Source organism: Helicobacter pylori NQ4053 (assembly GCF_000274605.1).
Taxonomy (GTDB): domain Bacteria; phylum Campylobacterota; class Campylobacteria; order Campylobacterales; family Helicobacteraceae; genus Helicobacter; species Helicobacter pylori_CV.
Genome location: NZ_AKNV01000004.1, coordinates 173,014 through 230,684, shown reverse-complemented (window position 1 = coordinate 230,684; position 57,671 = coordinate 173,014). Strand labels below are relative to the sequence as shown.

Sequence of the window (57,671 nt, the reverse complement as noted above, 5' to 3'; positions counted from 1 at the left end):
TTGCCAACAATCATTTTTTGTATTACCATTATTATTGTAAGGACAAGTGTTGAAATTGCTTGGATTTTCATTACTATATTTCATTATAAGATTTGTTTTAATGTTATTGAGCGTTTCAAATACTCTCTGCGTGTTAGCGTCAGAAATAGAAGTGCTAGTGGCTTCAAATTTTGGAAGAAAGAAAGTATAGGGGCCAATTTTATCAAACGCCTCTTTTAGACTATCAAATGCCTCCCCAGGCAAAACAATTTTAGAGTGTTTGGGGATAGTCTCTATCACGCCCAAATCAATCACATTGCCTTGAGCGTCTGTAAAAATCAGTTTAACATTGCTTAAATTATAAGGTAAGAAATTTTCTATAGTTAATTGACCACCAATATACAACACTTTAACAGGAGATAAAGATGAAAAGTTTAATTGTGATATGGATTTAGCGTCTGTGAACAAATTAGCCGCTCTTTTTAAAATCGTGTCTGTGGGTAAATAATTATAAGTTGCGTAAGTGTTTTTTGTGGTGGTGTGTCTTTTTTCTTGCGTTTGCGTGCCTTCTAATAGCCCAGTTTCAAACCCGGCTTCTATGAAAAAGCCATTTTTCTCGTTCGCTTCTAAAGCACTGAATAATAAAAGTGGGATGAATAGTTTTCTCATGGTTATCTCTTTTTAGTTTATAGTGCATTTATTATACAATTTAAGGGGATGGTTTATTTATTTTTTGAAAATTAAAGTTTTTACAAGGGATTAGTGTTTCATATTAAAACAAAATTTTAACAACAAGCGTTTGTTTTGGGGCCAATTTAGCATTAATTAGGCTGTGTTAATCAAAGTTTGATAGGGAAATCATTGCTTGAGCATGTTTCAAATGGATGCGCCAATCAAGACAAAATCTTTTCCATAAAAAGAGTGGGGAAAATCAAAGTCTCTTCGCCCAACTCCACTACGCAATCCTCTTCTTTGATTTGCACAAAACCCAGCTTTTGATAGAGGTTGCATGCCTTAATCTGACTCTTGCTCACATGCAGAGAGATTTTAGTATAGCCTTTAATAAAAGCGTATCGCTCCACGCTCTCATAGAGTTTTTGACCCAACCCTTGGGATTGATAAGCGGTATTTATGTGGAATTTACACAGCTCTGCTTCTGTTTGATTGATATGATTAAGCCCACAAATCCCAATGAGCTTCCCCTTATCCCTCATTCCAAAAAATTCCCCGCCATGCTCGCGCAATTTTTGAACGAACCCGCTAATGCTAGGCAAAAGATCCAAGCGTTGGATAAACCCTAAAGGGTTATCAGCGATGCGCTCAGCATAAAATTCTTCTAATTCAGTGGGATATTTGGGCGAAAAAACTTTGATGGTCATGATTTCCTAACTTCCAAAGATGAAATGATCCCTTAATGGTGTATGATAACAATTTTTAGCTTAAAATAATAACGCCTTGTATGATAGTTTTAAAACCCTTTTTGATTATCCCACAAGCGGATATGAAGCCTGTCGCTCAGCCTGAAACCATGCTTTATGGCTAGGGGGGCTAGGGTTTTTAGATTTTTATCTAGCTCGTTGTTATTTGTGCCTAAGGGCATTAAAAAGATTTCATTATTTTTTAAGGAGAGTCGTTTCAAAAGGCTTTGAATTTCTATAATAGATTGAGCGGCGTTTTGGCTCTCTAAAACAAATTTAAAATGCGCGCTTTTAGCGTTATTTAAGATATTTTGTAAGGCTTTGAGGTTGATCCGCTTGCTTTCTTCCTCCAAAGAAAAAGAGAGTTTGACGCTTAGGGTGAAATGCAATTCTTTTAAAATAGGGCTAAATTCAAAAAAAATAGAACCATTACTCTCTACACATAAAGGGATTTTTTGGCGATAAAAATGCTCTAAAACGCTCAATAAAATAGGGTTATTAAAATACAAACTTGGCTCCCCGCCTGTGAGAATGAAATCAAAATCCTTATAACTAGGGGCTAAATTAACTAATCGTTCAATCAAAGATTCAGGCTCATTGTAATAATCCCAAGTTTCTTTGAATTTAGGATGCACCGCATACAAACTATCGCAACCTGCTAGAATTTCATCATGCAATATGGTTTTACAATTAAAGCCCTTGCATGAAAGGTTACACCCCCCTAAGCGTAAAAAAAGACTGGGTTTGCCTATGTTTTTTCCTTCACCTTGTAAGGAAAAAAAGCTCTCAACGACCGGGAGTTTCATTTTTTAAGGGATCTGGTGTAAGGGCTTAGCGTGAAAAAAGCATTTTTCTTCATCGCTAATGATTTTATGGAAAAAGTCCTTATCATGCCACAAATTTTGAATGCCTTGCGAGAAAGAGACGCAATGATTATGCACTAAAGATTTAAAATGAGGGTTTTCTAAATCGTTTAAAAAGCTCTCCGCATAGCCGTTTTTAGTCTCATGCACGCGCACGCTAGAGACTTTTAACTCCCCTTCATCATTAGAAAAAACGCTTTTTTGTAAAATCCTTGTCAGGTAGTATAAAAACATGAGGGCGTAACTTTCTGCGCTCAAATTAAACGAGCATTTCACGTAACGAACGCAATGATTTTCTATAAAACGCTGAAACTCAAGGCTTTCTTTATCCCAAAAATGATGGGCATGATCAAAGGAGTCTATAAAGGTTTGCATCTCTTGTTGCATCAACCCAAAATCTAATGCCATGTTCGCGCTATCTAAACGGTTGGTTTCAATAAAAACTTCCACTTCATAATTATGCCCATGGATATTTTGAGCGCATTTTAAAGAAGAACAATTACGCACCACATGGCTAGCGCAAAATTTATACAACCGCCTGATAACCATTTCATTGCCTATAACATGGCTGATAAAGGGGCAGTCTTAAATTATAGTAGTAGCGTTCAGGGCGGTTAAAATCAATGCGCTTGATCGTGCTTTTAATTAAATCCCTATACAGCATTTGATAGCCGCAAGTCCTCCCGCTCACGCTCCCATCCACATATAAAACCCGTTTTTGCAGCACCACATCATACCAATCTAAAATAAAATGCGAATTAGCGCTCATTAAAATTTGCTCGCTAAAGCCATTGATAGCGTAGTAATCGGTAGGGGTTTGGGAGCAATAAAACTGCCCCCCAAGAAAATAACAAGGTTTATTGACTTGATCGATCAGCTGGTAATTGTATTGGTAGAACGGCACAGCCGAGATGTTACGGACAATGCGCGCATAGATCACATTTTTGGCTTTATCTAGTGGGAATTCCGCTTGCGTGAAGACATTGTAAAAGCCTAATTTTTGCAATTCATAAACAATCACATTGATATAATAAGAAGTCATCGCATCGCTTCTGTCATAAGCCACCACGATAGTGGAATTATAGTTGAACAAATAATCCCCCGTAACTTCTGAATAATACCCCATGTGCAGGCGGTGCTGGCATGCATTAAAGAAAAAAAACACCCCAACAATTAGCCCTAAAAAAGCCAAGCGGTGATTTTTACTCACTTTAACATTCCCTCATGCCAAGATTCCAAGCTTTTCAAATCATCATAACTGGTTAAGTCTAAATTTAAAGGCGTGATAGAGACATGGTTTGAAGCAATAGCGTCAAAATCAGAGAGCCTGTTTTCATTTTCGCGCTTTTGCCATTCTAAAGGGTGTAGCCCTAGCCAAAAATAGCTTTCATTCTTAGGGTCTGTTCGTTTATGCACTTCTTTTTTATACAGCCTATAGCCCTTAGGGGTGATGCGTTCGCCCTGATATTCTTGTAAGGAGCAATTAGGGACATTCACATTCAGGAGTTTGCGCCCTTTTAAAGGATAGCCGTTTTTGAAAATGTTTTGGACTAAATCCTGGATGATCTTTTGAGCCAGATCAAAACTTAAGGGAGTGTTTTTGTTTTTGTTAGAAAGGATTTGAGAAATCGCAATGGAAGGCACGCCCTGGATGGTGCCTTCAATCGCTCCGGCCACCGTTCCCGAATAAATCGTGTCTTCGCCCATGTTAGATCCAAGATTGATCCCTGAAATCACCAAATCAAAACAAACATGTTTAAACAACTCATTGATCGCCAGATACACGCAATCGCTTGGCGTGCCATCATCAATCCTGTAATGCCGGCCTTCTTTGCCCTTAATTTTCTCCGCTCTTAAAGGCGCGGTGATCGTGATGCATTGCGAGCATGCGCTTTTTTCATGCTTGGGGGCGACCACATAAATTTCTGCCACTTCTTCTAAAGCCTGTTCTAAAGCTTTAATGCCTTTTGCATGGTATCCATCATCGTTGGTGAGTAGAATTTTTTTCATGTCTTGCCTTTAAATAGAGTGTTCAATAATGCGTTTAAATTTTCTTGCAATAAAGGATAAGCGGGTTTTAGTAGATTTAAATCGTTTAAAACCTCTGTTTTTAAAGTTTGAGCGTAATCGCTTGCCTTTTTTAGCCCCAATAAATTCACAAAGCTGTTTTTAGCGCTGTCTAAATGAGTGGTTTTACCGCTTTCTTCTTCATCTTGTGTAACGTCTATAATATCATCTAGCACTTGAAAACAAAGACCCATTTTTAACCCAAAATCCTGAAGCCATTTCAAAAGCTCTTCATTTTTAATACCGCTTGCAACAAGCCCCATCATCAGGCTTGCACTAATCAATTTAGCGGTTTTATGCTCGTGTAAGAAAGTGAGCTGCTCTAAATTTAAGGGCGTGTTTTCAAAATAGCAATCCAAAGCCTGCCCTAAGATCATGCCTTTAATCCCCCCATTAGCGCTTAAGATTTTGACTAATTCCACAATGATACGGCTTTCTAATAAAGCGTTTGAAAGCAATTCAAAAGAGTAAGTGTTGAGCGCATCGCCGATTAAAACGGCTGTGGTTTCATCGTATTTAGCGTGTAAAGTGGGGTGGTTTCTCCTTAAAGCGGCGTTATCCATGCATGGCAAATCGTCATGGATGAGCGAATAAGTGTGCAAGCATTCAATGCTTAAAGCGATTTTAAAATATTCTGTTTGTTGGTTAAGATAATCTTTTTTACCCACTAAAGAGCAAAGCACGGCTAAAAAAAGCTTAGGGCGGAACCTTTTGCCCCCATTAAGCACCATTTCAAAAAAGGCTTTTTCCAAATAAGGGTGGAAGTCTTCAAGGTGTAAATGATGGTTTTTTAAAAAGCTTTCAAAACGCTCGCACTCATTACAATAAAAGGATAAATTAGGGCTATTCATGTATAGAATTATAACCTAAGATTTTAAGAGTTGCATAAATTCAGCTCTGGTTTTAGGGTCTTTTTTGAAGAGGCCTCTTAACACACTTGTTTTAATGATCGCATTTTGCTTTTGCACCCCTTGCATGCTCATGCACAAATGCTTGGCTTCACAAATCACGATCACGCCCCTTGGCTCTATGATCTCATCAAAGGTTTCTGTAATTTGAGTGGTCAGCCTTTCTTGGATTTGCAAGCGTTTGCTATAAATTTCAATGAGTTTAGCGATCGCGCTAATGCCTACAATCTTTTCCTTAGGGATATATCCTAAACTGATATTCCCTAAAAAAGGGAGCAAATGGTGCTCGCAAGTGGAGTAAAATTCAATGTTTTGAGCCACTATCATTTCATCGCAAACGCCTTGAAAATACGCGCTTTTTAAAGCCACTCTAGGGTCTTCTTTATAGCCTTTATACAAGAATTTCCATAATTCTTGAACCCTTTTAGGCGTCTCTTTCAAGCCTTCTCTATTCTTATTTTCGCCGATGTTTTCAAAAAATTGGTTGAAAAAATTTTCCATTTAAATCACACGCTTTCTTAAGGATTGGATACGATTTTTAATGCTAGGGTGGGTGCTAAACATTTCAGCGTTAAAAAGATAAGCCGCTGATCGGGTGGAGTTTTGATCTATGCCCTTGTAATCGTTGTTCGCATAGTCGTTAGAAATTTTTTGTAAGGCTCTAATCATGGGCTTATTGTCATGCATTAAAAACGCCGCCCCGCTATCGGCCATGTATTCTCGTGTGCGGCTCAAATACATTTGCAAAATAAGCGTTAAAAAAGGCAAAACGATCTGTAAGAGTAATAAAATCATTCGGGCTAAATTCGCCCCGCTATTCTTGCGATTCCCCATGAAAAAATACACGCTGAAATTAGCCACTAACAGCATGATATTGCTTAAAATCCCCACGCACATGGTCAAGCGGATGTCGTTGTGCCTGATGTGGCTGAGCTCATGAGCGATCACGGCTTTTAATTCATCTCTATCCAACCTTTCTATTAAAGCGCTTGTAAGAGCGATAAGAGAATTGGATTCATTCCATCCGCTCGCAAAAGCGTTCATGTAAGGGGCGTTAATGATATAAAGCTTAGGCTCAAAATGAAGCTTAGCCTCTTCTAAAAGTTCTAACAAAAGGCGATGGATTTGATTTTCTTTAGAGCTTAAAACCTTGCTTGGGTCAATAAGCTTGTATTCATCACCGCTTAACATGATAGAGCTAAAATTTTGGATACAAACAACAATAATGACAAAAGCCGCTAAAAACATGATAATGGTGATCGTAGGAAAAATTTGAAAAGTGATGAGTTTAAAAAGGGCTACGCCTAAATCATTAGCGTTGATTCTAATAGCATCCACCAACAACCCGATAAAAGCAAAAATCACGCAATAAGTGGTTAAAACCGCGTTCGTTTTGAGCCTGTTTTGCGCGATAATCTTTTCAAAATTCGTCATTATTTTCTCCTTTCTCATGCTTGATTTCTTTGAGCAACGCGCTCGCATAACTCCCTTTAGGCAAGTAAAATCCCAATTCAAATTGCGCTTTTTCTTTGATATATTGAGAAGTTACATTTTCTGCAAACACCCAAAAAAACCGCCTAGAGCCTAGCGTTTTAGCATGGCTACTTAAAAGGTTATGCTGGAATTCTTTTTCAATTTCAAAACTCAAATTTTTTGCATAAAGAGCTTTTTTGCCGTCTAGTAACCCTGTAGGCGCAACTTCTTTTTTCAAAAACCTTTCGCTCTCTTTTTCTAATTCTAAAGCGTCAAAAAACTTCCCATAAGGGTAATGGCGCATCACATCGCCTTCTAAGATTTTAAAGGGGTGGGCTTGGTTTTTAAGGGTTTTTAGGGTGTTTGAATCAACGCTTAAATTTTTTTGTTTAAAAAATTCTAAACCCTCTTTTAAGCTAAAATCGCTAATGATTTTACTGATTTCTAATCGTTTGCTTAAAAGCGCGTTAAACAAATAACTTTGATAGCTTGAAATTAAAAAAGCGTTTAATTTTTGATGGGCGAATTTCGTTTGATTTTGTAAGATTTTTAAACCCTCTTGGTGGTTGTCATTGAACTTCCCGAAGCGTTGCGAGCCAAAATAATTAGGCATGCCAAACTGCGCGATTTGTTCTAAAACCTGCTTTGTTTTTTGAGCGTTTAGGGGGGTCATTTTTTTAAAACGCATAAAAAAGCGATTCCCTTTTAAATGTCCTAATTTGATTTTATTATGGTGGTAATTCAAAGATAGGATTTTAAGGTTTCTTTCTTGAAAGTTGCTCGTATTTTTTTCTAATAAAGGGGCGTATTTTTTAGGGAGTGAGACGAATTGAGTCGTCAGCGCGTTTTTATCTTTCAAGCCCGCATAACCCAATTCGGCGATTTTTACCCCTAAAATTTGAGAAAAAATCTGAAGCATTTCTAAAGTGCTTAAACCGCTTTTTCTCACTTGAATAACGGCATGTTCGCCTGTGTTACTGAATTCATACAAAGGCACTTCATGCACGCAAAAATCCCTAGCGCTAGAATTGAAATGAAAATCAATGCTCGCATGGTTATAAGCATGCAATAGGGGCATAAAATTTAAATTCATGCTTTGATCCTTGAATTAAACGCCCTTGAGAGCGAAACTGAGTCAATGTTTTCAAAATTCACTCCAGTAGGCACGCCTTGAGCGATTTTGGTGAAAGTGAGATGGAATCGTTGTAATTTATCTTCAATATAAAGCATTAAAGAATCATTAGCCAAAGTGGGAGGGAAAGCAAAAATGATTTCTTTAATGTTTTCTTCAATCAGGCGTTTTTCTAGGGCGTTAAAATCCACTTCTTCTATAGAATTTAACACAAAATAGCGCCCTAAAAAGTCCTTTAAATCTTCTAAAATAAACACATCTCTTGGGTGTAAAACCATGCAAAGCTGAGAATTTTGCCGGCTTTCATCAGAGCAAATCTCACAAACCTCACTCTCGCTGAGCGCGTTACAAGATGAACATGTTTTAAGGTTTTTTAGCGCGTTCTCTAAAGCGTGCGTGATTTTGAGCGCCAGATAGGGGTTTTCCAAACCCAAATGATACGCCATTTTAAAGGCGGACTTTTTACCCACATTGGGGATCTTTTCTAAACAATCCACTAAATTTAAAAAGTGGTTCAAGCTGTTTTTATAAGTATTCATTCTGTTAGTATATCAAACTTAACTTGACTTGAAAGCCACTAAAAGGGCTTTTATTGTTTTTTATTTTTATCGTTTTTTAAAAGAGGGTTTAAGATGAAAAAGCACTAATGAAGTGTTTAAATAAAAGCGTTATAATGCGTTATCTCAAATTAAAGGAATACTATGCCGTTTATCAATATCAAACTTGTACCAGAAAATGGAGGGCCAACAAACGAGCAAAAACAGCAATTGATTGAAGGGGTTTCAGATTTGATGGTTAAGGTGTTAAACAAAAATAAGGCTTCTATTGTGGTCATTATAGATGAGGTCGATTCTAATAATTATGGTCTTGGGGGCGAGAGCGTCCATCATTTGAGGCAAAAAAACTAAAGAGTTTTTGAAATTCAAAGATTGCGATACGCTAAAACATGTAAGGGGGTGCTTATTTTCTACCCCCCTAAAAACTATAAACATAACTCACATTAAACACCACAAGGCGTTTGAAAAAGAGGGAAGTGTTTAACCCTTTACCATGCGTTTCATAAAAGGAATTCACCGCTAAAGGGATTTTCAAGCCCATTTCAAAGCCGTTATGCCTATTGACATTCACACGAACCCCAAAATTCAAAGGGATTTGGAAAAAACTCGTGTGCATTTTAGCTTGATAGCCCGTCAAGTAATTGTTGATAAAACCCGTTTGACTTATCCACATGCCTAAACCACTCCCTACCCACGAACTCCCCGCTAAAGCAAAGCCTGCATAAAAACCCACGCTCGAATGTTTTTTTGCGTTATCAATGAAATTATAAAGGTAGTCTATGCCAAGCCCATAGAGATGGTTATTCATTTTGCCTAAACCATCAAAGCCATTACCCACAAAACCAAAATTAGTGTAACCATAGTCATAGAACAAGTAATAGCGAAACCCTTGATTTTTTTCTTGGTAAAGAAATGCTTATACCCTACGCTCAAACTCACCCCATACATGCTTGAAATGTTTTTAGAATAAGAGCTAGGATCAAGCGCGTTTAAGGAATTTGAAATTTGAGCGATTTGAGAAGATAAAGAAGAAAGCATGCGGTTTTGAGATTGAGTGAATTGCGATTCTAAATTTCTTAAATTTTCTTCAAATTCTAAAGGGTTAGTAATGGGTTCTTGCATTTTTTCTAACGCTTGGGCTAGTTTAGGGTTAGATGCAATTCCACCGCTAAGCATCATTATTTTTTCAATGTTTTGAAGGGTGGATTGGAGGTAGTATTGCTCGGCTTGCATTTCAGTGGGGGTTAATTTGGAGTTGTTTTTTAAAGCGTTGTTGATGTAATTAAAGGTGTTTTGCATGCCTTTGATTTCATTTTCAACTTGATTGAGTTTATAGATTTTATTTTGAGCGTTAGAAATGATTTGGATGCGTTCTTGATTCAAAAAGGGGTTATTGTGCTCAACGGCATGACTAATGGAATATTCAAACCCCACGCTCGCATACGCCCCATTTTCTTCAGCGATACAAAAAGATAAAAATAATAAAGGTAAAGATAAGGGTAAAGATAAAGAAGATAGGGTTTTTTGCATGGGTTGATCCTACTATGAATTAGGCTTGTTAAAAACAAGTTTAATGATACCATTAAAAAGCATAGCGTATACCAATATTTCCGGTAATATTAATATCTTTATAATCAAGCCCAAACCTAGCCCCAATGCCCGCATTCACATAAAAGGTTTTGAACAATCTTATCTCCCCGCCTGTGATAATGCTGGCAAAAGTGTTGTATCTGCCGCCATCTCTATAGCTTAGGGTGTTATTACCAATAAAACGCACCATTTTATCCCCCATAGAATTAATGAATAAGTCTCTGCCCACATCCGCAATCACAAAATAATAAGAGTTTTTATTGAAATAATGCCGACTTTCTAGGGCAAAATTGATCGTTAGAACGGATTTTTTATTAGGGTCAGCATTGGCTCTGAATTGGTTGTAAATAGGATCATCCATAATACCCCTTAAACCAGACAAACCAATGTAATAATAGGCTAAGCCTACTTGGGGTTTAAAAATAACGCTTTTATCTTTAAACATGAAATCATAGCCGTAATTGATTTTAGCGTCAGTCGTCCAAGTGTCGTATCTGTAAGACTGATTGATGATTGAGAGTAGGGGGTCATAGGAGTTGATGAAAGTCTTATTGTATCCCCAAGTCTCATTCAAGCTCATGGTTAATTCGCTTCTTTTGATAAACGCTCGGCTATAAACGCCTATATTGACATTGCTAGAGCCTGATTGAGTGATATTTCCATGAAACCCGCTATACCCATAAGCGGCATAACCCCCCACAATCACGCCCTTAATGAATCGGTCATACCCTACATTGATACCATATAAAGTCCCAGTGCCTCCATTAATAAAACTAGCCCCTCCAACTCCTGTCGCCCACACATTATTTTTAACTCTGTTTCTTTGAGAGTATTTTAAAATCACATCCATAGCGTTAGGGATCGCATCAGCGAATCGCTTGTTTTTAAGGGCTTCTAAGCGTTCCAAGAAATCAGAACGAGCGAAAGTTGAAGTGTCAGAGAGCTTGGCTAAACGACTCATTTGTTGCGTGTAGGTGTTGATCTGTAAAATATTAGTGGCGTCATTTTTAAAATCAGGGTTAGCGATGACTTCTAAAGTGTTAGCAATATTCCCAGCGATCGTGGTTAAATCTTTTACGGAATGGCTTTCTAAATAATAGGGAGCGAATAAAGGGCTTCCCTTAGTTTCAAAGATTTTATTGAGCCAATTAATCGCTTGGCTGCCTCCAGCTTGATCAATACTATCCACGCTTTGAACGCCCTGAATTTGAGCGATGTATTGTTTTAAAGTGGGGGCTTGTAGGTTATTGATAGGATCATTAGAAACAGCGATTTTCACTTTATTATAAAGAATGGAAGTGTAAATATATTGATTTTGAGAGTCCTTAAAGCCTACAACTAAACCGCCATCTTTAATATTCACGGCTTGTCCGTTATAAGTTAAGCCGTTGTCGCTCATCACCATATGCTTGCCATTAATGTCAATGAGAGTGTAAAGCTTAAGGTAATTATATAAGCTACTGCCTCCTGTGATTTGGTTGTTATACCCGTAATAAATGGCTTTAGCGCTATCAATAAGCGTGTAAGTGCCAACTTCTTTTGAAGAAGTGTTGAACTGGATTAAGGGGTTATTGCTATTAGCCATGATTGTCGCTACGCCTTGAGCGTTGATAATAGCATGGCTAGCTGAATGGCTGAGGTTAAACACCAAATCGCCATAGCTGTTAAAATTCCCCATGACATTCAAACCGCTAGCGTTAGTGCTTAAAGTCGCTTGTTGGTTTAAGGTGAAATTACCATTAATATTGGCCGTAGAGTTAGAGGCGTTGTTAAAAGCGTTAGTGATTGTTAAATTATTGGCTTGTAAGGTCGCATTTTCATTAAGATTGAGCGTGCCTATAACGCTATTATTTGTTACTTGAGACAAATCAATAACCCCATTAGAAGCGATTGCACCTAAGAAAGTGAAATTATTAGCGCGCACGCTTAAAGATTCATTAGTGGGGGTTACGCTGGAGTTTGTAGAAGAGTTGTTTTTTGTTGTGGGGCAATTGGCTAAATTGATGCAAATTTCCCCTTTTTGAACGCTCACGTTATTCAAACCCGCATTAAGGCTTAAGCCATTAGTAGCGTTTAGGGTGGTGATATTGATATTAGAAACACCATTAGAAGCAAAAATCAATGCGCCTTGATACTTGCTAAAGTCAATCGTATTATCGCCATTAAAGATAATAGACTTGTTGGCGACAAAATTCAAACTGCCCCCAGTAGCGTTACTAAAAGAGCTGTTATTGACAAAAACATAGCCATTGCTTAAAAAATTAAAATACCCTTTTTGCCAAAAATCATGCAAGCCTCTAGGCGATAAAAGAGCGCCTAAATCGTTTTCTTTGAGCGCGTTTTGTAAAGAGGGCGGCAACACGCTCCCTAAACCTTGATTATAAACGCCGCTCAACCCGCCTTGAGAAATGATATTATTGATGATATTACTCACTAAACCTTGACTTTCTAGCTTTTTGACCACATCTTGTCCTAAAAACTCGTTCAACAAGTCGTTCGCCACCACACCAATATCTTTTTGCAGGCTTGTAGGGGGGTTAGTAATATCCTTTAAAATCACGCTTAAAATAGAGCTTAATTCAGAAGCGTCTATATACCCACCGATAAAATTCAAAAGCCCTTTATCGTCTAGCATGCTTTTTAAAGACTGCTTAGCAAGGTAGTTTTCTATGATGGATGGGGTAACAAAATTACCAAAAATGCTTAGTTTTTTACTGATAATATTTTGGATTGCATTCATGACTCCGCTATTATTCAATAAATCATCTAAGTTATTTTGACCTATAAGTTGGCCTAAGGTTTCATTTTGCAAGCTAGCGGGCAATTCCTTACTCAAAGGGCTTAGAGCGTTTTCTATAAAGTTCCCTAAACCGCCGGCTTGCTTGATTTTTTCCATAGCCATTTGACTAAGAACGTTCGCTAAATTCCCTTGATTAAAGATTTTATCAATCCCTTCTTGGCCCAAAAGATTAAAGATATTGTCTGTAGCTTGAGCTTCTATATTAGCTTTATTCAACACTAAGTTATTAGCGCTTTGAAAGGTTACATCCGCGCTCCCTCCGCTTTCAAAAGCGTTACCACTTCCAATTGTTCCAGTGATATAAATGCTTTTAGCTTTAAAATCAGCGTTGATGTAGCCTAAATAAGGGGAAGTTGAGCCTAATAATTGGCCCAAGTAAGTGTTTCTAAAAGAAGAACAAGTGGCGCTATCTAGCGCACAAGGACTGCTATAGCCATTGCCCCCAAACCATATAGAGCTAGTAGAGTTTGTAACATTATCTTGAGTAGCGCCTATAATTAGATTCCCATTATTAAAGGTTTGATTGATGTTGTCAGTCAAATGGTTGATCGTTTCTAGGAGCGCTTGCTTTTGCGTTTGGGTGATCTTAATCTTGTCTAAGAGTCGCAACACTTCATTGATGTTAGTGATATTGTCTAATTGATTGGATTCAATCATTTCTTTTAAGGTAGCGGAATTTTGAGAAAGGATCCCTAAAAGCGTTTTTAAATTTTCACTAGAAAAACCCTTATTGTAGATATTCAAACTATTCAAAGGCTGGTTAAACGGGCTATAAGTGCCTGGGGCTTGAGGCGTTTGAGAGCCTTTAGGCGTGAAAAGACCTTTAATGTTGCTTGTCAAGTAATAAGTGCCTGCTTGGTTATCGCTATAATCATAGCTATAACCGGTAGGATTTTGCTTAGAAGCTTGGTAATTATAAAGCTCAGGAGCGATATTAAAAATAGTGTTAGAAGCCGAGTTGGGGTTATTTAAAACTTCTATGGTTAGATCCCCATTTTTAATGCTCTCTTGAATGATTTGAGAAGAATTGAGAGGGTTTATAAACGACCAAGTTTGAATGTTGTTATTATCGCTATAGGTAGCGTTTTGGATTTTCATGCCATAAAAAAGGATTTTTTCATAGCCATTAGCCCCACTAATGCCAGTGATCCCTTTTTGAGCGTTTAGGATGTTGTAAGTTACAGATTTTGTGATGTTGTCAAAAATATTGATGTCAGATAAATTAATATCTCCATTATTCCCTAAAACAAACTGCCCGCTAACGCTCATTAAAGCTTTAGTTAAAGAGGGCGCATAACCATTAAAATTTAACGCTCCATTAGCCGTAAGGTTATTAAAATTCAATGAGCTTGCGCTGTCAAAATTAAAGCTTGCTGTATCAATAGTCGTGTTGCCTCCAAAATCAGCCTGGCTTGCGCCTTGAAAATTGATATTAGCGTTTAAAGAGCTTGTGTTATTGGCTGATAAAACGCTATCGTCTAAATTGATAGTGGTGTTGTTTGAAAAACTAGCGCTAGAAGCGTTGAGCTTGCTACTAGCGTTAAGACTGAGTGTCCCGCCATTAAAAAAGAGGCTATTAAAGGTTGCTTGACTCCCGTTATAAATATTGAGACTCGCTTGATTGTTAAAAGCGCTCGCGCCATTCGCATTCAAAACGCTTTGATTGTCTAAACTCAAATTAGAATTGTTATCAAGAGTTAAAGAATTTTTAAAAGCGGCTTGACTTTTATTACCAAGCGTGATATTAGCGTTGTTTTGCAAGGTTGTATCGCCATTAAAATTCAGCAAACTTTGAGAGCTAAGTGTAAAACTGGTGTTACCCAAAAGCTGTGTCGTAGCGTTAAAATTGCTTGTCCCCCTAGAATACAAGACATTAAAAACCGCTTGCGTGTTATTGAAAATAAGGCTATTAGCCTGCAAATTATAGATTGCCCCACCATTCAAGCGAGAATCTATAAAGCTTAAAGAATTAGAAGCGTTAGCGCTGATAACGCTTGATCCTCCAGGGTTTGTAAAGCCGCTGAACGAAGCGTTAGAAAACGAAATATTCTTAGCGCTAAAACTGAATTTCCCCCAAGTCATATCGCTAAAACTAGAATTGGTTACACTGATATTATTGGTAGCGTCAAAAGTGGTATAGGAATGCTGACTGGCCCCTGTTTGAATCATTTTAGTAACGGTTTCAGCGTTATTGTAATTCAAGCCATCCATAGTGATATTATCGCTTGCTTTAAAGGTGATGTTCGCTCCCCCACCATCTGAGCCTGAAACGCCTTCACCGGTTTTAAAATTATTGGTCAAGTAAATGTTAGCCGCATTAAAAGTCCCGGTAATATAACCAAAGCCTCCATGCCCTATCCAAATCAACCCGTTATCATTCACGCTCTCTGTGTCATTCCCTATGATCAAAGTGCCATTGTTAGCATTGACGCCAAAACTTCTCCCTAACAAATTAGCTGTATAAGTGCTGAGCGTGTTGCCGCTTTGACCGCTCTGTCCTGAAAGGTTGGGATCAATATAATAAATGCCTTGTTTTGAGTAAGTTTTGTTTTGAAGCCAATAAACCCCACTCCACACGCTTTCTGCAGGTGGATTTTGAGTAGGGGGTGTGGGCGGAACTTGACTAGGGGGAGTGTTTGGCCCTGTGTGTTTTGTAGGAGTGGGTGTAGGGCTTGGTGTAGGGCTTGTAGGCTTAGCGTTAGCTATCGCTTGTTTCAATCCCTCTTGTTCCGTATTAAAAGCGTTTTCCTCATTCTGTAAGGTTTGTTCATCTTGTTGTTCTTGTTTTTGAGCTTGAGTGAAAGCTTGTTCGTTAAAGCCTGTGGTGGAGTTGGCTAATTGTTGGATTTGGGCTAAATCTTTTTCTAACGCTTGCTCATCTTTTTGGACTTGTTGGTTGGTGTTTTCTAAACTTTGAGCGTCTTTAGCTACAGTAGCATTTTTGCTTTGAGTGTAGCTTGTATCGTTATTTGCGATCGTGTTGTCGCTAGCCACATTATTCAAAGCGTTTTGGGAATTAGCTACATCCTCTTGATAGGTTTGTTGGGCTTCTTGTTGTTCTTGTTTTTGTTGTTGTTCTTGCGCTTGTTGTATCGCTTGTTTCAATCCCTCTTGTTCCGTATTAAAAGCGTTTTCCTCATTCTGTAAGGTTTGTTCATCTTGTTGTTCTTGTTTTTGAGCTTGAGTGAAAGCTTGTTCGTTAAAGCCTGTGGTGGAGTTGGCTAATTGTTGGATTTGGGCTAAATCTTTTTCTAACGCTTGCTCATCTTTTTGGACTTGTTGGTTGGTGTTTTCTAAACTTTGAGCGTCTTTAGCTACAGTAGCATTTTTGCTTTGAGTGTAGCTTGTATCGTTATTTGCGATCGTGTTGTCGCTAGCCACATTATTCAAAGCGTTTTGGGAATTAGCTACATCCTCTTGATAGGTTTGTTGGGCTTGTTGTTGTAAATCGTCTCCTAAAAACTGAGTGATGATAGATTGTTTGTTAAAGGTTTCTTGTAAGGTTTCATCCTGCCCGTTAATATCAAAGGTTACATCATAAGTGTTATTGCCCACTTCAACATGGCTAATGGCTTTATCGCCCTTATAGTTGATTAGATCCCACAAATAGCTTTGATAAACCCCATACTGGATCGCCCCGTTTGTAGTGAGAATATCATAAGTTTGATTATCGCTAAGGGTTTGATTGAGGTTAAAGATCGCATTAGAATTAAAAGACACACTGCCTTTAAGGCTGGCAAAAGGCGAACTTGAATTTAAAGTGTTAATGCCTGAGAAACTCACCTTGCTGGTGTTAAAGCTATAAGTGCCTTGATTGAAGGTGTCGTTATTAAAGCTAGTATTGTCATTAAAATCATAAGTCCCTTGATTGAAGGTGTTATTATTAAAGCTAGCGTTGTCATTAAAGTGATAAGTGCCTTGATTGAAATTGCTGTTATTAAAGCTTAAAGTGGCGCTATTGCTAAAATTATAAGTCCCTTGATTGAAGCTGGTTTGATTGAAGGAGATGGTGCTATTATTACTACTGCCGCTGAAACTAAAGCCCCCATCAGTATCATCTGTAAAGCTAGAGCCACTGATCTTGATATTAGAGCCTTTAAAATTCATGTAAGATTTTTGTGTCCCTGCATCGCTGTTATCAAAACTCGCTTGATTGATAGTGATATTATTGGTCGCATTAAAATTGAGCGTGGCCCCACCGCCATCAGCGTATGAGTTTCCGGTTGTGATATGGCTAGAATTAAAATTCATCGTTTGAGCGTCATAAGTGCCTGTGATATACCCTACATCACCCCCATTAATACCTGTGCCTCCAAAGCGGATATTCCCCCCTATATCAAGCGTGCCATTATTGAATTTTTGCGTGAAACTAGCCCCACCAACGCTGTAAGTGGTAAGAGTGTTTAAATAATAAGTCCCAGAGCCTTGAGCACTGCTAAAAAGACAATAAGAGTTGTGCGTGGGTGAATTAGAACCGCTTTCAATATTGTCTTGATAACTCCAAGACGACCATGACCAATAACGGCATTCGTTAGCCCTTAGGTGGGATAACCCCCCTAGCACTCCTATCAATAAAACTGAAGCTTTTAAAAAAGATTTGTTTTTATTAAAGGGCTTTTCAATGGATTTTGTTTTTTTATGGCGTTTTAAGGGCTTTTCACGCTTTAAGATTCGATTCAATGTGAAAAATTTCTTTGAGATCTTATTCAATTTGAAAGATCCCTTTGAAACAAACCTGGAAATCAATCTGGCCTTTTTAAACGCCATTTAAAACTCCAATCGTTTTTATTAAATCCCACATTATACAATTTGATGTTAAACAAACTCAAAAAGATTCGCAAAATGACTCAATAATGATACATAAACTGCGCCATATCCACCAAACGATTAGAATACCCCCATTCGTTATCATACCACCCCATGATTTTGACCATATTCTCTAGCGTGAAAGTCAAATCAGGCGCAATGATAACGCTACTGGGATTGGAAATGAAATCAGAACTCACCCTTTCTTTTAAATCTATCTCTAACACGCCTTTTAAATCCCCTTTGGAAGCTTCAATCAACAAATCGTTGATCGGATCTTTAAAGGCCTTTTTTTCTAAAAACAAACTCAAATCTATCATGGACACATCAAGGCTAGGCACTCTCACGCTATGCCCATGCATTTTGTTTTTGAGGTTGGGTAAAACTTTATGCAAGGCTAGGGCGGCTTTAGTGGTGGTAGGGATAATATTGCTTGCGGCCGCTCTGGAGCGCCGTTTATCCAAAGGGTGGGCCAAATCAATGAGTTTTTGATCGCTCGTGTAGCTATGAATGGTCGTTAGCATGCCCTCTTTAATGCTAAAAGCTTTGTCTAAAATCGCGCAAATGGGCGCGATAGCGTTAGTCGTGCAAGAGGCGTTAGAAACAATGGCTTGGTTTTGATAGAGAAAATGATTGACCCCATACACTAAAGTGGGGTATTGTTTTTCATCGTATTCGCCCATAAAGGGAGCGGATAACAACACCTTTTTAGCCCCAAGCAAAAGGTAATTTTCTAGCGTTTTAGGCTCTAAAAACTTCCCTGAACACTCTAGGATAACACCCACGCCTTTCAAGTCTTTGATGCTATTAAAAACAGGGATTTCTAATGAGCCGATAATAAGCTTATGATTAGAGTAACGCACCTCTTTAAAAAGCAACCCATGCGCGCTGTCATGCTCTAAAAGATAAGCGAGAATTTCCCAATTAGCGGGGTCATTGATGCCTATCACTTTTAAGTCAGGGTTTGTATCGCTACGCTCTAAAACCGCTCTTAAAACGCATCTCCCAATGCGGCCAAATCCATTGATAAAAATTTTCATCGTAACTATTATCCTATTTTCAGACTTCAATTTCAATTTTAGGGGGTTTTGTTTGGTATTTTACTACATTTTGCGCTATTATATTGGACCTAGCTGTAGGTTAATTAAAATTATTTATTGAGTTGAATTCAAGGAGTAAAACATGGCATTGTATGACAGAGCTGATTCTCGTAATGCGTATGCAGAAGATTCTTTATTGCATGAAAGCGAGCTGGTGGGTTTTGTTAAAACGACTTACAAGTTCTTTGCAGGCAGTTTGTTATTAGCGACTATCGGGGCGTTACTGGGTTTAATGAATTTTCAAGCCGTAGTGCAGTATAAATGGGTGTTTTTTATCGCTGAAATTGCGGCGCTTTTTGGTTTGATGTTTTCTAAATCTAAGCCCGGATTGAATTTATTCATGCTGTTTGCTTTCACTTCATTATCAGGGGTTACTTTGGTGCCTTTGTTGGGTATGGTGATTGCAAAAGCTGGTTTAGGAGCGGTTTGGCAAGCTTTGGGCATGACAACCATTGTTTTTGGTTTGATGAGCGTGTATGCCCTTAAGACCAAAAACGATCTAGCGAATATGGGTAAAATGCTTTTTATCGCTTTGATTGTGGTGGTGGTGTGTTCGCTCATTAACTTGTTTTTGGGTAGCCCCATGTTCCAGGTTGTCATTGCGGGAGCGAGCGCGATTTTATTCAGTCTTTACATCGCTTATGACACCCAAAACATCGTTAAAGGCATGTATGATAGCCCCATTGATGCGGCGGTGAGCTTGTATTTAGACTTTTTGAATGTCTTTATTTCTATCTTGCAAATCATTGGTATTTTTTCAGACAGAGACAAATAGTTTGAAAAAATAGGGGGGGATACCACGCAAAAACCTAATAAAAAATATTTTAAAGCTAATAACACTTCATTTTATATTCTTTCTTTAAGGATTAGTTATGCCTAAACGCACCGATATTTCCAACATTCTACTGATAGGCTCAGGCCCTATTGTGATCGGGCAAGCTTGTGAGTTTGACTACTCAGGGACTCAAAGTTGTAAAACCTTAAAATCTTTAGGTTATAGAGTGATTTTAATCAATTCTAACCCGGCCACCGTGATGACTGATCCTGAATTTTCTCATCAAACTTATATCCAACCCATCACCCCAGAAAATATCGCCGCTATCATCAAAAAGGAAAAGATTGACGCTATTTTACCCACAATGGGCGGGCAAACCGCTTTGAATGCGGTCATGCAAATGCACCAAAAGGGCATGTTAGAAGGCGTGGAGCTTTTAGGGGCTAAGATTGAAGCGATTAAGAAAGGCGAAGACAGGCAGGCTTTCAAAGAAGCGATGTTAAAAATTGGGATGGATTTGCCTAAAGGGCGTTACGCTTATAACGAGTTAGAAGCCCTAGAAGCCATTAGTGAAATTGGCTTTCCAGCCATTATTAGAGCGAGTTTCACTCTGGCTGGTGGGGGGAGTGGGGTCGCTTATAATATTGAAGAGTTTCAAGAATTGGCTAAAAACGCCCTGGACGCTTCGCCCATTAATGAAATTTTGATTGAAGAGTCCTTATTGGGGTGGAAAGAATACGAAATGGAGGTCATACGAGACAGCAAGGATAATTGCATCATTGTGTGCTGCATTGAAAATATTGACCCCATGGGCGTTCATACCGGCGATAGCATCACCATCGCTCCAAGCCTCACCTTAACCGATAAAGAATACCAACGCATGCGCGATGCGAGCTTTGCGATTTTAAGAGAAATTGGCGTGGATACGGGCGGGAGTAATGTGCAATTTGCGATCCACCCAGAGACTTTAAGAATGGTCGTGATTGAAATGAACCCACGAGTGAGCCGCAGCTCCGCTTTAGCGTCAAAAGCGACCGGGTTTCCCATTGCAAAAGTCGCTACCATGCTTGCGGTGGGTTTTAGTTTAGATGAAATTAAAAACGATATTACCAACACCCCGGCGAGCTTTGAGCCTGCATTAGATTATATTGTGGTGAAAATCCCTCGCTTTGCGTTTGAAAAATTTGCCGGTGTTTCTAGCACTTTAGGGACTTCTATGAAAAGCATTGGCGAAGTGATGGCGATAGGGGGGAATTTCTTAGAAGCCTTACAAAAAGCGTTATGCTCTTTGGAAAACAATTGGCTAGGGTTTGAATCTTTAAGCAAAGATTTAGAAGCGATCAAAAAGGAAATCCGCCGGCCCAATCCCAAGCGCTTGCTCTATATCGCTGATGCGTTCAGGCTCGGCGTTAGCGTTGATGAAGTGTTTGAATTATGCCAGATTGACAGGTGGTTTTTATCTCAAATTCAAAAACTAGTCAAAGCAGAAGAAAGCATCAATTCTAGCGTTTTAACGGACGCTAAAAAATTAAGAGGGCTTAAAAATTTAGGCTTTAGCGATGCCAGGATTGCCGCTAAAATCAAAGAAAATGAAAATTTAGAGGTGAGTCCTTTTGAAGTGGAATTAGCTAGATCTAATTTACAAATCGCGCCCAATTTTGAAGAAGTGGACACTTGCGCGGCGGAGTTTTTATCGCTCACGCCTTATTTGTATTCCACCTATGCCCCTAACCCTTTGCCCCCTATTGAAAACAAACAAGAAAAACAAGAAAAGAAAATCCTAATCATAGGTTCTGGGCCTAACCGCATCGGTCAAGGCATTGAATTTGATTATTGTTGCGTGCATGCGAGCTTTGCTTTAAAAGATTTGAACATTAAAAGCGTCATGCTCAATTGCAACCCAGAAACCGTAAGCACGGATTATGACACGAGCGACACGCTTTATTTTGAACCCATTCATTTTGAATGCGTGAAAAGCATCATTCAAAGGGAGCGAGTGGATGGCATTATCGTGCATTTTGGAGGACAAACCCCTTTAAAACTCGCTAAAGATCTAGCTAAAATGCAAGCCCCCATTATTGGCACGCCTTTTAAGGTGATTGACATTGCTGAAGATAGAGAAAAGTTTTCCCTCTTTTTAAAAGAGCTTGACATCAAGCAGCCCAAAAACGGCATGGCTAAGAGCGTTGATGAAGCTTATAGCATCGCTAACGTGATTGGTTTCCCTATCATTGTGCGCCCTAGTTATGTGCTAGGTGGCCAACACATGCAAATTTTAGAAAATATTGAGGAATTGTGCCATTATTTAGAAAGCGTTACGCATGCTTTAGAGGTTAGCCCTAAAAATCCGCTCCTCATTGATAAGTTTTTAGAAAAAGCGGTGGAATTAGATGTGGATGTTATTTGCGATAAAAAAGAGGTCTATATTGCCGGCATTTTACAGCATATTGAAGAAGCCGGTATCCATTCAGGCGACTCTGCATGCTTTATCCCTTCCACTCTAAGCCCTGAAATTTTAGATGAAATTGAGCGAGTGAGTGCGAAAATCGCTCTGCATTTAGGCGTAGTAGGGCTATTGAATATCCAATTTGCTGTTTATGAAAATTCGCTGTATTTGATTGAAGTCAATCCCAGAGCCAGCCGAACCGTGCCTTTTTTAAGCAAAGCTTTAGGCGTTCCTTTAGCCAAAGTGGCGACTAGGGTTATGGTGCTAGAAGACTTGAAAGAAGCCTTGAAGTTCTATGATAAAAAAAATATCGTAGAATATTCTAAAGGCGTTTATAAGCCTAAAATGCCCCATTTTGTGGCTTTAAAAGAAGCGGTTTTCCCTTTTAATAAACTTTATGGATCGGATTTGATTTTAGGGCCTGAGATGAAAAGCACCGGCGAAGTGATGGGGATTGCTAGATCTTTAGGGCTTGCATTTTTTAAGGCTCAAACGGCTTGCTTTAACCCCATCAAAAACAAGGGGCTTATTTTTGTTTCTATTAAAGATAAGGATAAAGAAGAAGCGTGCGTTTTAATGAAACGATTGGTTCAGTTAGGCTTTGAATTGTGCGCTACAGAAGGCACGCATAAAGCTTTGGAAAAAGCCGGGGTGAAGTCTTTAAAAGTGCTTAAAATCTCTGAAGGCCGCCCCAATATCATGGATTTGATGATGAATGGGGAAATCAGCATGGCTATCAACACCAGCGATCACAAATCTCAAGATGATGCCAAACTCATTCGCGCTTCTGTGCTTAAAAACCATGTGAGTTATTTCACGACTTTAAGCGCGATAGAAGTCTTACTTTTAGCGTTAGAAGAAAGCTCTCAAAAAGACGAGTTGTTAGCCTTACAAGATTATTTGAAGTAATTTGATGGCGTTAGTGTATCTCGTTCAAAGCGATACCACTATAGGACTGCTTTCTAAAGACAGCGAAAAGCTCAACGCCTTAAAAAAGCGCCCTAAAAACCAAAGCGTTTTAATAGAAAGCGTTGATTTTAGCACCCTAAAAAGCCTGGTGCGCGCGCCCAACGCGTTTAAAAACCTCATCAGAAGAAGCGCTAAAACTACTTTTATTTACCCTAACTCTAAAGCCGTTCGTGTGATTAAAGGCAGGCATGGGGATTTTTTAAAGCGTTTTAAAACGCTCTATAGCACCTCAGCCAACCTCACCCAATGCGCTTATGATAAAGAAATCGCTTCCAGCCTCGCTGATGTGATTGTGAGCGATGAAAGGGGTTTGTTTGAAAGCACTAGTTCTAAAATATTCAGGCTTTATAAAAATAAAAAAGTGAGAATAAGATAAAATTACCCTTTATTATTTCGCATTCTGCGCGTTTTGAAAGGGGTTTTTGTGGGATTTTTCTAAAAGTTTATCATTTGTTTGTTAAAAATGGCTAGCTCTTTTAAGGTGATTGTAATATTTTTTTGATTATAATAACACCTTTATTTTTTAAGAGAAATTATTATCATATTTAGGATTTTAAGAATGAATGACAAGCGTTTTAGGAAATATTGTAGTTTTTCTATTTTTTTGTCCTTATTAGGAACGTTTGAATTAGAGGCTAAAGAAGAAGAAAAAGAAGAAAGAAAGACAGAAAGGAAAAAAGAAAAGAACGCCCAACACACTCTGGGTAAAGTTACCACTCAAGCGGCTAAAATCTTTAATTACAACAACCAGACAATCATTTCAAGTAAGGAATTAGAAAGAAGGCAAGCCAACCAAATCAGCGACATGTTTAGAAGAAACCCCAATATCAATGTGGGCGGAGGTGCGGTGATAGCGCAAAAAATTTATGTGCGCGGTATTGAAGACAGATTGGCTAGGGTTACGGTGGATGGCGCGGCGCAAATGGGCGCAAGCTATGGGCATCAAGGCAATACGATTATTGACCCTGGAATGCTTAAAAGCGTGGTGGTTACTAAGGGGGCGGCTCAAGCGAGTGCGGGGCCTATGGCTTTGATTGGTGCGATCAAAATGGAGACTAGAAGCGCGAGCGATTTTATCCCTAAGGGTAAAGACTACGCCATGAGTGGGGCTGCCACTTTTTTAACCAACTTTGGGGACAGGGAAACCATTATGGGCGCTTATCGTAACCATCATTTTGATGCGCTTTTGTATTACACGCACCAAAATATTTTTTATTATCGTGATGGGGATAATGCGATGAAAAATCTTTTTGACCCTAAAGCGGAGAATAAAGTTACAGCAAGCCCTAGCGAGCAAAACAATGTGATGGCTAAGATCAATGGTTATTTGAGCGATAGAGATACCTTAACGCTCAGTTACAACATGACTAGAGATAACGCTAATCGCCCTTTAAGAGCGAATTTTACCGGCACTTTTTTACCCTATTCTTGCGGCGATTTTAACGCTTTCCCTAACGAGAAAAACCCTGATGATTGCTTGTTTGAAAATGACGCTAGTTTGTTTAAAACTTATAGCGTCAATTTAGTGCATAACGTGAGTTTGAATTATGAAAGAGAAGGGGGGAGCCGTTTTGGTGATCCTAAATTAAAAATCAATGGTTATACAAGCATTAGAAATGTCCAAATTGATCCGCTTTTTAGGCCTAGCGATATAGCGGCTATCATCCCTTTCACCCCAAACCCGCAGCTCTCTCAAGGTGAAGAAAATCAATGCGTGGCGCAAGGGGGCATTTATGACGCTACTAAACAAACTTGCTCCATCACTTTTAAAAGCCTTGGAGGGGGTTCTGTGGTGGCTAATAAAAATTTATTCATCATCAATTCCGGGTTCAATGCGAATGTGATCCACACCATAGATCATAAAAATGACAATCTTTTGGAATACGGGTTGAATTACCAAAACTTAACCACTTTTGATAAAGCGATCCCTAATAGCGAATTAGTCAAGCCCGGCGATGCCCCTGACGCATGCTTAAGGGTTACAAGCCCTAATGATCCTAACATGAACGGGCGTTGCCAACGAAATGGCGCTACGGCGAATGTGGTTGGGGTGTATGCGCAAGCGAATTACACCTTGCACCCTATGGTAACTTTAGGGGCAGGGACTCGTTATGATGTCTATACTTTAGTGGATAAAGACTGGCAATTGCACATAACCCAAGGGTTTAGCCCTAGTGCGGCTTTAAATGTCTCGCCTTTAGAAAATTTGAATTTCAGGCTTTCTTACGCGTATGTAACCAGAGGCCCTATGCCTGGAGGTTTGGTGTGGATGCGTCAAGATAATTTGCGCTATAACCGCAATTTAAAGCCAGAGATTGGGCAAAATGTGGAATTTAACACCGAATACAGCAGTAAGTATTTTGATTTCAGGGCTGCCGGTTTTGTCCAACTGATTTCTAATTACATCAATCAATTTTCTTCAACGCTTTTTGTCACCAATTTGCCCGCGCAAGATATTATTTATGTGCCGGGTTATGAAGTTTCAGGGACAGCTAAATACAAGGGCTTTTCTTTAGGCTTGAGCGTGGCGCGATCATGGCCTTCTTTAAAGGGGCGTTTGATCGCTGACGTGTATGAATTGGCGGCTACAACCGGCAATGTGTTTATTTTAACGGCAAGCTATATAATCCCACGCACAGGCCTTAGCATCACTTGGCTTTCACGCTTTGTTACGGATTTGAGCTATTGCTCTTATAGCCCTTATCGTAACGGCCCTACGGATATTGACAGACGGCCTAGTAATTGCCCTAAAACGCCCGGGATTTTTCATGTGCATAAACCCGGTTATGGGGTGAGCAGTTTCTTTATCACTTACAAGCCCACTTACAAAAAACTCAAAGGGTTGAGCCTGAACGCGGTGTTTAACAATGTTTTTAACCAACAATACATTGATCAAGCAAGCCCGGTAATGAGTCCTGATGAAACCCAATCAAGACAAATACGCAAGGGGCATGGCAGAGCCTGGCTTTAACGCTAGGTTTGAAATTTCTTATAAGTTTTAAAATTTGAGCGCGTGTGGCTATTTTCTTTGAAGCGATTAAAGAAGTGAAGAAATAAAAACGCTCGCGCAAAAACAAAAAAGAGGGTTAAAAGAAGCGAGAATTTCATGCGTAATGAGTCCAATCAAAAATAAAACGCTCTTTAGAAGTAACAAATATATGATTTTAATCCTTTAATTTTAAACCAATTTACAATGAAAGGTTATTTTTTGTAAAATAGGGTTGCGGATTTTAATTAATATCTTAACTTCATGCTGTTTTTTTTTTGATTATAATTATAATCTAAACAAAAAAGATCATACAATTAAAATTAGGGAGAGTTTAATGAAGCAAGAAAAGTATTTTCTGACTTCTTCTTTATCGCTTTTATCGTTTTTATTGTGTCCTGTAGAAGCTTTTGATTATCGGTTTAGTGGTCGTGTGGAGAACTTTTCTAAGATTGGTTTTAACAATTCGCAAATCAATACTAAAAAAGGGATTTATCCTACTGAAAGTTTTATAGATATTGTAACTTTAGCGCAAGTCAAAGTCAATTTACTCCCTAAAGGCACCGAAAACCATAGGCTCTCTGTCTCTTTGGGTGGGGCGATTGCAGCCATTCCTTACGATAAGACTAAATATTATATTAACCAAGCTAACGGGAAGATTTTTGGCTCAATTGTAGAGAATTTCATTGGGGGCTATCATGGATACTTTTTTAATAAGTATCTTGGCCCTGCTTATGCGGGGACTTCTCAATCAGCGAGCTATCATGCAAGGCCTTATGTGGTGGATACCGCTTTTTTACGATACGATTACAAAGATGTTTTTGGGTTTAAAGCGGGGCGTTATGAAGCGAATATTGATTTTATGAGCGGATCGAATCAGGGGTGGGAAGTGTATTATCAGCCCTATAAGACTGAAACGCAAAGGTTAAGGTTTTGGTGGTGGAGCTCTTTTGGGAGAGGTTTGGCGTTTAACTCTTGGATTTATGAGTTTTTTGCGACAGTGCCTTATTTGAAAAAGGGAGGCAATCCTAATAACAGCAACGATTTCATCAATTACGGCTGGCATGGGATCACCACGACTTATTCTTATAAAGGTTTAGACGCTCAATTTTTTTATTATTTTGCACCTAAGACTTATAACGCTCCTGGCTTTAAGCTAGTCTATGACACGAATAGGAATTTTGAAAATGTCGGCTTTCGCTCTCAAAGCATGATCATGACAACTTTCCCTTTATACTATAGGGGGTGGTATAACCCAGAGACAAACACTTATAGTTTAGAAGACAGCACGCCCCATGGATCGTTGTTGGGGAGGAATGGCGTTACTTTGAATATCCGCCAGGTTTTTTGGTGGGATAATTTCAACTGGTCCATTGGCTTTTATAACACCTTTGGCAATTCGGACGCTTTTTTAGGCTCTCACACGATGCCAAGGGGTAATAACACTTCCTATATCAGTAATGAAATCTCAGTAACGACTAGGCATGCCGGAATGATTGGCTATGATTTTTGGGATAATACGGCTTATGATGGGCTGGCTGATGCGATCACTAACGCGAACACTTTCACTTTTTACACTTCTGTTGGAGGGATCCATAAGCGTTTTGCATGGCATGTTTTTGGGCGCGTCTCTCATGCGAATAAAAATGCGTTAGGGCAAGTGGGGAGGGCTAATGAATACTCCTTGCAATTCAATGCGAGCTATGCGTTCACTGAATCGGTTCTTCTCAACTTTAGAATCACTTATTATGGGGCTAGAATCAATAAAGGGTATCAAGCAGGGTATTTTGGAGCGCCCAAGTTCAATAACCCAGATGGCGATTTTAGCGCTAATTACCAAGACAGAAGTTACATGATGACCAACCTCACGCTGAAGTTTTGATTTCCAATCGCAGCAAGTTAAAAACACTCCAAGGCATTTTTTAAAATATAATACTTTGCGTGGCTCGTTTTGTGAAGTGATCAAACGCTAAAGACGATTGGGCTTCCTGATGTTGGAGGAGAGTTTGGTTCTTGTTCTGTGTGCCTAATGGATTTTACAGAGTTTGAGCTCCAACGCATTCCTTACAGCTCTCACGCATCATATCTATAAAGGCGTAACTTTGCGCGCTTCCTACGCTAGATGCAAATGTATGGGGGTGTTATACTGCAAATTAGCGGCATTCACCCCAAACACTAAAGATGTTTAGGATTTCTGCTTGGGGGTTTTAAAAGCGGTTTTCTTGGGTTAGGGGGATTTAGTTTTGGGGGGTTGTTCCCCTTAAAAAATGGGTTTTACCATAAAATTTAAAACGATAAAACAAAGTTTTAAACCACAGAAATCCTAAATATCTTTAGCGTTTGATCGCTTTCACCATTAAAGCGTTCTTGGGGGTTAATCTCAATATTTGACAACATTTGATAAATATTTTGGGTTGTTTTTCTAAGTATAAAAATTTTGAAGCGCTCCAAAGCTTTTTAAAGCGGTAGTTTTTAATCAAGCGTTTTAAAACCTCAATAAGCCTTGAGCGTTGAGCTTTTTGTGAGAGCTAGCTTTTAATAAAGCGTTCTTATTTTTAAGCGTTCTTAGGGGTTAATTCCAATATTTGATTATTGGATAAGGGTTTTGGGTTTGTTTTTAAAGTGGGGGTTAAAGGGTTCGTTCAAAGCCTAATCGCAGAAAGTTAAAAACACTCCAAGGTGCATTTTAAAATAAACACAATAAAAGAGCTTGCACAAGTAAATTTTTTAAGCGTTCTTGGGGGTTAATCCCATTATTTGATAACATTTGATAGGGATTTTTAGGTTTGTTTTTAAAGTGGGGGGTTAAAGGGTTCAATCAAAGCCTATAAAAGGCCTTGAGCTTTTTTAGAAAGCGTAGCCATAGACCCAATACACGCTATAAGGGCGGAAGTATTTCACTTCAGCACCGCCAGCTTTATAATAAGTGTTGTAAATCGTAGGGATTTGCACACCGATTTCTATAGAATGCTGGTTATGGCTTTTTAGGTCTTTTTTCAAGATACCAAAGTTCATGCGTAAGCCCACATCAAACAAGAATTGGAATTTCGTCGCTGTAGGTCTGCTCGCAAGCTGAGGGCTGTTTCTTAGCGTGCTGATGTAAGTATCCCCTGCGAGTTGGATCCCCCCAAAGAAGCCCGCATTAAGACTCCTACTGCCAAAAGAGCGGCTAAACACATTGTAAAGCACATCAGTCCCCACCCCATAAGTGAGCAGATTGACTTGATTGTAAGTAGGGCCATTACCCACGCCCGCGCCGTTATAGCTGAAGAAGCCGTAGTAGCGTAAGCCCACATTCTTGTTTTCTCCAAAGAATTGCTTGTAACCGATTTTAGTGATAAACCCGTTAAACGCATTCACTTGAGAGCTGTTACCGGCAGCGAAATTCCCAAGCCATGGGTTAGCTTTAAGTTCGTTATTCAAAGCGCTAACTTTAGCCAAAGTGTTTGTGGTGTTGTTTAACAGTTGGGTAGAGCGCGCTTGATCAATATTCCCGCCATAGCTCACTTGATAGCCTGTTGAATTGCTGATGTTAGCGTTGTTGGCTAGCGTTAAAGCGTTTTGAGAAGTATCGACGATATTTTGCACCAAGCTAGTGAATTCCTTAGCGCTCAAATCGTTCCCGGCGTTAGCAGAGTTGAAAACATGTTGCGCTAAAGCGGCATCCAAAAACGCACCGGCAGCCCCGCCATTACCGCTTGGCCCCATAGTGATTGAAGCTTGCTTTAGGACATAAGCGATTTGTTGGGCGGTAACCCCATTTCCATAAACTTGATTAGTGTTGTTTTGAAAAATCCCACCCGCTTGGTTGTTGGCGTTTAAGAATGAGTTCATGTAAGTCAAATAAACGCTAGCGGTGTTAAGCTCACTGAGCTGGTTGGAGAGGTTTTGGCTCGTGGTGTTGTTGTTGCCTTGAAAGATATTGTTTTTGAGATCTTGACTCAAAGTTTTGATAGAGCTAACCATTTCGTTATAAAGAGCCAGGTTGCCTTGGAAACAAGGGCTATTGCTAGTAGTAGCGGCAGCAGTAGCGTCACTACTGCTATTAGTGCTACCGCATTGAGAAAGTTTAGAGGTATTCAAAGTAGGATACAAATCAATCAAATTGCCTAATTGGTTCATAAAGAGGTTGCCTAAAGTCCCGGCGACATTGCCTCCTGTGCCTGCAATATTGATATTGGTGTTGTTTGTCGTATTAGAGTTTAACAAGCCGGCTAATTCTTCGGCTTTGATTTTACCCGGGTTTTTCACTTGTTGGACCACCTGACCTAATTCATACCCAAAGGTCATAAAGCCCCCATCTTCTTCAGCGCCCACTGGATTGAAGCTCAAGCTTAACGCTAGGCTTAAAGGGGCTAAGAATCTTACTTTTTGAGATTGTGTCATTAAATTTTCCTTAATCATTTTGAATGGCTTTAAATTTTGTTTCATGTTTGTCTCTTCCCCCCTTTCTTAGAATGAATACCCATAAGACCAATAAACGCTATAAGGACGGAAATACTTCACGGTAGTCCCTGCTGATTTGTAATAAGTGTTATAAATCGTAGGCACCACTACGCCAAATTCCACCGTGTGCTGGTTGTGGCGGTTGGATTTCCCGTCCAACTTACCGAAGTTCATCCGCATACCGAAGTCAAAGAGAAACTGGAAGTGCGTGTTATTGACTTTCCCATGCAATTTCACATTGGGGTCATCTCTGAGCGTGGATTGGACGGTCTCACCGGCTAATTGGATACCGCTAAAAAAGCCCATATCCACAGAGCGGTTTTGATAGGAGCGGCTAAAGATGTTATACAACACATCAGTCCCCACCCCATAAGTGTATAACCCTACGCTATTTTGAGTGGATCTAAAGCCCACGCTCGCTCCGTTATAAGAAAAGAAACCATAATAGCGCAAACCGATATTCCTTTTCTTCCCGAAGAATTGCTTATAGCCCACTTTAGTGTAAAACCCGTTTAAAATATTCGTTGAACGGCTGTTCCCGGCCCTGAATTGGGGCAAGTAAGGCATGCTTCTAACTTGATTGTTGAGCGCATTGATTTTATCCAAAGTTACTTGCGCGTTATAAAGAGCGTTAGAGAGCTGATTAGCGCGCCCTTGCACAGCGTTAGCTTGGTTGCTATTTATCCCAGCGTTATTAACCGCGCTCCCGCTAATGGGGTTTTTACTGAGTTCGTTATAAACCGATTGGGATTGATCAATAATGCCTTGCACCAAACCTGTAAAAACGGCTGAATTGAATTCCTTATTCCCAATGTTGGCGGCTACGGCAGAGTTGAAAGCTTCTAAGAGCAATTCATCTTGCTTGAGCAAGTTCGCTGCGTTATTTAAGATATTTTGTTGGCCTTGAAGGTAAGCAATAGCTTGTGTAGAGTAAGTTTGACCATTTTGACCAGTCGCACCACTAGTTCCATTAGTTCCATTTTTCTCTAAAGCTTTATTCATCGCATTAAAAAACACATTCGCCGCATTCAAGTAGGTGAGCTGTTGTTGCATGTTGGGGAAATTGGTGTTCGTGCCGTAGTTAGTCTGGCTACCGATCGTGCTTAAAACCCTGTCAGAAAGGCTAGGGAGCCAGTAATAGCCCGCAGCGGTGCAAGCGCTTTGAGTGTTAAGAGAATTGCCACCAGCCGTCCCTGCAGCCGCGCAAGTCCCACTGCCTACCGCACCCCCTAAAAGAGCGTTCGCAGACACATCGTTACCATTGAGTTTCTCTGGATACGCCCCTAAAAGCGAATAAAGGTATTGGGAGAAAGCGTTACTCAACGCCCCTGCGACATTGCCTCCGGTGTTGTTGTTTAAAATGTTGTTCGTTACATCAGCGTTAAGCTCTCTTGCGAGTTCGTCTCTTTTAGCGCCGCCTGGGTTTTGGACATCTTGCATGACTTGCCCGAGCTGATAACCGACGGTGAAAAACCCTCCATCATCTTCGGCATAACTTATGCTAGCGCAAAGGGCTAGACTAAGAAACAGCGTTCTATTCTTCTTTATCATAATTTTCCTTATCAATGGGATGCTCCTTGATTGAGTTTAAATTTGGGATTTAAGTTACATCAGTAAATAATATTTAGTAATACAAATTGTCAGATGTAATTGTGATATTTTCACATAAGAAAAATTAAACTAACCTTAAAAATCCCCTTAAAGACCCCTTATAAAGCAATAAAGTTACAACAATTGGAGCGCTTTTTACAAAAAAAAAAAAACGGGATTTCATAGGGGGATTAGCCTTAAATTTTTGGGGTTTTAAAAACGCTTTTTGGCATTTTTAGGCTTTTTAATGTAAAATCACGCCAACGCAAATAGTCATTTTAAGTTATCTCTTTTGTTGTGAAAATTTGGAGCATGTTAGGGTCTAATAGTGGGCGGTTACCCCGAAAGGAGATAACCAACTATGAAGTTATTATTGGTAATCATAGTTTTAATGGCCTTCGCAACGCCATTATACTAAAATTTTGGCTCTAGCACAAGCTTAAAATCTTACTAGCGTTTTTTTGTATTTTTCTTACATCTCATAAAAATCCCATTATAATACTCAAATGATATGACATGGTAGTAATTCTAGTGTTAAGCGAATTTGGAGCAATTAGTGGTTTCTGATCTAATGGGTTGGGAGATTGCAGTGGGTGGCACTCCGTTAGGAGGCACTACCATGAAATTCATTTTTATAGCGATAGTTTTAGTGGTTATCTTAACACTGCCACTTTATTAAAAACAAGCTCTTAAGAGTTCCTAGCTCTTAGGGGCTTAACTACCGCTATAATCATATCATCTTTTGCTTAAACAAACAATACAAAAACCAATTTTATTTTGAATCAGGTTTCAAAAGTCCCGCTTCATACAAAAACACCGAAGGCTTATGCTCTTTCGGTTTGGCGTTTTCTCTCAATTCGTTTTTCGCATAAGAAAGCCATAAATTTTCCTTAGCCCTTGTGATAGCGACATAAAAAAGCCGCCGCTCTTCTTCAATACCTCCACCGGTATTCATGAGTTTGTGGTTAGGGAAACGGCCCTCCATTAAATCTATAATATAAACATCTTTAAATTCTAAGCCTTTAGAAGCATGCACGCTCAACAGATTCACGCCACAGCCTTGCGTGGCTTCACTAGATCCTATTAAAGTGCCGTTTAAAAAACGCCCTAAATTTTGGTAATTTTTCGCCAAAGAACTCAGCAAGTCCATTTTTTCATTGAAGCGTTTTTGCGCTTGGAGTTTTTTAAATTCGTTATAAGAGCCGTCCTTATTTTTGGATCGCTCTTTTAAAAGGCGTGTTTTAAAGGTTTGAAAAAACGCGCTTTCTAGAATGTGTTTGATTAAAGCGCTAGGGGAATGGGTAGGGGCTTTGATATAAAGAATGAAAAAATCGCTGAGCATTTTAGCCCCATTGAGTGAGATTTTAGGGTGCATCAACACCGGGTGCGAATGAAACGCCTTATCTATCACGCTATTAAACCTTGAGCTGTTTTCTAGGGCAAAAATTTCTTCAAAAAGCCCCATGGAGGTGATTTCTTTTTTCTTCGTGTAAATTTTGGCTTCTTTGCTTGGGTGGGTTAGGGCTAGTTTGAGATCGCCATTGCCTAAAAGCATCAAGGCTTCATGAATGTCTTTAGCGGTGTTAGAGCCAATATCGCTGATATAGCTTAAAATGTGAATGGCTGCCATAATGTCTTTAGGGTTAAATAGCAGCATGCAAATATCTAACGCTAACGCCACTTCTTTAGATTCAAAAAAGCTCGCGCTCCCTTTTCGTTTGCTTGGCACGTTGTGGGATCTTAAAGCGGCTTCTAATTGATCCGCGCTCGCGTTATTCCTAAAAATCACCGCCACTTCTTTAAAATCTTTTCGCATGACAATGCGTTTGGCGATGTCTTGGCATTGCGCGATATTGTCGTTGTAATTTAAAAGCGTGGGTTTATTGAATTTCCCTGATTTCACCACTTCTAAATTTTTAGGGTAAATGCGCTCGTTGTGTTGTATCACTTGATTAGCAAGATCTAAAATCTCTTTAGAAGAGCGGTAGTTTTTGGTGAGCGTGAAAACCTGGGCGTTTTTGTATTTTTGAGTGAAATTAGAAATGATAGAAATATCCGCCCCATTAAAAGCGTAAATGCTCTGATCGTAATCGCCCACGCAAAACAAACTGGGAGGGTTGATAGCGTCTAAAATGGATTCTTGTAGGGGGTTAGTGTCTTGAAACTCATCGCAAAGCACTTCTTTATAAGGGCTAGGTCTTTCTAGCATCGCTTTTTTAAATAATAGCAGTAAGTCGTTATAGTCAATATAATCATGCTTTTTTTTAGTGTTTTCAAATTCGTCTAAAACGTTTTCATAAAAGGCGGCGTATGGTGCGTGTTCAGGGCTTTTATGAGAAAGCCAAGCGCTAAAATCTTCTTGTTTTAGAGCGTTAGTGTAAAGCGAATAGAGGGCGTAGAGATGCTGTGAAGTGTAGGGCTTTTTATCGTCATCTATGGCGTTTTTAGTGTCCACAATGCTTTCTAAAAGTTTTCTCAATTCTTTAGGTTGCTTCAGGCTTAAGTTTGGGTAATGCTCTTTTAAATAGCGATACGCTACCGCATGGAAAGTACCCGCTTCAATTTTGGAGCTTAATTTAAAATATTTAGCCACCCTGGCAATCATTTCATTACTCGCTTTATTGGTGAAAGTCAAAAGCAAGATTTCTTCAGGCTTGATGCCGTTATCAAGCAGGTATAAAATGCGCCCCACAATCGTAGAAGTCTTTCCTGTGCCAGCGCTTGCAATCACTAAATTATGCCCTTGTAAAGCCTTGGCCGCTTTTAGTTGCTCAGGGTTTAATTGCAAAGTTTCTAACAAGTTTTATCCTAGATTTAAAAAGTCTTTAGGCAAAAGAGCGTTTTCTAAAGAGCGTTGCGAAAACAAAAAACGCCCATCGCACACAAAGCCTAATTCTTGCCAGTTGATAGCGTTGAGTTTGTCGCAGAGGTTTTGTAAATCTAAGTTTTGGTTATAAGGGAATAGCGCTAAAATAGAGCCGTCATAATTAGGGCATTGGTGGATGAAAAAGGGGTTTTTTTGGCGCGTTTTGGCGTTGACATAAATGCGTTTTTTAGGGGATATGTGATGCATCCTCCCCCATTCAAACCAATTACTTTCATTGAATTTTTTAATCTTTCTTTGCATCAAGCTGTCTTTATGCTGGAGTAAATAATCATTAGGCTTATTGACAAAAACCATTTTTTCTAAAACATTGGTTCTTTTGGTGATTGAGGTGACAAATTCTAAATTCCCGTATGTTTCATTTTTAAAAATCTTATCGCACCCGCTCACTGCCCCCACCTTAACCTTAAAAACCTCGCTTAACTTTTGCGTGTAAGATTGGTTGAGGAAATACAAAATGCCTTTTTTGCACACGAATTGCAAACCATCGTTGGCGATTCTACTGAAATCACCCTTACAAAAACGAAAAATCACGCAATTAGGCATGGCGTTTGGGAAAATCTTTTGATCGCCTAATTCAAAAAAATGCGTTATCGTGCCTTCTTTGTAAATCCATTCGTTTAATTTCACGCTGGAAGTGGATTTTAAAAAATCCCTTGGGGTGATGAAAATCAATTCGCCATTAGGCTTTAAATGCTTGATCGCTTTTTCTATGAAAAACAAGTATAGATTACTCCTTTCATCAAAAAGGCTGTAATGGAGTTTTTCTTTCGTGCTTGGCGCAATATCCTTGTGCTTGACATAGGGCGGGTTACCGATAATGGTGTCAAATTGGTTTTCTAAAGGGTAGTCAAAAAAGTCCATGCAAAGGGCATTTTTAGGGCAGATTTTAGGATCGATTTCAATCCCTACAGCCTTTTTTAAGCGCTTTAAAAAACTCCCATCGCCAGCGCTTGGCTCTAAAACACTCCCTTGATTGTGTTTGAGAGTGAGCATGAAATCCACTATATTTTTAGGGGTGAAAATCTGCCCTAAAGTTTTAATGTCTAAATTATTCAAAAAATTCTCCAAAAACTTCTCTTAATAAATATTAGCCCTTAGAGTTACACTTTTAGCTAGAGCGCTTAAGATGAAATTTTTACTTTCAATAAAGTTTCTTTGAACGATTTCTCTGTTGTTATCCCACTTGCATTGGAAGGGCAAGTTATTGCCATTTGGCTGAAGAGTTTGAATACCTTTTAAGGAATTGATAAAAATATCTTTAGGATCGTTTTTGTTGATAATTAAAAAATAATAGTCTCTATCGGTGTTTTTGCCTAAGTATTTATGCAGTTTTTGAAAGTATTTTTCCCATGCGATTTCGTTATTAAATTCCGGTAATAAGCCACACAACGCATAATAAATCCCTAATTTACCATTAAGATTGTCAGCGGTTTTTGTGGTGGTGGTTTTAATATTAACAGGATAAAAAATATCGTTTTTTTTAAAACTAAAATCCCACCACTCTCTAGCTCTTGGCAGTTGGATAGGAAAATTACCCTTAATGGTATTTAAAATTTCTTCTTCATTGACCGATGAATTCAATCGCCCATCTTGTAAGGGTTGAGACAAATGATAAGGGTTCGTTTTTAAAAATTCTGCAATTTCATTAAGCTGTGTGGGTATCATTAAATATCCTTATTAAAAAGGGTATTTTATCTTTATTTAGCCCCTTATTTTTTCAAGCTAATGGCTTCTTTAATCATGTCATCGCCCGCGCCAAAGGCTCTAGCGTTCATAGAATAGCCTCTTTGCATTAAAATGAGATTGGTTAGGGCGTTCCCGGCATTCACGTTGCTCGTTTCTAAATATTTATGCCTGATTTTCCCAAACTTGAGCTTGCCCTCTTCGTCCCACCCTAAAATGGGGTTACCGCTTAGGGGTCTGTTTTCGCCATTAATGGTGCCTTCTTGCATTTCATAGAGGTTACCGCCGATTTTTCTCAATCCTTGATCGTTAGTGAAAGCTAAAATACCGATGCGAGCGACCGGCTCCACCACCCCGTTACTGAAAGCTAGAGAAATCACGCCATTTTCTTCAATGCGCATGTCTCTAAAAATGCCCCTAGGCTTGCCGTCTTGACTCGCTTCTAAGAGTTTAGAATCTTGGTAAGACAAATCGCTAGAATCATGGTTTTCGCTCTTATCTAAAGAATAGGTGAGCTTATTACCCTTAAAATCCAAAGTCATGGGGGCAGATTTCATCTTATGCGTGGCTGAATCAAAGCCGACAATTTCCCAAGTAGGATCATTGATAGGGGTTTTGTTTTTGGGATCCACGATGTAGCTTTTCACTTCCCAAGTTTGGTTTTTCCTTTTACTCGTGGGGCTTGATGTGGGATCGTTGGAATTGGTCATGTAATATTCGCTTTGGAGCAAGTATTTATCCCCGGCTTTATCATAAATATCCACTTCTGTGCTGTAATAAGGGATTTTAATCGCCACTGAATCCCTGCTAATGCCCTTTTTCAATTCCATTCCGTTCGCATTCAAGCCCAATTTATCCGCAATGCCCCCACTCAAGCTAAAGGTGATAGGCGTTTCGCTAGGATTAGCGATTTCTAATAATAGGGGGGGGCTTTTGGCGTCTTTTTCGCTTTTGATGAGGTTTAGGTCTAGCCCGGTTTTTTCTTTAAGGAGTTTTTGCAAATCGCCTAAAGTTTTGAATTGGTTTTCGCCTTTTTCAGCGTCCCCATAAGTGAAAACAAAATCTTCTTTTTTGCCATCTTCTTTTTGGATACTGACATTTAATTTACGATTAGTGATCGCGTCTATGGGCTCGTTATCGTCATTCGCTAAAGCGTTAATGTCCTGGTTTAAAAAACGCTCCTTAATAATCTCGCCCTTATCGTTTAAGAAAAAATCTTGCACGCCCTTTAAATGGTCTTTAGGGTTTAAATTCACGCTGATATTCACTTTCGTGCTAAGCACGGGCTGGTAAGTCAAATCTTGGGGGATTTGTAAGGGCGAAAGGGTGTTGCCATGCAATTTTTCAATGTCTTCATCTCTGGCGGTGGAATTGAGCGTGCCGTCTTTGATTTTTTTCAAATCAATGCCATAAACATAATAGCCCTCAGGGGTTACTAAATAGCCATCGGCGTCCCTGGCGAAATTCCCAGCGCGGGTTAAGAAATTATCCTGTTTTTTGCTAAAGCCGTCTTTATTAATGGTCATTTCCCCATTTTTATTGGGCCCTATCACAAACCAGCCCTTCCCTTGATACGCCATGTGGAATTCCCCCTCACTTGGCATGTATTCCCCGTCTTTATTAGAAAGGACATTGCCTGAGCCTGTAACGCCATAATTTCGGTCGTTAGCCACAACGGATTTGGCGTTCAAAGCGTCTAAGTGCGAAGAAAATAAGGTCTTAAACTCCGGATCATTGGAGCGATAGCCTAAAGTATTGACATTGGCGATATTATTGGAAAGGCTGTCAATACCAAACTGGTGGGTTTTAATCCCGCTATAAGCGTTTAATAAGGTGTCGTTCATGCTGTCTCTTTAGGGGGAGTTTGGGGTTTTTGTTCAGAGATTTTCTGTTCAAGGGCTTTTTGTTCAAGTGGTTTTTGATCCGAGATTTTTTGAGGCTTCTGATCCGAGAATTTTTGATCCGAGATTTTCTGTTCAATGGGTTCTTGCGGTTTTTGTTCAGAGAGCTTTTGAGGCTTCTGATCCGAGAGTTTTTGATCAAGCGGTTTTTGATCCGGTTTGTAAAACTCTATCGCGCTGTCTATGGGTAAAACCATTTCGCCCATTCTTAACATGGGCTTGCCTTTATCAAAAATCACGCTTTCCACTTCGCCCCTACCAATGCGCGTTTGCAAATACTGCTTGCTTTGAGAGTCTAAATTGTATTCAGCTTTGATTTTGTAATTGCCTTTAGGGACTTTTTCGCCCTTTTCGTTTGTGCCGTCCCATTCAAAATTGATATACCCCTTTTGCCCGTTATAATCTTTTAAAGGAATCGTTTTGACTAATTCATTGTTTTCGTTTAGGATTTGAATCGCTGGCACTCCTTTAGAAGCGTCAATTTTTTCATCAAAAAAGAGCGAAAAAGAAAGCTTGTTGTTGCCATCAAAATTCGCCCCACTCACATCGGTTTCAGCGATTTTGCCTATCATGCTCACAGAATTAAGGGCCGTTACTTCCCTTAAAGCGTTGTTAGCCTTCAAGCTATCGTCCATGCCTTTATTAAGGTTTTCCATGGTGTCTTTTAAAGCGCCTTGAAAGTCTTTTAAGGATTCGTTAGTTTCTTTATTGGATTTCATGGCACTGGCGACTTCTTGCATGGTTTTTTTATTTTCTTCTTGCATTTCCACTTGCGTGAGCTGTGCGGTTTGGGTGATGATTTTATCCGTTTCCATAGGAGCGGTGGGGTCTTGATTTTTCAATTGCTCTAAAAAGAGTTTCATGAAAGCGTTTTTATCCAACCCGTTAGCGATCGTGGGCTGCTCTTTTTTCCTTTCTTGCGCGGCTTTAGCTCCTGTAACTTCTGCTAAATCAATGGCCATGATCTCTTCCTTATTAAAGATGTCTTATTATAGAGCAAACTCGCTTAAAATCACGCATAAAGAGTGATTTGCATGCTCGTTTCTTGGTTTTCATGGTCCGTGTTCTCTTGGTAGCTTTTTAGAGCACTTTCTTTTAGGGGGGTTAATTCCTGTTCTTTGAATGGCTCTTTTGGTTGATCTTTGGGGGCTTGTTGCTCTTTAGAAGAATCTTGCGAAAAGCTCAAATCCACCCCTTCAAAGCCTAAAGCGTTCAGGCTGTTTTTAAGATCTTGTTGGTTGTCCAAAAAGGTTTGCAAGCTGTTGTTGTGAGAAATCACGCTCACTTTAAGGTTTTTACCCACTTTTTGAATGGTTACTTCAACCTTGCCCAATTCCTTAGGGAATAAATCCATGGAGATCTTGCTCATGGGGGGTTTGTATTCTTGGATTTCTTGTTTTAATTGTTGGGTGAAATGCTTGATCGTCTCTTTAGGGGCGGTGCTTTTATTGTCGCTTGTCTTATCGCTAGCTTGGGCGTTTTGCGTGCTTTGAGCGCTGTTACTAGATTCTTTAGTTTTTTCTTTATTATCGCTTGCTTCTTTAGTTGTTTCTTCTTTTTCTGGGGGCGTTGGAATATTATCGTTAGGAGGGTTAGCTCCTGTTAAAGGCATTAAAGGGGGCGTTTTAAGAGGGATTTTAAGGGCATTTTCTGGCGTCGCGCTTGGGGCTGTGGTCTGGGTTTTAGCGTGAATAGGGGTTTTTTCTGACTTTTTTTTAGAAAGCGTTTTATCCCTTTTAATGGCGTTCATTTGTAAAGCTTCCTTTAAAGGGGGCGTTTTTTTTTCATTATTTGGGGGGTTTGCGTGTTCTTTATTGTGCGATTCTTTTTTTTCTAAAGATTGCAAAACGCTAGAAAGGTTAGCGGTGTTTTTGGCGTCGTTCTTTGCAAGGGTGTGGTTAGTGGGCGTTTGCGTTGTTTTTAAGGCGAACTGATCGCCTGCATTTAAGAGGGTTTTATTTTCTGGGGTCGTGGCCGCTTGAATGTTGCTGGCGTTCAAGTCATGTTTTTGGCTGAGCGTTTGGATGTCTTTAAGGGTTTTTGGCTCTTTAGCGTTATGGGTTGGGGTGGTTTGGGTTTTGATAGCGTTGTTGGCGTGGTTGGTGGGGGTTATAGGGTTTTTACTAGCTAAGTTTGTTTGATGAGCGTTAGAAGTAACTCCATTAGGCTTTTTTTCATTCTTGTTTAAAGTTTCATTAGGGGTTTTGGGGTTAGTTTCATGCTCATGGGTTTCATGTTGAGCTTCATGCGAAGCGGTTGTTTTTTGGTGGTTGAGCCAATCTTTTAGGGTAGGGGCTTGTTGATCTTTAGCGGGATTTTGAGCGTGTTGGTGGGGTAGTGTAGGGGTTTTTTCAAGCGTTTTAGCGTCTTTGGGCGTAGCTTTTAAAGCGTTAGGATTTTCTTTAGGGGCGGTTTTGTCTTTAGAGATCTTTTGGTTTAAGATCTTACTGAAATCCTTTGATGCGCTTTTAGGGGCGTTTTTGGTGTCTTCGTTTTTTGCTCCGCTATTTATTAAAGCGTTTGAGTTGGCGCTTGCGTTGGTGTGAATGGGATTAACAGGAGATGGCATGGTTATCCTTTAAAACAACTCTTTTATTTTACATGGTGGGAGTTAAGCAAAAAGAGTTCCTTAAAGAGCGCTTTTTAAAAACTATGGTTTCGTTTAGGTTTAATTAAATTTTGCTACAATTAAATAAAAACGATAATTTTAGGGAGATTGGCATGCAAAGTTTATGGATTTACCCAGAGGATACCGAAGTTTTAGGGGTTGCTTGTAAGAGTCTTTTAAAAACGCTAAAACCACGCTATCAAAAAATCGCCTTGTTTTCACCCATTAATGGGGAGTACGAGAGCTTGGGGGAGTGCGAGGGTCTAAGCTCTTTAGAGGTTCATAGCGCCATAGACAAACAAAAGGCTTTAGAGCTTGTGAGCACCACTCAAGAAGAGTTACTATTTGAAACGATTCTCAAACGCTATGATGAATTACAATCCACGCATGATTTTGTCATTAATTTAGGGTATGCGCCGAAGTTTTTCTTAAACGCTCTTTTAGATTTAAACACCATTTTAGCCAAGCATTTAAACGCTCCTGTGGTGGCTGTCGCGCAAACGAGTTTGGAATATTTGAAAGCCATGCATTCTCATATCATTAAAAAAGAAGCCTCTTTCGCTATAGGGTTATTTGCGGGCGAAACGCTTGAAAAACCACATTTTTTGAGCGCGTCTCTTTGTAAGCAACAATGCGAATTAGAAGCGAGCGCGATTGAAAATTTGTTGCAAACAAAAAGCGAGATTATTACCCCTTTAGCCTTTCAAAGGAGTTTGGAAAAAAAGGCTAAAAATCAGATTAAAAAAGTCGTTTTACCCGAGAGCGAAGATGAAAGGATTTTAAAAGCCGTGCATCGTTTGAACGCTATGGGTGCGGTAGGATTGATTTTATTAGGCGATAAAGAGGTTATTAATTCCCAAGCGAAAAATTTAAACTTGAATTTGGAAAATGTAGAAATCATTAATCCCAACACCTCGCATTATAGAGAAGAATTCGCTAAAAGCTTGTATGAATTGCGAAAATCAAAGGGATTGAGTGAGCAAGAAGCCGAGCAATTAGCGTTGGATAAAACTTATTTTGCGACCATGCTCGTGCATTTAGGCTACGCGCATGCCATGGTTTCTGGGGTCAATCACAGCTGACACCATTAGACCCGCTTTACAAATCATTAAAACTAAGCCCGGCGTGAGCTTGGTTTCAAGCGTGTTTTTAATGTGTTTGGACACTCAAGTGTTCGTCTTTGGGGATTGCGCGATTATCCCTAACCCTAGCCCTAAAGAATTAGCCGAGATCGCTACCACTTCTGCGCAAACCGCTAAGCAATTCAATATTGCGCCTAAAGTGGCCCTACTCTCTTATGCGACAGGCGATTCCGCTCAAGGCGAAATGGTGGATAAAATCAACGAAGCCCTAACAATCGCGCAAAAGTTAGATCCCCAATTAGAAATTGATGGCCCTTTACAATTTGACGCTTCCATAGATAAAGGCGTAGCGAAGAAAAAAAGGCCTAACAGCCAAGTGGCCGGGCAAGCTAGCGTTTTTATTTTCCCGGATTTAAACGCCGGGAACATCGCTTATAAAGCGGTGCAACGGAGCGCTAAAGCCGTGGCGATAGGGCCTATCTTACAAGGCTTGAACAAGCCCATTAACGATTTGAGTAGGGGCGCTTTAGTGGAAGATATTATTAACACCGTTTTGATTAGCGCCATTCAAGCGCAAGATTAATTGACTAGGAGAAATGATGGAAATTTTAGTTTTGAATCTGGGCAGTTCGTCTATTAAGTTTAAGTTGTTTGACATGAAAGAGAACAAGCCCTTAGCGAGCGGTTTGGCTGAAAAAATCGGCGAAGAAATAGGGCAGTTGAAAATCAAATCGCATTTGCACCATAACGATCAAGAATTAAAAGAAAAGCTTGTGATTAAAGATCATGCGAGCGGGCTTTTAATGATTCGTGAGAATTTAACGAAAATGGGGATCATCAAAGATTTCAATCAAATTGACGCTATAGGGCATCGTGTGGTTCAAGGGGGGGATAAATTCCATGCCCCGGTGTTAGTGGATGAAAAAGTCATGCAAGAAATTGGCAATCTTTCTATTTTAGCCCCCTTACACAACCCGGCGAATTTAGCCGGTATTGAGTTCGTTCAAAAAGCGCACCCCCACATCCCTCAAATCGCTGTTTTTGACACCGCATTCCATGCTAGCATGCCCAGTTACGCTTACATGTATGCGTTGCCTTATGAATTGTATGAAAAGTATCAAATCCGGCGCTATGGTTTCCATGGGACTTCACACCATTATGTGGCTAAAGAAGCGGCGAAGTTTTTGAATATCGCTTATGAGGGATTTAATGCGATCAGTTTGCATTTAGGGAACGGCTCAAGCGCGACCGCCATTCAAAATGGCAAGAGCGTGGACACTTCTATGGGGCTAACCCCTTTAGAAGGCTTGATTATGAGCACAAGGTGTGGGGATATTGATCCCACTGTGGTGGAATACATCGCGCAATGCGCTGATAAGAGCTTAGAAGAAGTGATAAAAATTTTAAATCATGAAAGCGGTTTGAAAGGCATTTGTGGGGATAATGAGAAACATAGAAGCCAGAAAGGAAAAAGGCGATAAACAAGCCAAGCTCGCTTTTGAAATGTGCGCTTATCGCATTAAAAAGTATATCGGAGCTTACATGGCAGTCTTAAAAAAAGTAGATGCGATCCTCTTTACAGGGGGATTAGGGGAAAACTACTCGGCTTTAAGAGAGAGCGTGTGTGAAGGCTTAGAAAATTTAGGGATCGCTTTATGTAAGCCCACTAATGATAATCCGGGCAATGGGTTGGTGAATTTAAGCCAGCCTAATACTAAAGTTCAAATTTTACGAATCCCTACTGACGAAGAATTAGAAATCGCTTTGCAAACCAAAAAGGTTTTGGAAAAAACAGAATAAAGAATTGTTTAAGAAATCTATAAGAAATTTTTGGGTAAAAAATTAGCTTTCTTAAATTAAGTTCTAAATTAAGAAAATATCACACTAGGAGTTTTTGATGGAAGTGGTTCATTTTTTAGAGGGCGTTTGTTTTGAGAAACTTCATATTGAAGCGCTGAGTGAAAATTCTTTGACTAAAGAAATTCGCATTTGCATGCCCAAAGGAGCGATCATAGACAAACACAAGGCCCCAGGAGCGATTAGCGTGCAGGTTTTAGAGGGCAAAATCATTTTTGAGGTAGAAAATGAAAAAATAGAAATGCCTAAGGGAGCGTTAATCAGCCTAGAAGCCCAAGTTTTGCATCGTTTGGACGCTTTAGAAAATAGCGTTATAAGGCTATCTTTGAGTAAAAAATAAGGAAAATCCAATGATGAAAGCCGTTTTTATCAATGTTTGGTATTTGCTTTTAACGATCATTTTGTTAATCATCATCTGGAGAATCATTAAATTAGTGTTAAAAGATAAAAACGACAGCGACGATAAGGGGTTAGGGTAAAAGTGCGTTTTTGATCTAAAAAGATGAGCCAAGAGGATAAAAGAAGTTATTGAATCATAGTCGTTTAATTAAGCACGCTACAATACGAAAATTTTAAAAGAAAGGAACAAGCATGAGCGAACAACGAAAAGAATCTTTACAAAATAACCCTAATTTGAGTAAAAAAGATGTCAAAATCGTAGAAAAAATTTTGAGTAAGAACGACATTAAAGCCGCTGAAATGAAAGAACGCTATTTAAAAGAAGGGCTGTATGTGCTGAATTTCATGAGCTCTCCCGGTAGCGGTAAAACCACGATGCTAGAAAATCTAGCGGATTTTAAAGACTTTAAGTTTTGCGTGGTGGAGGGCGATTTGCAAACCAATAGAGATGCGGACAGGTTGCGTAAAAAAGGCGTGAGCGCGCACCAAATCACCACCGGCGAAGCGTGCCATTTGGAAGCGAGCATGATTGAAGGGGCGTTTGATTTATTAAAAGATGAGGGAGCGTTAGAAAAAAGCGATTTTTTAATCATTGAAAATGTGGGGAATCTGGTTTGCCCCTCAAGCTATAATCTAGGGGCGGCGATGAATATCGTTTTACTCTCCGTGCCAGAGGGCGATGATAAGGTGCTAAAATACCCTACGATGTTCATGTGCGCTGATGCGGTGATCATCAGTAAAGCGGATATGATTGAAGTGTTTAATTTCAGGGTTTCTCAAGTCAAAGAAGACATGCAAAAATTAAAGCCTGAAGCGCCTATTTTTTTAATGAGTTCTAAAGACCCTAAAAGCTTGGAAGATTTTAAAAACTTCCTTTTAGAAAAAAAGCGTGAAAATTACCAATCCACGCATTCGTTTTAATGTGTTTAGCGATCCCCTCTAAAGTCATAGCCATTAACGATAATGTGGCGCTTTTGGAAACTTTGGGCGTTCAAAGAGAGGCGAGCTTGGATTTAATGGGCGAGTCCGTTAAAGTGGGCGATTATGTGTTACTCCACATTGGCTATGTGATGAGTAAGATTGATGAAAAAGAAGCCCTAGAATCCATTGAGCTTTACCAAGAAATGATCGCCAAAATGAACGAAACGCAATAATAACAATGAGCGTTGATCACCTCATTTCGCCCTTTAGGGACAAGCAAACCATTTTAGCGCTCTCTAATGCAATCAAAAAACTCGCTTTTAAACTTGAAAAAAAATTAGTCATCATGGAAGTGTGCGGAGGGCATACGCATTCTCTCATGAAATACGGGCTTTTGGATTTGATGCCTAACAATTTAGAGTTTGTGCATGGGCCAGGCTGCCCGGTATGCGTGATGCCAAGAGCGCGCCTTGATGAAGCTTATGAACTCGCTAGCATGAAAGATAGCATTGTTTTGAGTTTAGGGGATATGATGAGAGTCCCCGGGAGCTATGGGAGTTTGATACAAGCTAGAGAAAAGGGGCTAGATGCGCGCTTTTTGTATTCGCCCATGCAAGCTTTAGAGATCGCTAAAGAAAACCCGCATAAAAAAGTCATTTACATTGCGATCGGTTTTGAAACCACCACGCCGATGACAGCGAGCGTTTTACTGAACGCCAAAAAAGAAAAATTAAAAAATCTTTTTTTCCACATCAACCACATTCTAGTGCCTCCCAGCGTGAGCACGATTTTAAAAGATCCAGCATGCCAAATTAACGCCCTTTTAGCCCCTAGCCATGTGAGCGTGATCAGCGGCGCTCAAATCTATACTCCTTTAGTGGATCGCTTTAAACTCCCTATTATTGTGAGCGGTTTTGAGCCGGTGGATATACTAGAAAGCGTGCTGATGCTTCTTAAACAAGCCTTAAACAAAGAAGCCAAGCTAGAGATCCAATACAAAAGAGCGGTGAGTTTTGAGGGGAATACAAAAGCGCAAGCGTTAGTGAACGCATGCATGGAAGTTAGGGAAAATTTTGAATGGAGAGGCTTAGGGAATATCAAACATTCCGCTCTCAAGCTTAAAGAAGCGTTCGCTTCTTATGACGCTGAAAAAGTCTTTAAAGCATACTTAAGCCACAAAACCTCTAAAGAAAACAAGGCATGCAAGTGTGGGGAAATTTTAAAAGGCATCGCTAAGCCTTTGGACTGCTCGCTATTCGCTACAACTTGCACCCCGCAAAACCCGATCGGCAGTTGCATGGTCAGCTCTGAGGGGGCGTGCGCGGCGTATTATCGTTACAAGCGCGTTTGAGTTTCAAAAATTGCTCTAAGCCCCTAGATTGCTCATTATTCGCCACAACTTGCACCCCACAAAACCCGATCGGCAGTTGCATGGTCAGCTCTCAAGGGGGCGTGCGCGGCGTATTATCGTTACAAGCGCGTTTGAGTTTCAAAAATTGCTCTAAGCCCCTAGATTGCTCACTATTCGCCACAACTTGCACCCCACAAAACCCGATCGGCAGTTGCATGGTCAGCTCTCAAGGGGGCGTGCGCGGCGTATTATCGTTACAAGCGCGTTTGAGCTTTAAAAATTGCTTTTTAGTGAAATCGCTCAAACCCTCGCAATTGACATTGATGCTAACCGGTTTTTTAGGGGGTTTTTCTTTTTTGACAACCGGTTTGTGATACGCCCTTTTCTTAACGCTCGCTTGGATTATTTTAAAATCAAAAGGGTAATTCAAAGCTTTTAGGGTTTTTTGCGTTTCTAAAAAATGGGCTTTCAGGCGGTTGGTGTAGTGGTCTTTTTCTGTTTCAAAGGCTTTCAAGAAACTCGGGTGCGTGAAATAGATTTTTAGGATTTGATGTTCAATTTTAGCGTATCTAAACCCTTTCTTTAAATCCCCTAAAATTCCAGCGACATAACGATTGATCACCTCTCTTCGCTTGAGCTGGAGCTTTAGATTTTTAAACGCAGACATTTGAGCGATTCTTTTAAACAGCAAAAAAGTTTCTTTCTTTTTCAAATAGCGTTCATAAATGAGAGGGTTAAATCCATTTTCCATGATGAAATTATAGCGTTTTAGCTTGACTTTTTTAAAAAGCTTTTGTATAATGCTTTCTTTATTTTATTTGTTGGGGTGTCGCCAAGCGGTAAGGCACCAGGTTTTGGTCCTGGCATTCCGAGGTTCGAATCCTTGCACCCCAGCCATTTTTTTCCTTTGTTAGCGTGTCGCGGAGTAGAGCAGTCCGGTAGCTCGTTGGGCTCATAACCCAAAGGTCAGTGGTTCAAATCCATTCTCCGCAACCAATCCCTTTTTTTAAATTTAACTTTGTTTAATAGAATTTAAAAAATGCTTTAGCATTTTTAAGATAAATAATAAAAGAGCTTGATTTTAATCAAGCGATAGCTTATAAAAAGCGGTCTTCTTGGGTTAGGGGGATTTAATTGGGGGTTGTAGGGGGAGAGTTATTTCAAAATACCCCCCTATCCCCTTAAAAAAAGCGAATTTCAAATGAAGAAAACGAATTTCAAATGAAGAAAATGAATTTTAACACCACCAAATGAAATAAAAAGCGCCAAAATCAAAAAAAGGACAACATTTTTCCAAAATGACAAAAAAAAACGCTTTTATGCTATAATGCCTTAAATACATTCTAATGAATGTATGAAATCCCTAATACTACAATTCAATTTAAAAGGAGAAACATGAAAAAACACATCCTTTCATTAACTTTAGGCTCGCTTTTGGTTTCCACTTTGAGCGCTGAAGACGACGGCTTTTACATGAGTGCGGGCTATCAAATCGGTGAAGCCGCTCAAATGGTGTCAAACACCAAAGGCATCCAACAGCTTTCAGACAACTATGAAAACTTGAGCAAGCTTTTAACCAGATACAGCAAATTAAACACCTTCATCCAATTGGCCTCTGATCCGAGCGCGATCAATGCGGCGCGTGAAAATCTGGGCGCGAGCGCGAAGAATTTGATCGGCGATAAAACCAACTCCCCGGCGTATCAAGCCGTGCTTTTAGCGATCAATGCGGCGGTAGGGTTTTGGAATGTCTTAGGCTATGTGACGCAATGCGGGGGTAACGCCAATGGTCAAAAAAGCACCTCTTCAACCACCATCTTCAACAACGAGCCAGGGTATCAATCCACTTCCATCACCTGTTCTTTGAACGGGTATACGCCTGGATACTACGGTCCTATGAGCATTGAGAATTTCAAAAAACTTAACGAAGCCTACCAAATCCTCCAAACGGCTTTAAAAAAAGGCTTGCCAGCGCTCAAAGAAAACAACGGAAAGGTTGATGTAACCTATACTTACACATGCTCAGGGGAGGGGAATAACAACTGCAGTCCCGAAGCAACAGGAGCGAACCAACAAAATAACAGAACCGCGACTAAAACCCAAACCATAGACGGCAAAAGCGTAACCACCACGATCAGTTCAAAAGTGGTTGATAGCACAGCGAGTGGTAACACATTACATGTCTCCTACACCAAAATCACTAACAAATTAGAGGGTGTGCCTGATAGCGCTCAAGCGCTCTTAGCGCAAGCGAGCACGCTCATCAACACCATCAACGAAGCATGCCCGTATTTCCATGCTAATAATAGTAATGAGGCTAATGCCCCAAAATTCTCTACTACTACTGGGAAAATATGCGGTGCTTTTTCACAAGAGATCAGCGCGATCCAAAAGATGATCACGGACGCGCAAGAGCTTGTCAATCAAACGAGCGTTATTAACAGCAATGAACAATCCGCTCAAGTGGGTGGTAATAATGGCAAGCCTTTCAACCCTTTCACAGACGCTAGCTTTGCGCAAGGCATGCTCGCTAACGCTAGCGCGCAAGCCAAAATGCTTGATTTATCCCATCAAGTGGGGCAAGCCATTAACCCAGAAAATCTTAGCGGGAATTTTAAAAATTTTGTTACAGGCTTTTTAGCCACATGCAACAACCCCTCAACAGCTGGCACTAGTGGCACACAAGGTTCAGCTCCTGGCACAGTTACCACTCAAACTTTCGCTTCCGGTTGCGCGTATGTGCAAGAAACCATAACGAATTTAACCAACAGCATCGCTCATTTTGGCACTCAAGAACAGCAGATACAGCAAGCCGAAAACATCGCTGACACTTTGGTGAATTTCAAATCCAGATACAGCGAATTGGGCAACACCTATAACAGCATCACTACTGCGCTCTCTAGCATCCCTAACGCGCAAAGCTTGCAAAATGCGGTGAGCAAAAAGAATAACCCCTATAGCCCGCAAGGCATAGAAACCAACTACTACTTGAATCAAAATTCTTACAACCAAATCCAAACCATCAACCAAGAGTTAGGGCGTAACCCCTTTAGGAAAGTGGGCATCGTCAGCTCTCAAACCAACAACGGCGCGATGAATGGGATCGGTATTCAAGTGGGCTACAAACAATTTTTTGGCCAAAAAAGAAAGTGGGGCGCAAGATACTACGGCTTTTTTGATTACAACCATGCGTTTATTAAATCCAGCTTTTTCAACTCAGCTTCTGATGTGTGGACTTATGGCTTTGGAGCGGACGCCCTCTATAACTTCATCAACGATAAAGCCACCAATTTCTTAGGCAAAAACAACAAGCTTTCTGTGGGGCTTTTTGGAGGCATTGCGTTAGCCGGCACTTCATGGCTTAATTCTGAGTATGTGAATTTAGCCACCGTGAATAATGTCTATAACGCTAAACTGAATGTGGCGAATTTCCAATTCTTATTCAACATGGGAGTGAGGATGAATTTAGCCAGATCTAAGAAAAAAGGCAGCGATCATGTGGCTCAGCATGGGATTGAGTTAGGGCTTAAAATCCCCACCATTAACACGAACTACTATTCCTTCATGGGGGCCGAACTCAAATACCGCAGACTCTATAGCGTGTATTTGAATTACGTGTTCGCTTACTAAAAGCTCGCATTAAACCCCTTTGTGAAACTCCCTTTTTAAGGGGTTTCTTTTTAAACCCTTTGTTTTGGAGGGGTTTAATTTTTTGAAGCCTTTGTTTTTGAATTCTCTTTTTAATGGGTTTCTTTTTAAATTCTCTTTTTTAAGGGATTTCTTTTTTAAACTTTCTTTTTTTGGGGGGTTTGATCTTTTTCTTTTTGCTGATCCCCACTGCTTTCGCTTTTTAATCTTTGAGTTTTTTGGGGATTTTGATGAAAAATCCTTTTTAGCGTTTTTAGTGATTATTTAGTAGAAAACTTGACGCTAAGTTAAGGTTTTTAAAAAAGCGTTCTTTAGGGGGATTTAGTAGGGTTAAAAGGGGGAGAATGATTTCAAATGCTTCCTATCTCTTTAATAAAATAAAACTCAATAAAATGAGTTTATTATAAAATCAAATCTAAAACGATTATTTTTCACTCACAGAACTTTTATTCTTTTAAACTTTTTAAAATTTTTTACTTAAAAGATCTTTTAATCTTTTCACTGATTTTTCAATCCGCTTCTTTTTAATCTTTTGATCTTTAATTTTTTCATTAACTTCCCAATCCGCTTTTCAATCTTTAAGTTTTGATTTCTAGTTTATCCCACTCTATCGCTTGTGCTATAATGAACTGATCTTATATTTTAAAAGGAATAAATATGCCAAACACCACCAACAAAGATTACACCCAATACAGCGAAAAACAGCTTTTTAATTTAATCCATCAATTAGAGCAAAAAATCAAAAAGATGCAAAATGATAGAGTTTCTTTTAAAGAAAAAATGGCTAAAGAATTGGAAAAAAGGGATCAAAACTTTAAGGATAAAATAGACGCATTAAATGAACTCTTGCAAAAAATCAGCCAAGCTTTTGATGATAAAAGAGATTGTTGTTTGGGGCGCAAGATCCCAAACATTCAAACGCAACAAGCCATGAGAGATGCGTTAAATGGGGTTAATCTCACTCAAATTGATAGTTTAGATGATCTTACAAACGAGTTAAAAAGAGAAAATGGTAAAGGTTTTGAAAATATATGCTCTAGCGTTTGATTTAAAGATTGAGATTTTAAAAAAAGAATACGGAAGAACCCTACAATAAAGCCTATGATGATTTAAGGCAAGAATTAGAGCTATTAGGGTTTGAAAACACTCAAGGGAGCGTTTATGTTAATTATTCTAAAGAAAACACTCTAGTGCAAGTCTATAAAGCGATCAATAAACTTTCTCAAATTGAGTGGTTTAAAAAGTCTGTTAGGGATATTAGAGCGTTTAAGGTAGAGGACTTTAGCGATTTTACTGAGATTGTGAAATCCTAGTGTTTAGCCAAATTTTTAAAATTTTTGGCACTTATGGAGTGGAAAGCAACGCTTTTTTAGTAAGACTAGGCAGTCATAGCGAGTTGTTTTAATCCACCCAAACCCCTTATAATGCTTAAACCAAATCGCTTGTGCTATAATGAGCTGATATTTTTAAAAAAGGAATAAGCATGCCTAACACCACCGCAGAAAAAGACTACACCCAATACAGCGAAAAACAGCTTTTTAACTTTTTAAATTCTATCAAGACCAAACAAAAAAGAGCGTTAGAAAAATTGAAGGAAATCCAAGCTCAAAAACAAAGAATCAAAAAAGCGCTCCAATTTAAAGCACTCCATTTAACCGAAAACGGATACACCATAGAAGAAGAGCGAGAAATCTTAGCAAGGGCTAAAGATACAAAGAACCACTTTTGTTTTAAAAGCATAGAGGATTTTAAAAAACATTGTGAAAACTTGTAAATAAGATTTAAAAATGCTGACAATTGAAACCAGTAAAAAATTTGATAAGGATCTTAAAATTCTTGTTAAAAACGGGTTTGATTTAAAGCTTTTGTATAAAGTGGTTGGAAATTTAGCCACAGAGCAACCCCTAGCTCCCAAATACAAAGACCACCCACTCAAAGGCACTTTAAAAGATTTTAGGGAATGCACCTAAAACCGGATTTATTGCTTGTCTATCAAATTAAAAAACCAAAAAACACCCTCTTTTTGTTAAGGTTAGGCAGTCATAGCGAGCTGTTTTAACCCACCCACACAACTTAATAACGCTTAAACTAACCGCTCAAACCAACTACCCCTTTTTAGGGATAAAATTCAGGGGTAAAACACCGATCACGCTTTTTTATTTTTTAAATATTCTCGTGTTTGCCGCTTTTTAAATACCCTCGTGTGCGCATTTCTTTACGCTTCAAAGCCCCTTCATAGCGGCGGATTTCAACCTCTGTTTTAGGCTCGTATTTAGGCATGGGGGTGGGTTTGCCATTTTCTACAGCCACCATCGTGAAATAGCATGAATTGGTGTGCGTGATTTCACGAGTTTTAATATCTTCGCTCAAAACCTTAATCCCCACTTCGCACGAGGTGTTGCCCACGTAATTGATGCTGGCTAAAAAAGTGAGCAAATTCCCTACAGGAATGGGGTATTTAAAAGTAACCCCATCCACGCTTAAAGTGACCGTTCCTTTAGCGCAATAACGAGTCGAACACACATAAGCCACTTTATCCAACAAACTCAATAATTCCCCCCCATGCATGACATTGTTGAAATTAGCGGTTGTAGGCACGACTAAATAGCTCATCAATAATTTAGTGCGATCCGCTGTGTCTATAGTAAAATCAAAATGGCTAGAATGCGATGATTGTATTTGAGGCATTGTTTCTCCTTGATTAAAATTGGTGTTAAAAATGTCTTTTGTAAAAAACATTCCAAGAACTATATATTAGTCAAAATTAAGTAATATTAAGTGAATATTAGAGGAATTATAAAAATAATAAGAGGGTTGGCGTTAAATAATGGGCGTTGGAGAGAAAAAAGAAAGCCAAAAGGTGGCGGTTATCACTGGGGCGAGTTCTGGGATTGGGTTAGAGTGCGCGTTAATGCTGTTAGATCAAGGCTATAAGGTCTATGCGCTCTCTAGGCATGCGACTTTGTGCGTAGCGTTAAACCATGCGTTGTGCGAGAGCGTTGATATTGATGTGAGCGATTCTAACGCTTTAAAAGAAGTGTTTTTAAACATCAGCGCTAAAGAAGATCATTGCGATGTTTTGATCAATTCTGCTGGTTATGGGGTGTTTGGGAGCGTAGAAGACACGCCTATTGAAGAGGTTAAAAAGCAATTTGGCGTGAATTTTTTCGCCCTTTGTGAAGTGGTGCAACTTTGTTTGCCCTTATTAAAAAACAAGCCCCATTCTAAGATTTTTAACCTTTCTTCCATAGCAGGGCGTGTGAGCATGCTCTTTTTAGGCCATTACAGCGCGAGTAAGCATGCCTTAGAGGCTTATAGCGATGCCTTGCGTTTAGAGCTTAAACCCTTTAACGTTCAAGTGTGTTTGATTGAGCCAGGCCCAGTGAAAAGCAATTGGGAAAAAACCGCTTTTTCAGTTGAGAATTTTGAGAGCGAAGATAGCCTTTATGCGTTAGAAGTGAATGCGGCTAAAAGCTTTTATTCTGGCGTGTATCAAAACGCCCTAAGCCCTAAAGCCGTGGCGCAAAAAATCGTTTTTCTTAGCATGAGTCAAAAAATCAAGGCTCGCTATTTGATCGGCTTAAAAACCCAATTGTTGTTGGCGTTGTATCAAATCCTCCCGAGTAGTTGGTATGATTCTTTGTTCAGATTAATCGTTCTTAAAAGGAAGCGTGATGCTTAAAACCTATCATATTGCATTAGCTTGCGTGATTTTAGCGGTGGTGGTGCTGTTGTTTGGAGGGGAGTCCTTGAGTTTGGAAGAATGGCAAGAAGTGTGCCTTAATGTGAAAAACCACTTTTTGCACAATGAAGAACTGAGCTCTTTAAGTGTTATTATTTTAGAAATACGATTACCACGAGTGATTTTAGCGCTTTTAGTGGGGGCGAGTTTGTCCGGGAGTGGGGTGGTGATGCAAACGATTTTTAGAAACCCCTTAGTGGATCCCTTTTTATTAGGGATTTCTAGCGGGGCGATGCTAGGCGTGGCGATGGCGATAGCGGTAGTGGAGTCTAACATTGCGATTTTAGCGTTTTTTGGGGCGATTTTGGCCAGCCTTGCTGTTTTGGCGATGAATAGGGTTTTAGGCAATTCCGTCCTTTCGTTGGTGCTTTCAGGGGTGGTGTTGAGCGCGTTTTTAAGCGCTTTAGCCGGAGCGATCAAATTCTTTGTGATCCCCCAAAAAGCGCAAGCGATTGTCGTGTGGCTTTTAGGGAGCTTGTCTTTGAGCAGTTATAAGGATTGCTTGATCGCTTTCATAGGGCTATCTTTGGGCTTTATCCCGCTCTTTTTGTTAAGGTGGCGCATCAATTTATTGAGCTTGAGCGATGCACAAAGTTTGAGTTTGGGGATTAATCCGGTGCTGTTGCGATCGCTTTGTTTGGTGTGCGTGAGCGTTGCGAGCGCTTTAGCGGTGAGCGTGTCCGGCACGATCGGCTGGATTGGGTTGGTCATTCCGCATGTGGCTAGGTTGTTTTTTGGGGCGAATTTACAAAAACTGCTTTTAAGCTCTTTGTTAATGGGAGCGTTTTTCTTGCTTTTAGCGGATGTGGTGGCTAAAACCATTACCCCCTATGATTTACCGGTAGGCATTGCGACAAGCGTTTTAGGAGCGCCTTTCTTCTTATGGCTTTTATTCAGGACTAGGGGGGTGTGATGGTCTTAGAAGTTAAAAACCTATCCTTTAAATATTCTCAAAAACTCATTTTGGATAAATTGAGTTTTAGCGTGCCAAAAAACAGCATTACCAGTATATTAGCGCCTAATGGATCGGGTAAAACCACGCTTTTAAAATGCCTTTTAGGGCTTTTGAAGCCTTTAGAAGAAACCGAAATTAAAGCGTGTAACAAAGATATTTTACCCTTAAAGCCTTATGAAAAAGCCAAATTGATCGCTTATATCCCCCAAGTGGAATATTATGCGTTCAATTTCAGCGTGTTGGATTTTGTTTTAATGGGGAAAGCGACGCATTTGAATCTGTTCGCTATGCCTAAAGCCAAGCACATTAAAGAAGCGACTAGCGTTTTAGAGCGCTTGGATTTAGAGTCCTTAAAAGATCAAGGCATTAACGATTTGTCCGGGGGTCAAAGGCAAATGGTGCTTTTAGCCAGAAGCTTGTTGCAAAGAACGCCCTTATTGTTATTAGATGAGCCTACGAGCGCTTTAGATTTAAAAAACCAAGCCCTTTTTTTTGATGCGATTAAAGATGAGATGAAAAAACGAGAATTGAGCGTTTTAGTCAATATCCATGACCCGAATTTGGTTGCCAGGCACTCCACGCATGTGGTCATGCTCAAAGATAAAAAACTTTTTTTGCAAGCTTCCACGCCAATCGCTATGACTTCACACAATTTAAGCGCGCTTTATGACACGCCCTTAGAAGCGATCTGGCATGATAATAAGCTTGTCGTGTATGCGTTGTAGGGGTTAAATGTTTTGTAAGATTTCAAACCCATGCTTTGAGCATGGGTTTTTAGATTGGTATTAGAAACTATACCTCATTCCTAAATTGGAAGCGAAATGGCTTGCGTTGGAAATCAAATTGTGCAAATAAACCACGCCCAAATTCAAAAACACTTCTTTAGCTAATTGCAATTCCCCACCCATCATCGCTCTTGCATAGGTGCTTAAAGGACTGCGAGCGGCATTGATTTTAAAGGTGTTTAAAGACGCCACATCATTCGATCCAAAGTGAGCGAACTCTTGTAAAACTCCAGCGTTCATATAGAAGTATGAAGTGTCCCCATAATAATAGCGCGCTTCCACATTAGCGTTAGCGTTGAATAAATGCTGACTGCTCGCGCCATTTTTTAAAGCCGCTTTATTGGTGCTGTTGCTTTCAAAGTTGGTTGAGCCTAAATGGTTATAGCTCACGCCCACGCTTGGTTTTAACACTAAAGCGTTCCTAAAAAACGCGAAGTCATAACCATAGCTCGCTCTTGCTGCAGCGCTATAGGCTAAGTAATTATAGCTTTGATTCAAATCTCGCAGTAGAGCGCTTTTGAAATTCAAGCTTGATTGATCGCTCCCTAGCGCCCCTTGAGCTTCAAAGTCAAATTCATGCTGGTTGGCAAAAATACGGCTATACACGCCAAAATTAGTGTTATTAGCCCCAGAGTTAAGAGAGTTCGCTTGATTACTAAAAGAGCTATAACCATAGCTTCCAAAACCGCCCACAATGGCTTCCACTTCCCCATTAAGGTAAGCGTCTACGCCTGCACTTGTGCCATATAATGAAGCGTTAGAGCCATTATTCAAGCTCGCTCCCCCAATAGCGTTAGCCCAAACATTGGTGGGTTTTTCATATTTAGGGGCAAATTGATACAACACTTCTGCCGCACTCTCTAAAGAAGCGAATCTCTGGCCTTTTAAAGCTTGTAAGCGTTGAGCGAACGAGTTAATATTGTTGGTGTGTCTCCTGGAGAGATTGACTAAACGAGAATTTAAAATCATCGCATTGCTCAAGCTCAAAGTTTGCAAGCCACTGGTTTTATGCTCTAAACTGGCTATGTTGTTTAAAGTGGTAGTGGCCGCATTCAATTGCTTGGTGATTTCATTAGCGCTTGTAGCATCAATCATTTGTCTGGCATAACCCGCATCATGGCTATCAATCAATAAGGTTTGCAAAAGATCCCTACCTTGCGCGCCTGAATGAGTATAGAGCGTGTCAATATCTTTAGAGCGGTTAGCCAATTCAAACACGCTTTCAATAGTGCCAAAATCATGCTGATTGATAGCGACTAAATTAGGAGTGGTGCTGTGAGCGAAAGGAGCGTTCTTTACGAGGGCGTAGTTAGCAGAACGCGCATTATTAGTGGTGTTTGTGGGTAAGTTGGTGGTATTGCCACCATTCTCAGAAGGCGTAGAATTGCCTAAATAATACACCGAAATTTTAGAGCCGTTAGCCGTTTTACTGATGCCTATATTTTTCCATGCCTTACCGATAAGATACTTGTAATTGTCAGGGTTGTTCACCATGCTTTGATTGCCGATAGCCATACCGCATGCTTTAATGTCATCAGTATTTCGCACCACACAAGTATCCATGCGGTTATTGTTGTTATAAAGGGCTAGGCGCTCTTTGAATTGCTCTTCTAGATTAACATTACTAATGCCATTGGTACCTGTAGAAACATTGCCATAACCAATGATTTTTGCTTTCAATAAAACATGCTCTGTATTTTTAATGAGATCTTGAGCGCTGTTAATCTTGATGAGCGGTTTGTAAAATCCGGTCGCGCTGTCTATATCATTATTAAACATCATAGCTGCTGCATTGCCTACGCTTAAGGTTGCCACTTGCCCGCCTCGGACTAGATAGTTGATAGTGCCTTGATTGTTGATAAAATCCCCCTGAATGGTTAGATTTGAAAATTGACTATAGTCCATGATCGCATTTTGACCCAGGGTTAGATTATTAAACATAAGTTT

The 57,671-nt window shown here is 39.7% G+C and carries 41 protein-coding genes, 2 tRNA genes and 6 pseudogenes (2 of these 49 only partly in view); 23 read left to right on the top strand and 26 right to left on the bottom strand.

The features are described from left to right. From AYS37_RS04225 to recR, 11 genes are all read right to left on the bottom strand, one after another. On the bottom strand, positions 1-648 hold the start of the coding sequence (locus tag AYS37_RS04225; RefSeq protein ID WP_001228431.1) for a porin family protein. It extends 1,350 nt beyond the left edge of the window; only the first 648 of its 1,998 coding nucleotides appear in the window; its start codon is at positions 646-648; the stop codon falls past the left edge of the window. A 224-nt stretch (positions 649-872) separates the two neighbouring features. Then, entirely contained in the window at positions 873-1,358 is a 486-nt protein-coding gene (locus AYS37_RS04220; RefSeq protein WP_000153379.1) for a GNAT family N-acetyltransferase, read from the bottom strand. Positions 1,359-1,447: 89 nt separating this feature from the next. Beyond that, positions 1,448-2,203: a 7-carboxy-7-deazaguanine synthase QueE gene (locus AYS37_RS04215; protein ID WP_000775568.1), complete on the bottom strand. Its 756-nt coding sequence runs from the start codon at positions 2,201-2,203 to the stop codon at positions 1,448-1,450. A gap of 3 nt (positions 2,204-2,206) precedes the next feature. Further along, positions 2,207-2,809, bottom strand: coding sequence for a 6-pyruvoyl trahydropterin synthase family protein (locus AYS37_RS04210; RefSeq protein ID WP_000236809.1), 603 nt, complete (start codon positions 2,807-2,809; stop codon positions 2,207-2,209). 1 nt (position 2,810) lies between these two features. Further along, entirely contained in the window at positions 2,811-3,470 is a 660-nt protein-coding gene (locus tag AYS37_RS04205; protein WP_000041790.1) for a hypothetical protein, read from the bottom strand. After that, a complete protein-coding gene (gene surE, locus AYS37_RS04200; protein ID WP_000722480.1) occupies positions 3,467-4,270 on the bottom strand; it encodes a 5'/3'-nucleotidase SurE in 804 nt (267 codons plus the stop codon). The genes AYS37_RS04205 and surE overlap by 4 nt, the downstream gene beginning before the upstream one ends. Beyond that, the gene (locus AYS37_RS04195) at positions 4,267-5,178 is read right to left on the bottom strand and encodes a polyprenyl synthetase family protein (protein ID WP_001087915.1); all 912 of its coding nucleotides are present in this window, start codon (positions 5,176-5,178) and stop codon (positions 4,267-4,269) included. The genes surE and AYS37_RS04195 overlap by 4 nt, the downstream gene beginning before the upstream one ends. A gap of 15 nt (positions 5,179-5,193) precedes the next feature. Continuing rightward, positions 5,194-5,736, bottom strand: a complete 543-nt coding sequence (folE, locus tag AYS37_RS04190; RefSeq protein WP_000426996.1) for a GTP cyclohydrolase I FolE — start codon at positions 5,734-5,736, stop codon at positions 5,194-5,196. Then, positions 5,737-6,669: a zinc metalloprotease HtpX gene (gene htpX / locus AYS37_RS04185; protein ID WP_000180963.1), complete on the bottom strand. Its 933-nt coding sequence runs from the start codon at positions 6,667-6,669 to the stop codon at positions 5,737-5,739. It abuts the gene before it with no gap. Next, entirely contained in the window at positions 6,656-7,801 is a 1,146-nt protein-coding gene (truD, locus tag AYS37_RS04180) for a tRNA pseudouridine(13) synthase TruD (protein ID WP_001052405.1), read from the bottom strand. The genes htpX and truD overlap by 14 nt, the downstream gene beginning before the upstream one ends. Next, positions 7,798-8,379, bottom strand: coding sequence for a recombination mediator RecR (gene recR / locus AYS37_RS04175; RefSeq protein WP_001099634.1), 582 nt, complete (start codon positions 8,377-8,379; stop codon positions 7,798-7,800). The genes truD and recR overlap by 4 nt, the downstream gene beginning before the upstream one ends. Positions 8,380-8,541: 162 nt before the next feature. Between recR and AYS37_RS04170 the strand changes: the two genes are divergently transcribed. After that, complete coding sequence (locus tag AYS37_RS04170; RefSeq protein ID WP_001115881.1) at positions 8,542-8,748, top strand: 2-hydroxymuconate tautomerase family protein; 207 nt, start codon at positions 8,542-8,544, stop codon at positions 8,746-8,748. A gap of 67 nt (positions 8,749-8,815) precedes the next feature. On the opposite strand, the gene AYS37_RS08980 is transcribed toward AYS37_RS04170, so the two are convergent. The 4 genes from AYS37_RS08980 to gap all read right to left on the bottom strand — a co-directional run bounded on the left by AYS37_RS08980 (position 8,816) and on the right by gap (position 18,633). Further along, complete coding sequence (locus AYS37_RS08980; RefSeq protein ID WP_025445973.1) at positions 8,816-9,271, bottom strand: outer membrane beta-barrel protein; 456 nt, start codon at positions 9,269-9,271, stop codon at positions 8,816-8,818. Beyond that, positions 9,211-9,927, bottom strand: coding sequence for a hypothetical protein (locus AYS37_RS08975; RefSeq protein WP_001173026.1), 717 nt, complete (start codon positions 9,925-9,927; stop codon positions 9,211-9,213). Before AYS37_RS08975 ends, AYS37_RS08980 begins: the two co-directional genes overlap by 61 nt. 52 nt (positions 9,928-9,979) lie before the next feature. Then, the gene (locus AYS37_RS04155) at positions 9,980-17,554 is read right to left on the bottom strand and encodes a vacuolating cytotoxin domain-containing protein (protein ID WP_000874646.1); all 7,575 of its coding nucleotides are present in this window, start codon (positions 17,552-17,554) and stop codon (positions 9,980-9,982) included. A gap of 80 nt (positions 17,555-17,634) precedes the next feature. After that, the gene (gene gap / locus AYS37_RS04150; protein WP_000688673.1) at positions 17,635-18,633 is read right to left on the bottom strand and encodes a type I glyceraldehyde-3-phosphate dehydrogenase; all 999 of its coding nucleotides are present in this window, start codon (positions 18,631-18,633) and stop codon (positions 17,635-17,637) included. 142 nt (positions 18,634-18,775) lie between these two features. Here gap and AYS37_RS04145 point away from each other — a divergent pair, with 142 nt between their 5' ends. From AYS37_RS04145 to hofG, 5 genes and pseudogenes are all read left to right on the top strand, one after another. After that, the gene (locus AYS37_RS04145; protein ID WP_001240222.1) at positions 18,776-19,468 is read left to right on the top strand and encodes a Bax inhibitor-1/YccA family protein; all 693 of its coding nucleotides are present in this window, start codon (positions 18,776-18,778) and stop codon (positions 19,466-19,468) included. Positions 19,469-19,565: 97 nt separating this feature from the next. Beyond that, positions 19,566-22,823, top strand: coding sequence for a carbamoyl-phosphate synthase large subunit (gene carB / locus AYS37_RS04140; RefSeq protein ID WP_001126530.1), 3,258 nt, complete (start codon positions 19,566-19,568; stop codon positions 22,821-22,823). Between the two features lie 4 nt (positions 22,824-22,827). Beyond that, a complete protein-coding gene (locus AYS37_RS04135) occupies positions 22,828-23,259 on the top strand; it encodes a hypothetical protein (protein ID WP_001230018.1) in 432 nt (143 codons plus the stop codon). A 183-nt stretch (positions 23,260-23,442) separates the two neighbouring features. Next, positions 23,443-25,885: pseudogene (locus tag AYS37_RS04130) on the top strand (TonB-dependent receptor domain-containing protein). 321 nt (positions 25,886-26,206) lie between these two features. Further along, the gene (gene hofG, locus AYS37_RS04125) at positions 26,207-27,751 is read left to right on the top strand and encodes an outer membrane beta-barrel protein HofG (protein ID WP_000806975.1); all 1,545 of its coding nucleotides are present in this window, start codon (positions 26,207-26,209) and stop codon (positions 27,749-27,751) included. 965 nt (positions 27,752-28,716) lie between these two features. Here hofG and alpB read toward each other — a convergent pair. The 8 genes from alpB to fliK all read right to left on the bottom strand — a co-directional run bounded on the left by alpB (position 28,717) and on the right by fliK (position 40,945). Beyond that, complete coding sequence (alpB, locus tag AYS37_RS04120) at positions 28,717-30,300, bottom strand: Hop family adhesin AlpB (RefSeq protein ID WP_000812510.1); 1,584 nt, start codon at positions 30,298-30,300, stop codon at positions 28,717-28,719. Positions 30,301-30,321: 21 nt separating this feature from the next. Then, complete coding sequence (gene alpA, locus AYS37_RS04115; RefSeq protein WP_000592401.1) at positions 30,322-31,866, bottom strand: Hop family adhesin AlpA; 1,545 nt, start codon at positions 31,864-31,866, stop codon at positions 30,322-30,324. Positions 31,867-32,677: 811 nt separating this feature from the next. Beyond that, positions 32,678-34,705: an ATP-dependent helicase gene (locus AYS37_RS04110; protein ID WP_000894574.1), complete on the bottom strand. Its 2,028-nt coding sequence runs from the start codon at positions 34,703-34,705 to the stop codon at positions 32,678-32,680. Between the two features lie 3 nt (positions 34,706-34,708). After that, positions 34,709-35,860, bottom strand: coding sequence for an Eco57I restriction-modification methylase domain-containing protein (locus AYS37_RS04105; protein WP_000427114.1), 1,152 nt, complete (start codon positions 35,858-35,860; stop codon positions 34,709-34,711). Positions 35,861-35,869: 9 nt separating this feature from the next. After that, a complete protein-coding gene (locus AYS37_RS04100) occupies positions 35,870-36,457 on the bottom strand; it encodes a hypothetical protein (RefSeq protein ID WP_001874603.1) in 588 nt (195 codons plus the stop codon). 44 nt (positions 36,458-36,501) lie between these two features. After that, entirely contained in the window at positions 36,502-38,319 is a 1,818-nt protein-coding gene (locus tag AYS37_RS04095) for a flagellar hook protein FlgE (protein ID WP_001000273.1), read from the bottom strand. Further along, positions 38,316-39,338 (bottom strand): flagellar hook assembly protein FlgD, encoded by a 1,023-nt coding sequence (gene flgD, locus AYS37_RS04090; protein WP_000963322.1) that lies wholly within the window; start codon positions 39,336-39,338, stop codon positions 38,316-38,318. Before flgD ends, AYS37_RS04095 begins: the two co-directional genes overlap by 4 nt. Positions 39,339-39,388: 50 nt before the next feature. Then, the gene (gene fliK / locus AYS37_RS04085; RefSeq protein WP_001140011.1) at positions 39,389-40,945 is read right to left on the bottom strand and encodes a flagellar hook-length control protein FliK; all 1,557 of its coding nucleotides are present in this window, start codon (positions 40,943-40,945) and stop codon (positions 39,389-39,391) included. A gap of 152 nt (positions 40,946-41,097) precedes the next feature. Here fliK and pta point away from each other — a divergent pair. The 7 genes and pseudogenes from pta (at position 41,098) to hypD (ending at position 46,594) form a co-directional block, all read left to right on the top strand. Continuing rightward, positions 41,098-42,649: pseudogene (pta, locus tag AYS37_RS04080) on the top strand (phosphate acetyltransferase). A 16-nt stretch (positions 42,650-42,665) separates the two neighbouring features. Beyond that, positions 42,666-43,866, top strand: a pseudogene (locus AYS37_RS04075) (acetate kinase). 97 nt (positions 43,867-43,963) lie between these two features. Continuing rightward, positions 43,964-44,263: a cupin domain-containing protein gene (locus tag AYS37_RS04070; RefSeq protein WP_000454247.1), complete on the top strand. Its 300-nt coding sequence runs from the start codon at positions 43,964-43,966 to the stop codon at positions 44,261-44,263. Between the two features lie 10 nt (positions 44,264-44,273). Further along, positions 44,274-44,402 (top strand): hypothetical protein, encoded by a 129-nt coding sequence (locus AYS37_RS08895; RefSeq protein ID WP_000973846.1) that lies wholly within the window; start codon positions 44,274-44,276, stop codon positions 44,400-44,402. Between the two features lie 112 nt (positions 44,403-44,514). Further along, positions 44,515-45,243 carry a hydrogenase nickel incorporation protein HypB gene (hypB, locus tag AYS37_RS04060; protein ID WP_000003589.1) on the top strand — a complete coding sequence of 243 codons (729 nt, stop codon included), beginning with the start codon at positions 44,515-44,517 and terminating at the stop codon, positions 45,241-45,243. Next, entirely contained in the window at positions 45,243-45,476 is a 234-nt protein-coding gene (locus AYS37_RS04055) for a HypC/HybG/HupF family hydrogenase formation chaperone (RefSeq protein ID WP_000335462.1), read from the top strand. The genes hypB and AYS37_RS04055 overlap by 1 nt, the downstream gene beginning before the upstream one ends. Positions 45,477-45,481: 5 nt before the next feature. Continuing rightward, positions 45,482-46,594 carry a hydrogenase formation protein HypD gene (gene hypD, locus AYS37_RS04050; RefSeq protein ID WP_000109751.1) on the top strand — a complete coding sequence of 371 codons (1,113 nt, stop codon included), beginning with the start codon at positions 45,482-45,484 and terminating at the stop codon, positions 46,592-46,594. 226 nt (positions 46,595-46,820) lie between these two features. On the opposite strand, the gene AYS37_RS08765 is transcribed toward hypD, so the two are convergent. After that, positions 46,821-47,345, bottom strand: a complete 525-nt coding sequence (locus AYS37_RS08765) for a hypothetical protein (protein ID WP_000427296.1) — start codon at positions 47,343-47,345, stop codon at positions 46,821-46,823. Positions 47,346-47,416: 71 nt separating this feature from the next. On the opposite strand from AYS37_RS08765, the gene AYS37_RS04040 reads away from it, so the two are divergent. The 7 genes and pseudogenes from AYS37_RS04040 to AYS37_RS04005 all read left to right on the top strand — a co-directional run bounded on the left by AYS37_RS04040 (position 47,417) and on the right by AYS37_RS04005 (position 52,301). Next, positions 47,417-47,491, top strand: a tRNA-Gln gene (locus AYS37_RS04040). 22 nt (positions 47,492-47,513) lie between these two features. Beyond that, a tRNA-Met gene (locus AYS37_RS04035) sits at positions 47,514-47,590 on the top strand. A gap of 399 nt (positions 47,591-47,989) precedes the next feature. After that, positions 47,990-50,224 carry a Hop family adhesin BabA gene (gene babA / locus AYS37_RS04030; RefSeq protein WP_000716298.1) on the top strand — a complete coding sequence of 745 codons (2,235 nt, stop codon included), beginning with the start codon at positions 47,990-47,992 and terminating at the stop codon, positions 50,222-50,224. A gap of 675 nt (positions 50,225-50,899) precedes the next feature. After that, the gene (locus tag AYS37_RS04020; protein ID WP_001134160.1) at positions 50,900-51,289 is read left to right on the top strand and encodes a type II toxin-antitoxin system HP0895 family antitoxin; all 390 of its coding nucleotides are present in this window, start codon (positions 50,900-50,902) and stop codon (positions 51,287-51,289) included. Then, positions 51,270-51,555, top strand: a pseudogene (gene vapD / locus AYS37_RS04015) (endoribonuclease VapD). Before AYS37_RS04020 ends, vapD begins: the two are co-directional and overlap by 20 nt. A gap of 170 nt (positions 51,556-51,725) precedes the next feature. Further along, positions 51,726-52,016 carry a type II toxin-antitoxin system antitoxin gene (locus AYS37_RS04010; RefSeq protein ID WP_001134049.1) on the top strand — a complete coding sequence of 97 codons (291 nt, stop codon included), beginning with the start codon at positions 51,726-51,728 and terminating at the stop codon, positions 52,014-52,016. 13 nt (positions 52,017-52,029) lie between these two features. Beyond that, a pseudogene (locus AYS37_RS04005) lies at positions 52,030-52,301 on the top strand (HP0892 family type II toxin-antitoxin system mRNA interferase toxin). 104 nt (positions 52,302-52,405) lie between these two features. On the opposite strand, the gene AYS37_RS04000 reads toward AYS37_RS04005, so the two are convergent. Next, positions 52,406-52,930 carry an acyl-CoA thioesterase gene (locus AYS37_RS04000; RefSeq protein ID WP_001135635.1) on the bottom strand — a complete coding sequence of 175 codons (525 nt, stop codon included), beginning with the start codon at positions 52,928-52,930 and terminating at the stop codon, positions 52,406-52,408. 139 nt (positions 52,931-53,069) lie between these two features. Between AYS37_RS04000 and AYS37_RS03995 the strand changes: the two genes are divergently transcribed. From AYS37_RS03995 to AYS37_RS03985, 3 genes are read left to right on the top strand one after another with little or no spacing between them, the layout of a single operon-like run. Continuing rightward, a complete protein-coding gene (locus AYS37_RS03995; RefSeq protein ID WP_000538087.1) occupies positions 53,070-53,924 on the top strand; it encodes an SDR family oxidoreductase in 855 nt (284 codons plus the stop codon). Further along, positions 53,917-54,897 (top strand): FecCD family ABC transporter permease, encoded by a 981-nt coding sequence (locus tag AYS37_RS03990; protein WP_000921461.1) that lies wholly within the window; start codon positions 53,917-53,919, stop codon positions 54,895-54,897. The genes AYS37_RS03995 and AYS37_RS03990 overlap by 8 nt, the downstream gene beginning before the upstream one ends. Next, positions 54,897-55,664, top strand: a complete 768-nt coding sequence (locus tag AYS37_RS03985; RefSeq protein ID WP_000242349.1) for an ABC transporter ATP-binding protein — start codon at positions 54,897-54,899, stop codon at positions 55,662-55,664. Before AYS37_RS03990 ends, AYS37_RS03985 begins: the two co-directional genes overlap by 1 nt. 60 nt (positions 55,665-55,724) lie before the next feature. Here the strand turns inward: AYS37_RS03985 and vacA are convergent. Beyond that, a pseudogene (vacA, locus tag AYS37_RS03980) lies at positions 55,725-57,671 on the bottom strand (autotransporter vacuolating cytotoxin VacA) (it continues 1,927 nt past the right edge of the window).

What these genes read in the sequence shown, in the direction of transcription:
- AYS37_RS08975 (WP_001173026.1), bottom strand. Translation starts at nt 9,927, where the DNA reads ATGCAAAAAACCCTATCTTCTTTATCTTTACCCTTATCTTTACCTTTA.
- AYS37_RS04145 (WP_001240222.1), top strand. Translation starts at nt 18,776, where the DNA reads ATGGCATTGTATGACAGAGCTGATTCTCGTAATGCGTATGCAGAAGAT.
- AYS37_RS03985 (WP_000242349.1), top strand. Translation starts at nt 54,897, where the DNA reads ATGGTCTTAGAAGTTAAAAACCTATCCTTTAAATATTCTCAAAAACTC.
- AYS37_RS04170 (WP_001115881.1), top strand. Translation starts at nt 8,542, where the DNA reads ATGCCGTTTATCAATATCAAACTTGTACCAGAAAATGGAGGGCCAACA.
- AYS37_RS04055 (WP_000335462.1), top strand. Translation starts at nt 45,243, where the DNA reads ATGTGTTTAGCGATCCCCTCTAAAGTCATAGCCATTAACGATAATGTG.
- htpX (WP_000180963.1), bottom strand. Translation starts at nt 6,669, where the DNA reads ATGACGAATTTTGAAAAGATTATCGCGCAAAACAGGCTCAAAACGAAC.
- AYS37_RS04155 (WP_000874646.1), bottom strand. Translation starts at nt 17,554, where the DNA reads ATGGCGTTTAAAAAGGCCAGATTGATTTCCAGGTTTGTTTCAAAGGGA.
- hypB (WP_000003589.1), top strand. Translation starts at nt 44,515, where the DNA reads ATGAGCGAACAACGAAAAGAATCTTTACAAAATAACCCTAATTTGAGT.
- AYS37_RS04220 (WP_000153379.1), bottom strand. Translation starts at nt 1,358, where the DNA reads ATGACCATCAAAGTTTTTTCGCCCAAATATCCCACTGAATTAGAAGAA.
- AYS37_RS04010 (WP_001134049.1), top strand. Translation starts at nt 51,726, where the DNA reads ATGCCTAACACCACCGCAGAAAAAGACTACACCCAATACAGCGAAAAA.
- AYS37_RS04195 (WP_001087915.1), bottom strand. Translation starts at nt 5,178, where the DNA reads ATGAATAGCCCTAATTTATCCTTTTATTGTAATGAGTGCGAGCGTTTT.
- AYS37_RS04135 (WP_001230018.1), top strand. Translation starts at nt 22,828, where the DNA reads ATGGCGTTAGTGTATCTCGTTCAAAGCGATACCACTATAGGACTGCTT.
- AYS37_RS04095 (WP_001000273.1), bottom strand. Translation starts at nt 38,319, where the DNA reads ATGAACGACACCTTATTAAACGCTTATAGCGGGATTAAAACCCACCAG.
- AYS37_RS03995 (WP_000538087.1), top strand. Translation starts at nt 53,070, where the DNA reads ATGGGCGTTGGAGAGAAAAAAGAAAGCCAAAAGGTGGCGGTTATCACT.
- alpA (WP_000592401.1), bottom strand. Translation starts at nt 31,866, where the DNA reads ATGATAAAGAAGAATAGAACGCTGTTTCTTAGTCTAGCCCTTTGCGCT.
- hofG (WP_000806975.1), top strand. Translation starts at nt 26,207, where the DNA reads ATGAAGCAAGAAAAGTATTTTCTGACTTCTTCTTTATCGCTTTTATCG.
- fliK (WP_001140011.1), bottom strand. Translation starts at nt 40,945, where the DNA reads ATGCCATCTCCTGTTAATCCCATTCACACCAACGCAAGCGCCAACTCA.
- truD (WP_001052405.1), bottom strand. Translation starts at nt 7,801, where the DNA reads ATGAATTTAAATTTTATGCCCCTATTGCATGCTTATAACCATGCGAGC.
- AYS37_RS08765 (WP_000427296.1), bottom strand. Translation starts at nt 47,345, where the DNA reads ATGGAAAATGGATTTAACCCTCTCATTTATGAACGCTATTTGAAAAAG.
- surE (WP_000722480.1), bottom strand. Translation starts at nt 4,270, where the DNA reads ATGAAAAAAATTCTACTCACCAACGATGATGGATACCATGCAAAAGGC.
- recR (WP_001099634.1), bottom strand. Translation starts at nt 8,379, where the DNA reads ATGAATACTTATAAAAACAGCTTGAACCACTTTTTAAATTTAGTGGAT.
- AYS37_RS03990 (WP_000921461.1), top strand. Translation starts at nt 53,917, where the DNA reads ATGCTTAAAACCTATCATATTGCATTAGCTTGCGTGATTTTAGCGGTG.
- AYS37_RS04215 (WP_000775568.1), bottom strand. Translation starts at nt 2,203, where the DNA reads ATGAAACTCCCGGTCGTTGAGAGCTTTTTTTCCTTACAAGGTGAAGGA.
- AYS37_RS04020 (WP_001134160.1), top strand. Translation starts at nt 50,900, where the DNA reads ATGCCAAACACCACCAACAAAGATTACACCCAATACAGCGAAAAACAG.
- AYS37_RS04070 (WP_000454247.1), top strand. Translation starts at nt 43,964, where the DNA reads ATGGAAGTGGTTCATTTTTTAGAGGGCGTTTGTTTTGAGAAACTTCAT.
- carB (WP_001126530.1), top strand. Translation starts at nt 19,566, where the DNA reads ATGCCTAAACGCACCGATATTTCCAACATTCTACTGATAGGCTCAGGC.
- AYS37_RS04100 (WP_001874603.1), bottom strand. Translation starts at nt 36,457, where the DNA reads ATGATACCCACACAGCTTAATGAAATTGCAGAATTTTTAAAAACGAAC.
- gap (WP_000688673.1), bottom strand. Translation starts at nt 18,633, where the DNA reads ATGAAAATTTTTATCAATGGATTTGGCCGCATTGGGAGATGCGTTTTA.
- hypD (WP_000109751.1), top strand. Translation starts at nt 45,482, where the DNA reads ATGAGCGTTGATCACCTCATTTCGCCCTTTAGGGACAAGCAAACCATT.
- flgD (WP_000963322.1), bottom strand. Translation starts at nt 39,338, where the DNA reads ATGGCCATTGATTTAGCAGAAGTTACAGGAGCTAAAGCCGCGCAAGAA.
- babA (WP_000716298.1), top strand. Translation starts at nt 47,990, where the DNA reads ATGAAAAAACACATCCTTTCATTAACTTTAGGCTCGCTTTTGGTTTCC.
- AYS37_RS04210 (WP_000236809.1), bottom strand. Translation starts at nt 2,809, where the DNA reads ATGGTTATCAGGCGGTTGTATAAATTTTGCGCTAGCCATGTGGTGCGT.
- alpB (WP_000812510.1), bottom strand. Translation starts at nt 30,300, where the DNA reads ATGAAACAAAATTTAAAGCCATTCAAAATGATTAAGGAAAATTTAATG.
- folE (WP_000426996.1), bottom strand. Translation starts at nt 5,736, where the DNA reads ATGGAAAATTTTTTCAACCAATTTTTTGAAAACATCGGCGAAAATAAG.
- AYS37_RS04000 (WP_001135635.1), bottom strand. Translation starts at nt 52,930, where the DNA reads ATGCCTCAAATACAATCATCGCATTCTAGCCATTTTGATTTTACTATA.
- AYS37_RS08895 (WP_000973846.1), top strand. Translation starts at nt 44,274, where the DNA reads ATGATGAAAGCCGTTTTTATCAATGTTTGGTATTTGCTTTTAACGATC.